General features: G+C 71.8%; 56 protein-coding genes and 1 pseudogene (2 of these 57 only partly in view). 28 read left to right on the top strand and 29 right to left on the bottom strand.

Annotated elements, in window-relative coordinates; genetic code table 11:
* Positions 1–1,513: the 5' portion of an ATP-dependent DNA ligase gene (locus ACQEU8_RS05950; protein ID WP_433097553.1), read on the bottom strand. It extends 23 nt beyond the left edge of the window; 1,513 of the gene's 1,536 nt are visible here — the first part of the coding sequence; it begins with the start codon at positions 1,511–1,513; its stop codon lies beyond the left edge, outside the window.
* 84 nt (positions 1,514–1,597) lie between these two features.
* Between ACQEU8_RS05950 and ACQEU8_RS05945 the strand changes: the two genes are divergently transcribed.
* Positions 1,598–2,686, top strand: a complete 1,089-nt coding sequence (locus tag ACQEU8_RS05945) for an ATP-dependent DNA ligase (RefSeq protein WP_433097551.1) — start codon at positions 1,598–1,600, stop codon at positions 2,684–2,686.
* A gap of 39 nt (positions 2,687–2,725) precedes the next feature.
* Here the strand turns inward: ACQEU8_RS05945 and ACQEU8_RS05940 are convergent, their stop codons facing one another.
* Positions 2,726–3,367 carry a TetR/AcrR family transcriptional regulator gene (locus tag ACQEU8_RS05940; protein WP_433097549.1) on the bottom strand — a complete coding sequence of 214 codons (642 nt, stop codon included), beginning with the start codon at positions 3,365–3,367 and terminating at the stop codon, positions 2,726–2,728.
* Between the two features lie 139 nt (positions 3,368–3,506).
* Between ACQEU8_RS05940 and ACQEU8_RS05935 the strand changes: the two genes are divergently transcribed.
* A complete protein-coding gene (locus tag ACQEU8_RS05935; protein ID WP_433097547.1) occupies positions 3,507–4,955 on the top strand; it encodes a carboxypeptidase regulatory-like domain-containing protein in 1,449 nt (482 codons plus the stop codon).
* Here ACQEU8_RS05935 and ACQEU8_RS05930 read toward each other — a convergent pair.
* A complete protein-coding gene (locus tag ACQEU8_RS05930) occupies positions 4,945–5,274 on the bottom strand; it encodes a branched-chain amino acid transporter permease (protein ID WP_433097545.1) in 330 nt (109 codons plus the stop codon). The two genes, ACQEU8_RS05935 and ACQEU8_RS05930, sit on opposite strands and share 11 nt — an antisense overlap.
* Positions 5,267–5,899, bottom strand: a complete 633-nt coding sequence (locus ACQEU8_RS05925; protein WP_433102173.1) for an AzlC family ABC transporter permease — start codon at positions 5,897–5,899, stop codon at positions 5,267–5,269. Before ACQEU8_RS05925 ends, ACQEU8_RS05930 begins: the two co-directional genes overlap by 8 nt.
* Before the next feature lie 210 nt (positions 5,900–6,109).
* Here ACQEU8_RS05925 and ACQEU8_RS05920 point away from each other — a divergent pair, with 210 nt between their 5' ends.
* Positions 6,110–6,568 (top strand): Lrp/AsnC family transcriptional regulator, encoded by a 459-nt coding sequence (locus tag ACQEU8_RS05920; protein WP_433097543.1) that lies wholly within the window; start codon positions 6,110–6,112, stop codon positions 6,566–6,568.
* A gap of 179 nt (positions 6,569–6,747) precedes the next feature.
* On the opposite strand, the gene trxA is transcribed toward ACQEU8_RS05920, so the two are convergent.
* On the bottom strand, positions 6,748–7,143 hold the full coding sequence (gene trxA / locus ACQEU8_RS05915) for a thioredoxin (RefSeq protein WP_433097541.1): 396 nt from the start codon (positions 7,141–7,143) through the stop codon (positions 6,748–6,750).
* Positions 7,144–7,332: 189 nt separating this feature from the next.
* Here trxA and ACQEU8_RS05910 point away from each other — a divergent pair, with 189 nt between their 5' ends.
* Positions 7,333–8,169 (top strand): endonuclease/exonuclease/phosphatase family protein, encoded by an 837-nt coding sequence (locus tag ACQEU8_RS05910; protein WP_433102171.1) that lies wholly within the window; start codon positions 7,333–7,335, stop codon positions 8,167–8,169.
* Positions 8,170–8,185: 16 nt separating this feature from the next.
* Here ACQEU8_RS05910 and ACQEU8_RS05905 read toward each other — a convergent pair whose 3' ends face one another.
* Positions 8,186–8,725: an AAA family ATPase gene (locus tag ACQEU8_RS05905; RefSeq protein ID WP_433097539.1), complete on the bottom strand. Its 540-nt coding sequence runs from the start codon at positions 8,723–8,725 to the stop codon at positions 8,186–8,188.
* Between the two features lie 166 nt (positions 8,726–8,891).
* Here ACQEU8_RS05905 and ACQEU8_RS05900 point away from each other — a divergent pair, with 166 nt between their 5' ends.
* Both ACQEU8_RS05900 and ACQEU8_RS05895 read left to right on the top strand, forming a co-directional pair.
* Positions 8,892–11,375 carry a polysaccharide lyase 8 family protein gene (locus ACQEU8_RS05900; RefSeq protein WP_433097537.1) on the top strand — a complete coding sequence of 828 codons (2,484 nt, stop codon included), beginning with the start codon at positions 8,892–8,894 and terminating at the stop codon, positions 11,373–11,375.
* Positions 11,376–11,450: 75 nt separating this feature from the next.
* On the top strand, positions 11,451–12,167 hold the full coding sequence (locus tag ACQEU8_RS05895) for a heparin lyase I family protein (RefSeq protein WP_433097535.1): 717 nt from the start codon (positions 11,451–11,453) through the stop codon (positions 12,165–12,167).
* Positions 12,168–12,186: 19 nt separating this feature from the next.
* Here ACQEU8_RS05895 and ACQEU8_RS05890 read toward each other — a convergent pair whose 3' ends face one another.
* Positions 12,187–13,959 carry a glycoside hydrolase family 35 protein gene (locus tag ACQEU8_RS05890; RefSeq protein WP_433097533.1) on the bottom strand — a complete coding sequence of 591 codons (1,773 nt, stop codon included), beginning with the start codon at positions 13,957–13,959 and terminating at the stop codon, positions 12,187–12,189.
* Positions 13,960–14,096: 137 nt separating this feature from the next.
* Between ACQEU8_RS05890 and ACQEU8_RS05885 the strand changes: the two genes are divergently transcribed.
* From ACQEU8_RS05885 to ACQEU8_RS05840, 10 genes and pseudogenes are all read left to right on the top strand, one after another.
* The gene (locus tag ACQEU8_RS05885) at positions 14,097–15,290 is read left to right on the top strand and encodes a substrate-binding domain-containing protein (protein WP_433097531.1); all 1,194 of its coding nucleotides are present in this window, start codon (positions 14,097–14,099) and stop codon (positions 15,288–15,290) included.
* 137 nt (positions 15,291–15,427) lie between these two features.
* Positions 15,428–16,757 (top strand): annotated as a pseudogene (locus ACQEU8_RS05880) (ABC transporter substrate-binding protein).
* 290 nt (positions 16,758–17,047) lie between these two features.
* Positions 17,048–17,896: a carbohydrate ABC transporter permease gene (locus ACQEU8_RS05875; RefSeq protein ID WP_433102169.1), complete on the top strand. Its 849-nt coding sequence runs from the start codon at positions 17,048–17,050 to the stop codon at positions 17,894–17,896.
* A complete protein-coding gene (locus tag ACQEU8_RS05870) occupies positions 17,893–18,765 on the top strand; it encodes a carbohydrate ABC transporter permease (protein WP_433097529.1) in 873 nt (290 codons plus the stop codon). Before ACQEU8_RS05875 ends, ACQEU8_RS05870 begins: the two co-directional genes overlap by 4 nt.
* Before the next feature lie 107 nt (positions 18,766–18,872).
* Positions 18,873–19,862 (top strand): hydroxyacid dehydrogenase, encoded by a 990-nt coding sequence (locus ACQEU8_RS05865; protein WP_433102167.1) that lies wholly within the window; start codon positions 18,873–18,875, stop codon positions 19,860–19,862.
* Between the two features lie 249 nt (positions 19,863–20,111).
* Positions 20,112–21,668, top strand: a complete 1,557-nt coding sequence (egtA, locus tag ACQEU8_RS05860; RefSeq protein ID WP_433097527.1) for an ergothioneine biosynthesis glutamate--cysteine ligase EgtA — start codon at positions 20,112–20,114, stop codon at positions 21,666–21,668.
* Positions 21,662–22,996 (top strand): ergothioneine biosynthesis protein EgtB, encoded by a 1,335-nt coding sequence (gene egtB / locus ACQEU8_RS05855; protein ID WP_433097525.1) that lies wholly within the window; start codon positions 21,662–21,664, stop codon positions 22,994–22,996. Before egtA ends, egtB begins: the two co-directional genes overlap by 7 nt.
* Positions 22,997–23,060: 64 nt before the next feature.
* Positions 23,061–23,816, top strand: coding sequence for an ergothioneine biosynthesis protein EgtC (gene egtC / locus ACQEU8_RS05850; protein WP_433097524.1), 756 nt, complete (start codon positions 23,061–23,063; stop codon positions 23,814–23,816).
* On the top strand, positions 23,813–24,796 hold the full coding sequence (gene egtD / locus ACQEU8_RS05845; protein ID WP_433097522.1) for an L-histidine N(alpha)-methyltransferase: 984 nt from the start codon (positions 23,813–23,815) through the stop codon (positions 24,794–24,796). The genes egtC and egtD overlap by 4 nt, the downstream gene beginning before the upstream one ends.
* Before the next feature lie 25 nt (positions 24,797–24,821).
* Positions 24,822–25,109: a hypothetical protein gene (locus ACQEU8_RS05840; protein ID WP_433097520.1), complete on the top strand. Its 288-nt coding sequence runs from the start codon at positions 24,822–24,824 to the stop codon at positions 25,107–25,109.
* Positions 25,110–25,389: 280 nt separating this feature from the next.
* On the opposite strand, the gene ACQEU8_RS05835 is transcribed toward ACQEU8_RS05840, so the two are convergent.
* From ACQEU8_RS05835 to ACQEU8_RS05825, 3 genes are all read right to left on the bottom strand, one after another.
* Positions 25,390–25,782, bottom strand: a complete 393-nt coding sequence (locus ACQEU8_RS05835) for a DUF2267 domain-containing protein (protein WP_433097518.1) — start codon at positions 25,780–25,782, stop codon at positions 25,390–25,392.
* Between the two features lie 65 nt (positions 25,783–25,847).
* Entirely contained in the window at positions 25,848–27,038 is a 1,191-nt protein-coding gene (locus ACQEU8_RS05830; protein ID WP_433097516.1) for a 4-hydroxybenzoate 3-monooxygenase, read from the bottom strand.
* Entirely contained in the window at positions 27,035–27,886 is an 852-nt protein-coding gene (locus tag ACQEU8_RS05825; protein WP_433097514.1) for an alpha/beta fold hydrolase, read from the bottom strand. Before ACQEU8_RS05825 ends, ACQEU8_RS05830 begins: the two co-directional genes overlap by 4 nt.
* Before the next feature lie 157 nt (positions 27,887–28,043).
* On the opposite strand from ACQEU8_RS05825, the gene ACQEU8_RS05820 reads away from it, so the two are divergent.
* Complete coding sequence (locus ACQEU8_RS05820) at positions 28,044–28,418, top strand: IclR family transcriptional regulator domain-containing protein (RefSeq protein ID WP_433097512.1); 375 nt, start codon at positions 28,044–28,046, stop codon at positions 28,416–28,418.
* Positions 28,419–28,484: 66 nt separating this feature from the next.
* Here the strand turns inward: ACQEU8_RS05820 and rpsR are convergent, their stop codons facing one another.
* Genes rpsR through rpmG form a run of 4 tightly spaced genes read right to left on the bottom strand, consistent with a single transcriptional unit; the run spans position 28,485 to position 30,378 of the window.
* Positions 28,485–28,721, bottom strand: a complete 237-nt coding sequence (rpsR, locus tag ACQEU8_RS05815; RefSeq protein WP_433097510.1) for a 30S ribosomal protein S18 — start codon at positions 28,719–28,721, stop codon at positions 28,485–28,487.
* 25 nt (positions 28,722–28,746) lie between these two features.
* Positions 28,747–29,853, bottom strand: a complete 1,107-nt coding sequence (locus ACQEU8_RS05810) for a CobW family GTP-binding protein (protein WP_433102165.1) — start codon at positions 29,851–29,853, stop codon at positions 28,747–28,749.
* A gap of 44 nt (positions 29,854–29,897) precedes the next feature.
* The gene (locus ACQEU8_RS05805; RefSeq protein ID WP_433097508.1) at positions 29,898–30,182 is read right to left on the bottom strand and encodes a type B 50S ribosomal protein L31; all 285 of its coding nucleotides are present in this window, start codon (positions 30,180–30,182) and stop codon (positions 29,898–29,900) included.
* A 31-nt stretch (positions 30,183–30,213) separates the two neighbouring features.
* On the bottom strand, positions 30,214–30,378 hold the full coding sequence (rpmG, locus tag ACQEU8_RS05800) for a 50S ribosomal protein L33 (protein WP_099885384.1): 165 nt from the start codon (positions 30,376–30,378) through the stop codon (positions 30,214–30,216).
* Between the two features lie 65 nt (positions 30,379–30,443).
* Here rpmG and rpmB point away from each other — a divergent pair, with 65 nt between their 5' ends.
* Positions 30,444–30,680 (top strand): 50S ribosomal protein L28, encoded by a 237-nt coding sequence (rpmB, locus tag ACQEU8_RS05795; RefSeq protein WP_433097505.1) that lies wholly within the window; start codon positions 30,444–30,446, stop codon positions 30,678–30,680.
* Positions 30,680–30,985, top strand: a complete 306-nt coding sequence (gene rpsN, locus ACQEU8_RS05790) for a 30S ribosomal protein S14 (protein WP_433097503.1) — start codon at positions 30,680–30,682, stop codon at positions 30,983–30,985. The genes rpmB and rpsN overlap by 1 nt, the downstream gene beginning before the upstream one ends.
* Positions 30,986–31,187: 202 nt before the next feature.
* Here the strand turns inward: rpsN and ACQEU8_RS05785 are convergent, their stop codons facing one another.
* A complete protein-coding gene (locus ACQEU8_RS05785; RefSeq protein ID WP_433097501.1) occupies positions 31,188–31,385 on the bottom strand; it encodes a hypothetical protein in 198 nt (65 codons plus the stop codon).
* A 340-nt stretch (positions 31,386–31,725) separates the two neighbouring features.
* On the opposite strand from ACQEU8_RS05785, the gene ACQEU8_RS05780 reads away from it, so the two are divergent.
* Complete coding sequence (locus ACQEU8_RS05780) at positions 31,726–31,962, top strand: chaplin (RefSeq protein ID WP_433097499.1); 237 nt, start codon at positions 31,726–31,728, stop codon at positions 31,960–31,962.
* Between the two features lie 171 nt (positions 31,963–32,133).
* Here the strand turns inward: ACQEU8_RS05780 and ACQEU8_RS05775 are convergent, their stop codons facing one another.
* From ACQEU8_RS05775 to ACQEU8_RS05720, 12 genes are all read right to left on the bottom strand, one after another.
* The gene (locus tag ACQEU8_RS05775; protein ID WP_433097497.1) at positions 32,134–33,816 is read right to left on the bottom strand and encodes an enoyl-CoA hydratase-related protein; all 1,683 of its coding nucleotides are present in this window, start codon (positions 33,814–33,816) and stop codon (positions 32,134–32,136) included.
* A 71-nt stretch (positions 33,817–33,887) separates the two neighbouring features.
* Positions 33,888–34,877 (bottom strand): hydrogenase expression/formation protein HypE, encoded by a 990-nt coding sequence (gene hypE, locus ACQEU8_RS05770; protein WP_433102163.1) that lies wholly within the window; start codon positions 34,875–34,877, stop codon positions 33,888–33,890.
* A 121-nt stretch (positions 34,878–34,998) separates the two neighbouring features.
* Complete coding sequence (gene hypD, locus ACQEU8_RS05765) at positions 34,999–36,126, bottom strand: hydrogenase formation protein HypD (RefSeq protein WP_433097495.1); 1,128 nt, start codon at positions 36,124–36,126, stop codon at positions 34,999–35,001.
* Entirely contained in the window at positions 36,123–36,536 is a 414-nt protein-coding gene (locus tag ACQEU8_RS05760; protein ID WP_433097493.1) for a HypC/HybG/HupF family hydrogenase formation chaperone, read from the bottom strand. Before ACQEU8_RS05760 ends, hypD begins: the two co-directional genes overlap by 4 nt.
* A 9-nt stretch (positions 36,537–36,545) precedes the next feature.
* The gene (gene hypF, locus ACQEU8_RS05755) at positions 36,546–38,936 is read right to left on the bottom strand and encodes a carbamoyltransferase HypF (protein ID WP_433097491.1); all 2,391 of its coding nucleotides are present in this window, start codon (positions 38,934–38,936) and stop codon (positions 36,546–36,548) included.
* Positions 38,923–39,717 carry a hydrogenase nickel incorporation protein HypB gene (hypB, locus tag ACQEU8_RS05750; RefSeq protein ID WP_433097489.1) on the bottom strand — a complete coding sequence of 265 codons (795 nt, stop codon included), beginning with the start codon at positions 39,715–39,717 and terminating at the stop codon, positions 38,923–38,925. Before hypB ends, hypF begins: the two co-directional genes overlap by 14 nt.
* A gap of 4 nt (positions 39,718–39,721) precedes the next feature.
* The gene (locus tag ACQEU8_RS05745; RefSeq protein ID WP_433097487.1) at positions 39,722–40,102 is read right to left on the bottom strand and encodes a hydrogenase maturation nickel metallochaperone HypA; all 381 of its coding nucleotides are present in this window, start codon (positions 40,100–40,102) and stop codon (positions 39,722–39,724) included.
* A gap of 46 nt (positions 40,103–40,148) precedes the next feature.
* Positions 40,149–40,751, bottom strand: coding sequence for a hydrogenase maturation protease (locus tag ACQEU8_RS05740; protein ID WP_433097485.1), 603 nt, complete (start codon positions 40,749–40,751; stop codon positions 40,149–40,151).
* A 91-nt stretch (positions 40,752–40,842) separates the two neighbouring features.
* Entirely contained in the window at positions 40,843–41,412 is a 570-nt protein-coding gene (locus tag ACQEU8_RS05735) for a hypothetical protein (RefSeq protein ID WP_433097483.1), read from the bottom strand.
* 119 nt (positions 41,413–41,531) lie between these two features.
* Positions 41,532–42,533 carry a LacI family DNA-binding transcriptional regulator gene (locus ACQEU8_RS05730; RefSeq protein WP_433097481.1) on the bottom strand — a complete coding sequence of 334 codons (1,002 nt, stop codon included), beginning with the start codon at positions 42,531–42,533 and terminating at the stop codon, positions 41,532–41,534.
* Positions 42,534–42,645: 112 nt separating this feature from the next.
* Complete coding sequence (locus tag ACQEU8_RS05725; RefSeq protein ID WP_433097479.1) at positions 42,646–43,530, bottom strand: LuxR C-terminal-related transcriptional regulator; 885 nt, start codon at positions 43,528–43,530, stop codon at positions 42,646–42,648.
* A gap of 73 nt (positions 43,531–43,603) precedes the next feature.
* A complete protein-coding gene (locus ACQEU8_RS05720; protein WP_433097477.1) occupies positions 43,604–45,403 on the bottom strand; it encodes an AMP-binding protein in 1,800 nt (599 codons plus the stop codon).
* Between the two features lie 199 nt (positions 45,404–45,602).
* Between ACQEU8_RS05720 and ACQEU8_RS05715 the strand changes: the two genes are divergently transcribed.
* The 5 genes from ACQEU8_RS05715 to ACQEU8_RS05695 all read left to right on the top strand — a co-directional run bounded on the left by ACQEU8_RS05715 (position 45,603) and on the right by ACQEU8_RS05695 (position 50,630).
* Positions 45,603–46,475, top strand: a complete 873-nt coding sequence (locus ACQEU8_RS05715; RefSeq protein WP_433097475.1) for an NAD(P)H-binding protein — start codon at positions 45,603–45,605, stop codon at positions 46,473–46,475.
* 225 nt (positions 46,476–46,700) lie between these two features.
* Complete coding sequence (locus tag ACQEU8_RS05710) at positions 46,701–47,795, top strand: PP2C family protein-serine/threonine phosphatase (protein ID WP_433097473.1); 1,095 nt, start codon at positions 46,701–46,703, stop codon at positions 47,793–47,795.
* A 195-nt stretch (positions 47,796–47,990) separates the two neighbouring features.
* Positions 47,991–48,506, top strand: coding sequence for a lytic polysaccharide monooxygenase auxiliary activity family 9 protein (locus ACQEU8_RS05705; protein WP_433097471.1), 516 nt, complete (start codon positions 47,991–47,993; stop codon positions 48,504–48,506).
* Positions 48,507–48,959: 453 nt separating this feature from the next.
* On the top strand, positions 48,960–49,298 hold the full coding sequence (locus ACQEU8_RS05700) for a hypothetical protein (protein WP_433097469.1): 339 nt from the start codon (positions 48,960–48,962) through the stop codon (positions 49,296–49,298).
* A 156-nt stretch (positions 49,299–49,454) separates the two neighbouring features.
* Positions 49,455–50,630, top strand: coding sequence for a response regulator transcription factor (locus ACQEU8_RS05695; RefSeq protein ID WP_433097467.1), 1,176 nt, complete (start codon positions 49,455–49,457; stop codon positions 50,628–50,630).
* Positions 50,631–50,662: 32 nt separating this feature from the next.
* Here ACQEU8_RS05695 and ACQEU8_RS05690 read toward each other — a convergent pair whose 3' ends face one another.
* Positions 50,663–51,322, bottom strand: coding sequence for a TetR/AcrR family transcriptional regulator (locus tag ACQEU8_RS05690; RefSeq protein ID WP_433097465.1), 660 nt, complete (start codon positions 51,320–51,322; stop codon positions 50,663–50,665).
* A gap of 171 nt (positions 51,323–51,493) precedes the next feature.
* Between ACQEU8_RS05690 and ACQEU8_RS05685 the strand changes: the two genes are divergently transcribed.
* Complete coding sequence (locus tag ACQEU8_RS05685; protein WP_433097463.1) at positions 51,494–52,612, top strand: serine hydrolase domain-containing protein; 1,119 nt, start codon at positions 51,494–51,496, stop codon at positions 52,610–52,612.
* A gap of 148 nt (positions 52,613–52,760) precedes the next feature.
* Complete coding sequence (locus ACQEU8_RS05680) at positions 52,761–53,267, top strand: NAD(P)-binding domain-containing protein (protein ID WP_433097461.1); 507 nt, start codon at positions 52,761–52,763, stop codon at positions 53,265–53,267.
* Here ACQEU8_RS05680 and ACQEU8_RS05675 read toward each other — a convergent pair.
* A complete protein-coding gene (locus tag ACQEU8_RS05675; RefSeq protein WP_433097459.1) occupies positions 53,227–54,132 on the bottom strand; it encodes a LysR family transcriptional regulator in 906 nt (301 codons plus the stop codon). The genes ACQEU8_RS05680 and ACQEU8_RS05675 overlap by 41 nt on opposite strands.
* 70 nt (positions 54,133–54,202) lie before the next feature.
* Between ACQEU8_RS05675 and ACQEU8_RS05670 the strand changes: the two genes are divergently transcribed.
* Positions 54,203–54,752, top strand: partial view of an NAD-dependent epimerase/dehydratase family protein gene (locus ACQEU8_RS05670; protein ID WP_433097457.1) — the 5' portion only. The gene runs 389 nt beyond the window's last position; only the first 550 of its 939 coding nucleotides appear in the window; its start codon is at positions 54,203–54,205; the stop codon falls past the right edge of the window.

Below are 54,752 nucleotides of genomic sequence, written 5' to 3'. Positions count from 1 at the left end.
CCTCCACCGTGTCGGCCTCCTCCGGGCGTTTGTCGTCCCGGTACCGCACCACGCGGGCGAACCGCAGGGTGACGCCCTCCGGGTAGCGGGTGGAGCGCTGCACACCGTCGAAGGCGATCTCCACCACCAGCTCGGGCGCCACCAGCACGCCCCAGGGTTTCTCCTCGACGGCCAGCTGACCCAGCCGCTCGGTCTGCCAGGCCAGCAGTGCGTCGGTCAGCCCCTTGAAGGTCTTGCCGAGCATCGCGAAGGTGCCGTCCGCGCGCCGCGCCCCCAGATGCAGGTTCGACAGCTTGCCCGCGCGCCGCCCGTGCCCCCACTCCGCGCCGAGCACCACCAGGTCCAGGGTGTGCACCGGCTTGACCTTGAGCCACGAGGCCCCGCGCCGGCCTGCGGAGTAGCCCGAGTCGAGCGCCTTGACCACCACACCTTCGTGCCCGCGTGCCAGCACCTCGTCCGCGAACTCCCGTACGGTGGCGCGCGCTTCCGCGTCACCTGGATCGGTCACCGGCACCCGGCGCACCCGCAGCTCCTCCGGCAGCACCCGGGCGAGTGCCGCGTGCCGCTCGACCGACGGCCGGTCGAGCAAGTCCTCGCCGTCCAGGAAGAGCACGTCGAAGAAGACCGGATGCAGCGGCAGCTCGCTGCTGGCCCCCGCGACGTCCAGCCGGGAGGCCACACGGCCCGAGACCTCCTGGAACGGGCGTGGCCAGCCGTCCTCTTTCAGGGCTATCACCTCGCCGTCGAGCACCACCTGTGTGGCGTCGGCCCGGCGGGCGACCCGCGCCGCTTCCGGCAGCCGGTCGGTGATCTCGTCCAACGTCCGGGTGTAGACGTGCACCTCATCGCCGTCCTTGTGCACCTGCACCCGGATACCGTCCAGTTTCTCCTCCACCGCGCACGGCCCCAGCTTGTCGAGCGCTTCGTCCACGTCCTTGGCGGTGTGCGCCAGCATCGGCAGCACCGGCCTGCCCACCTCCAGCCGGAACCGCGCCAGCGCGTCCGGCCCCTCGGCCAGCAGCGCCTGCGCCACGGTGCCGAGCGAGCCGCCGAGCATCACCGCGCGCCGTACCTCGCCCGCGTCGGCCGCCACAGCCGCGGCGAGCCCCTCCACGGCGAAGGCGTCCAGCGCCCCCTGTCGCAGCTCACCCCCGATCAGCCGTACGAGAAAGAGCTGTTCCTCCGCGGTGGCCGCCGCCATCAACGCGTCCAGCTGCCTCTTGCGCTCCGCCAGCGCACCCTTGCCGCTCACCTCCGCGATCCGGGAGAACGCGGCGTCCACCTCCGCGATGGTCAGTGCGGGCTCGGCGGCGGGCGGCGGCAGCTCGCGCAGGCTGCGCCAGCCCACCCCCGTACGGCGCTGCGGGAGGCGTCCGGCGAGATAGGTGACGACCACGGGCACCACGGACGGCTCGGCCCGCCGGAACAGCTCCGCGAGCAGCGCCACCTTCTCGTTGCGGCCCGCGGCCTGCGCGATCTGAGCGGACGTCCGTGCGATGTCTGCCAGCAGCATGGCCTCATGGTCGCCCATCGACGACGGGTGCGCTCCCGACCGCGCGCCATGCGGGCCGCGGCGGTCCGGCGCAGAATCGGCAGTGTGGATCTCCCGGTGCTCCCGCCAGTGAAACCGATGCTCGCCAAGCCCGTCGCCGCGGTCCCCGAGGCGCCGCAGGGCGCACCGCGGGGCATGCAGTACGAGGCCAAGTGGGACGGTTTCCGCTGTCTGGTCTTCCGCGAGGGTGCCGAGGTGGAGCTGATCAGCCGGACCGGCAAGTCCCTGGTCCGCTACTTCCCCGAGCTGGTCGACGGGCTCAGGGAGCGGATGCCGCAGCGCTGCGTACTGGACGGCGAGATCGTCCTGCCGCTGGGCGGCCGACTGGACTTCGAGGCGCTCCAGCAGCGCATCCACCCGGCCGCCTCCCGGGTGCGTCTGCTGGCCGAACAAACACCCGTCTCCTTCGTCGCCTTCGACCTGCTGGCACTGGACGACACCGACATGATGGCGGCGCCGCTGGCCGAGCGGCGCAGGACGCTGGAGAAGGCCCTCAAGGGGACCCGCCCTCCGCTGTACCTGGCGCCGGTGACCTACGACAGCGCGGTCGCGCGGGACTGGTTCGCGCAGTACGAGGGCGCCGGGCTGGACGGCGTGGTGGCCAAGCGGACCGACCTGCCGTACCGGCCGGGGGAGCGGGTGATGCTCAAGGTCAAGCACGAGCGCACGGCGGACTGCGTACTGGCCGGACTGCGCCCGCACAAGAGCGGCCCCGAATCGCTCGGCTCACTGCTGCTCGGCCTCTACGACGCGTCCGGGGCGCTCCAGTACGTGGGCGCCTCGTCCTCGTTCCCGGCCACCCGCAGGCGCGAGCTGATGCGTGAGCTGGCCCCGCTGGGCATGGACCGTCCCGAGGAGCACCCGTGGGCCCGCTGGGAGGACGAGGCCGCGCACCTGGAGGGCCGGATGCCGGGCGCACCCAGCAGATGGAGCGGGGGCAAGGACGCCTCCTGGGTGCCGCTGCGGCCCGAGCGGGTGTGCGAGGTGGCCTACGACCACATGGAGGGGGAGCGCTTCCGGCACACGGTGCTTTTCCGCCGCTGGCGCCCGGACCGCGAACCCGCCTCGTGCACGTACGAACAGCTGGAACAGCCGGTGCGCTACGACCTGGAAGAGGCGCTGGGCGGCCGTTGACGCGCGTTCTTGGGCGCTTAAGCCCGCACCTTCCGCGACTCAGCAGGCCGAGTGAGCCGGATCGTCCCCCTCCGGCTGCGGCAGCCCGGCGGCAAGCGAGGCGAAGCACGAGTCGAGCGTCGCCAGCAGCTCCTCCGCAGGTGACTCCGGGTCCCAGGCGCGGATCGAGGACCGCAGCACCGTCAGTCCGATCCCGCCCAGCAGCCGGGGATAGAGGGCGTCCGGTGGCAGCCCGGTGCGCTCGGCGACCGCGTCGGCCAGTGCCTCGGCGATACTGCTGTTGCTGTGCAGCAGTTTGGGGACCAGTTCCGGATGGGCCCCCAACAGCCGACGCCGGTCCCGCCAGCCGGGGTCGGCGACCAGCGCGGGGACGGCGGTACGCAGCGCCTGGTGCAGCGCCTCCGGCGGAGCCTCACCCGCGGGGCGCCCGGTGAGCAGTTCGCCGAGCCGGCCGGCCAGCCGGCGGTCCCAGTCGAAGACCGCGTCGTCCTTTGTCTCGAAGTAGTTGAAGAAGGTGCGCTGGGAGACCCCTGCCGCCTCGCAGATGTCCTGCACGGTGACGGCCGAGGGGCCGCGCTCCAGGTACATCCGTACGGCGGCGGCCCGCAGCGCCGACCGCGTCTCCAGCTTCTTGCGCTCCCGAAGCCCCTGGGCGGCGGCCTCGGTAGTCCGGTCGGCCATCTGTGCTCCCGTGCTGTTCCGCCCTCTGACCTGCCCTTTCTCGGCGTTCTCTATAGTAGTGCATTTTTGCAGTGCTGCATCTTTCTGTTAGAGTCGCTAATCATTGGCTAGGCCACGTAATTGGAGGCGGACCCTGCCCATGGCGGAACACAAGGCGGCGGAACACAAGGCGGATCCGGCGAGCGGAGAAGGCGGCACCTCCACGCTCGGCGCGACCGTACGCACCCTGGCGGAGACGCTCTGGTTCCCGGCGTTCTTCTTCGCCGGCTTCCTCGTCTGCTACCTGCTGCCGTTCCACAACCCGGTGCCGCACCACGTGGACGTGGCCGTGGCGGGCCCGTCGGCCGGCCAACTCGAGCAGGGCCTCGAACACAAGAGCCCCGGCGCCTTCGACATCCACCACGTCGCCGACGCGCAGGCGGCGCACGACGCCGTCACCGGCCGCGACGTCACCGCCGCCTATGTGCCCGACGCCGAGCACCCCCAGCTCTACGTCGCCAAGGCCGACGGCTACTCGCTGGAATCCGTCCTCCAGAAGACCTTCACCGGCGTCGCCCAGCAGAGCGGCGGCCGGCTACAGGTCCACGAAGCGGCCCCCACAGCGCCCGGCGACGGCATGGGCACCGGGCTGTTCTACCTCGTACTCGCCTGCACCATCCCGTCGTACGTCAGCGTGATGATGCTGTTGCGGGCCACCACTCTCGGACGGCGCAAGAAGGTCATCACCCTGGTGTCCATCGGCGTGGTGGAGAGCGTCGTCGCCTTCTTCGTGGCGCGTGCCATGGACGTGGTCCCGAACGAGCCGCTGGCCATTCCGCTGGTCTTCCTGATGACCCAGGCGGTCGCGCTGACCTCGTACGGGCTCGTCCCCTTCTGCAAGCAGTTCTTCCCCGGCGTGGCCATGGGCCTCTTCGTGCTGCTGAGCATGCCCTCCAGCGGTGGTGCGATACCCGTCCAGATGGTGCCCGGCTTCTTCCGGGCGCTGCACCCGATCATGCCGATGGGCAATCTGATCGAGGCGCTGCGCGGGCTGTTCTACTTCGGCGGAAAGGACGTCTGGCGGCACGCCCTGGTCATCTGCGCCTGGGTGCTCGCCGGTGTCGCCCTCATCGCGCTCGGCGCCTGGAAGGAGCGCCGCGCGGCACGCAGGGCAGCCGAGGACGCGGGGGACGGCGACGAGGCGCAGCCGGCGCCCACGCCGGCCGAGCCGCCGGTCGAGGACCCCTCCTTCGAACTGCCGCAGCCCAGCGCGGTGGTCCCGCACAGCCACCGCATGGGCAGGCAGGACCCCAACCTGACCGGGCAGGTCACCGACGAGCGCGGCCGGCCGCTCCCCGGAGTCGCCATCACGGTCACCGGCACCCACGGCAGGGAACTGGTACGCGCGATCACCGACCAGCGCGGCGAGTACGCGGCAGCCGGCCTGTCCGACCAGTTCGTCAACGTGATCGCCAGTAGCCCCGACCGGCTCGCCGCCGTCGCCCGCGTCCAGATACGCGAAGGCCGCCCGGCCCGGCACGACTTCCGCCTGACCCCCCGACCGGCTCCGCACGAGCGGGCGGCTTCTTCCCGCGTGGTCAGCGGCTGAACAGCGTGCTGGAGAGCACCACATAGACGGTGGTGCCCGCGAAGATGCTCAACAGGGCGCTGCGGCGCCACAGATGGAGACCGACGGTGGTGGCCAGCGCTGCCGCCGGGGCGAGCGCGCTCGGGTCGGCCGGCCGCACATCGCGCAGACAGTAGACGAGCAGGATCACCATCACGCCGGCGGGCATGCGCGTACTGAGGTACCGGACCGTCCCGCTCTCCCGCAGCGGGGCCAGCGCGGCGAAGGGCAGGGCGCGCAACATCCAAGTGAGAGCGACGGAGACGGCGACGGCGGCGAGCAGATAGCGGGTCTCAGGCATGGCGCGGCTTCCTCCGGGCGGCGAAGTGGCGGGCCAGCAGCCCGGCGCTGAACAGGGCGAAGGCGACCGGCAGCAACTGGCCGGGCAGGAGCAGCCGGGCGGCCAGCGCACTGACCAGCGCGAGCGCTGGCGTGGACAGATCGCCGCGCCGGGCGCCGACGGCATCGAGGGCGAGGACGGTGAACAGGGCGGTCAGGGCGAAGTCCAGGCCGGTGACGCTGTCGGGGATCAGCGAGCCGAGCAGGGCACCGGCGGTGGCGCTACCGGCCCAGTACACGTGGAGGAACGCCTGGAGGCACAGGATGCGCCTGCCGGACCAGGAGCGGGCCTGCTCGCTGGTGGTCAGCGCGTACGCCTCGTCGGTCAGGCCGAAGGTGCCGTACGCCTTGCCGAGCAGCCGCTGCACGCGGTGCAGCGGGAAGGACAGCGCGTAGAAGACATGCCGGATGTTGACCAGGAAGGCGGTCAGGGCAACCGTCGTCAGCGGGACGAGCGCGGTGGTCAGCCCTACGAGCAGGAACTCGAACGATCCGGCGTAGATCAGCGCACTGAAGGCGCTCGCCCACCACCAGTCGAGGCCGGAGTGGGTGACGAACACCCCGAAGGCCACGCCGAGCGGCACCATCCCCAGCCCGACCGAGGCCGAGTCCCGCAACGCCCCCAGGGCATCCGACCGCGCCGCGGATCCCGGCGCCGGACCCCCGGCGTCGGCGGGAGCTGGGGCGGGGTCGGGCGCGGGAGGCCGCGTGACAGCGGACGGAGGTATTTCCATGCCCGCAATTTTAGGAGAATTCCAGCCTCATCCGATTGCCAATCATGGCTGTAGGCTGGCTGTATGAGCAATGTAGCGGCTCTCGATGCGGTCGACCGAGAAATTTTGTTTCAGCTCCGTCGGGACGGACGGCTCGCCAACGTCGAACTGGCCAAGCGGGTCGGGCTGACGCCGCCGCCCTGTCTGCGCCGGGTCAAACGGCTGGAGGAGGCCGGCGTCATCGTCGGCTACCGGGCCGTCATCGATCCGGAAGCCGAGGGCCGCGGACTGGAGGTGCTGGTCGACGTGGAGGTGGGCGCCACCGACCAGAAGACCATCGAGAAGTTCGAGAGCACCGTGGCCGCGTATGAGGAAGTGGTCGAATTCCGCCGCATGTTCGGCCGCCCTGACTACTTCCTCCGCGTCGCGGTCGCCGACCACGCCGCCTACGACGCCTTCGTCATCGGCAAGCTCACAGGGTTGCCCGGCGTCCTGCGCGTTGAGTCGCACCTGACCATGAAGAAGATCAAAGCCGATCTGTGACGGGCGGATCGCCGACCGTACGACGGTGTCAGGGGGGCCGGCGGATGGCATGCCGTCGTCACGCTCGCGGCGAGGCTGTCCGGCATGAGCCACCACCCGCCCCGGCGGTGCCGTGCGCACCCGCAATGGGTACTGCCGGTACCGCCGAGGGGCGGTGGGGCCACCAGCGCGTGGGCGCGTCAGGCGCTGGGGGTGTCCGGGCCGCCGTCGGGCTGGGCCGCCTGTGCTTCCGCAGCGCGTCGTACCTCGGCCATGTCCAGCTGACGGGCCTGGCCGATCAGGTCCTCCAGCGCGGCCTCGGGCAGCGCGCCGGGCTGCGAGAACACCAGGGTGCGGTCCCGGATGATCGCGAGGGTCGGGATGGACTGCACCTCGAAGGCGGCGGCGAGCTCCTGCTGGGCCTCCGTGTCGACCTTGGCGAAGGTCAGATCCGAGTGCCGCTCGGCAGCGGCCTCGTACACCGGCGCGAAGCTGCGGCAGGGGCCGCACCAGGAGGCCCAGAAGTCGATCAGGACGAAGTCGTTTTCCGAGACCGTCTCCTCGAAGTTTTCCTTGGTCAGCTCGATCGTGCTCATGCTGTCTCCTGCAATGGGGGCATCAGGACGGGCCGCGCCCTGGGGCCGGTGAACATCATTTCCGGGATCCACATTCCCGGGGACCGTTCCCGGCACAGCCATGGCAACACACCCGCGGCACTGTCGGCACGGCCGGGTACGCACCCGGCAGGGACACCTTTCCGCTGCCACGCTGAAGGAGTGAGCGACATGGTCCGCCGTACGCGGGTGATGACCATGAACGTACTGGCGCCCCAGTACGCCGACGGCACCGCCCGGCGGGCGGTCCTGGCGCGGGAGCTGCGGCGCCTGCGCCCCGATGTGCTCGCGCTTCAGGAGGTGACCCGCCAGGACGTGGCAGCCCTCACCGAGGACGGCTGGTACACCGCCCCGCACCCGCGGTGGTCCGCCGACGGTGTGGGGGCTGTCCTGGCGGCCCGCGCGCCGTTCGGGCCGGTGGTGACGGATCCGCTCCAGGTCACCGCCCGCACGGTGCGTACCGACTGGTGCGGAGCAGTCGCCGCCCAGCTGCCGCTGCCCGAGCCGCTCGGCACACTGCTGCTCGTCCATCACAAGCCGAGCTGGCCCTACGACTACGAACGCGAACGGGAGCTCCAGGCACTCGCCGCCGTCCGGCTCGCCGATCAGGCCGCCGGACGTCCCGTACGCCACACCGTTCTGCTCGGCGACCTCGACGCCACACCGGACGCCGCGAGCCTCCGGTTCCTTCGGGGGTTGCAGTCGCTGGACGGCAGCAGCGTGTGCTTCCAGGACGCCTGGTCCGCCGTGCACCCCGGCGAGCCCGGACCCACCTTCAGCCCCGGCAACCGCCTCGTACGGGACGGCGACATGCCGACTGCGGTGGACCGCCGTATCGACCACATCCTGGTGCGCTGTAGCGCGCACGGGGCCAGCCTCCGGGTCTCCTCCTGTGAGCGGGTCCTGGTGGAGCCGGTGAACGGGGTGCAGGCGAGCGATCACTATGGTCTGGTCGCCGATCTGACACTGCCGGACCATCCGCCGGGCAGGTGGGCGGTGCAGCAGTGAACCGAATCGCGCGCCCTCACTGTCCGGCGTCCGGTTCACCGTTCCGGAGATGTGGCGACTCAGGGGCGTCTGCCTGCACCTCTCGTAGGTCGAAGCCGCCGCGGCCGTCGAACCGCACCTCGACCACCGTGTCGAACCCGTCCGCAGGGGTCGGCCTGAGCAGTCGCTCATGAGTGGCGTGTACGCCGACGTCCGGTACGCGGGCACGGCCTTCGCGGGCGGCGTTGCGGCGCAGCGACGCCGCGAGGTCCGGCGGAAACCAGTACGCCGTCACCCGCGCGCCATGGGAGCGGCCGAGGAGCACCAGAGGGGTCCACTCGCGCGGTGAGGGGTTGGTGTTGTCGACGGCGACGGCCTGCCCGGCGGACAGCGCTTCGTCGATCAGCCGCAGCTGACGCTGCTGCTTGCGCCGGGCGGAACGGGGGAACCGATCCTTGCTCACCAGGGTGTGACCGGCGAGGTGCTGCCGGTAGAAGGTGGATTTCCCGGCAGCCTGGAGCCCGACCAGTACAGCCAACTCCGGACCGGTCTGCTCGGGCGGTGTCTGCCTCGCCATCTCGCCTCTCGGAGTGGCCCCGGGGCCACGCGGCCAAACGGGGTACCGACCGCGCACCCGTAGGCGGAAGCGCTCACCGGCAAGCAACTCCGCCAATGAAGCGATCAATTCGATCGTTTTTGATGCAACTCTTGAGCGTTCTTTCGGGGGAGCGTACACAACGCTCATGTTCAAGTCTTCCTCCCCGCGATTCGATCGCCGGGCACTGCTGCGCGCGGGCGGTGGCGCCTCCCTCGCATTCACTCTGACCGGTACCGCCGCGGCCGGTACCGCTCTGTCCCCCGCACCGGCCGCCGCGCAGCTCGGCGAGCAAGGTGCCGGTGCCGAGGACGAGTTCGCGCGGCTGCGCGCACGCTGGCGTGAACTCGTCCTGGGCAGCGGATTCCGCCCGACTGCCGAACCCTTCAAGAGCCGCCTGGCCGACCTCGGCAGACAGGCGGCGGAATGGCGCGCCGAAATGAGACCGGCCGCCGGGTCGCTGTGGCCCGACGCGGTATGGGCCGACCCCGAACCGGACACCGACTCCGAGTCGTACGGCTTCTCCGACAAGATCCAGGTCTCCGCCACCCGACTGCTGACCATGGCCACCGCGTACGTGCAGCCCGGCACCGGTCTGACAGGAGACACCGGACTGCGCGCGGACGTGCTCACCGGCATGGACCATCTCGTCGAGCGGGTCTACAACGAGCGGCAGCAGCGCTACGGCAACTGGTACAACTGGCAGATCGGCGCACCGCAGGCGCTGCTGGACAGCTGCGTACTGCTCTTCGACCAGCTGGGCGCCGACCGGGTCGCGCGCCTCGTCGCCGCTGTCGACCACTTCGTGCCCGACTCGGCGGTGGCACGCTACGAGGGCACCAGCACCGGCGCCAACCGCGTCGACCTGTGCCGGGTTCTGGCGCTGCGCGGGCTGGTCGGCAGGTCCTCGGCCAAGGTGGCGCTGGCCCGGGACGCGCTCTCGCCGGTCTTCCCGTATGTGACCGGCGGCGACGGTCTCTACCGGGACGGCTCCTTCGTGCAGCACCGCAACGTCGCCTACACCGGCTCCTACGGTGCGGTGTTCCTGGGCGGTCTGGGCCTGCTGTTCACGTTGCTGGCCGACTCGACCTGGCAGATCACCGACCCGGGCCGGCAGATCGTCCTCGACTCCGTCGAACACGCCTGGGCGCCCTTTCTGCACAACGGGCTCGTCATGGACTGCGTGTCCGGGCGTGCCATCAGCCGCGGCCTGCCCAAGAACGCGAAGCCCGGCGCGGCACCGCAGGACGACCATGTACGCGGCCACAGCATCATCGCCTCGATCGCCCTCATGGCACAGGGAGCGAGCGCGGCGGAGCGGTCGCGCTGGCGCGGCATGGTCAAGGGCTGGCTGCACCGCGACCGCTACCGGCCCGCGCTGACCGACAGCGCGCTGGACGTGCCACGGCTCGCCCGGCTGCGGGAGATCGAGGACGACGACGCGGTACGCCCGCTGCCCGAACCCCATGGGCACCGGCTGTTCGCCGCCATGGACCGGGCTGTGCACCGACGCGCCGGCTGGACGGCCGCCCTCGGCATGGCCTCCCGCCGCATCGCCCACTACGAGTACGGCAACGGCGAGAACGCCCGCGGCTGGCACACCGGTTCGGGAATGCTCTCCTGGTGGGCCGACGGCCACGACGGCCAGTACTCCGACGCTTTCTGGCCGACCGTCGACCCCTACCGGCTGCCGGGCACGACAGTCTCCATGAAACGGCTCACGGACGGCCACGGAGGCAACTGGGGCCAGCCGGTGCCGGACGCCGACTGGGTGGGCGGCGCAACCGACGGCAGCTACGCGGCAGTCGGCCAGGACCTGCGCGGGCCGTTCAGCACGCTCAAGACGCGCAAGTCCTGGTTCTTCGCCGACGAGGAGATCGTCTGCCTGGGAGCCGGTATCAGCTGCGCCGACGGGACGGCCGTCGAGACAGTCGTCGACAACCGAAACCTGGGCGCGGACGGCGACCCCCTTCTCGTCGTCGACGGGCACCCACAGGACGACCGTTCCGCCGCCCGTACGCGTACAGCCCGCTGGGCCCACCTCGCCGGGCACGGCGGCTACTACTTCCCGGCAGGCGCACAGCTGCACACCCGACGCGAGACACGTACGGGCCGCTGGAGCGACATCAACGCGGGCGGCTCGGACAAGGAGTTCAGCCGCCGCTACCAGACGCTGTCCATGCACCACGGGACCGACCCGGAGGGCGAGGAGTACGCGTACGTCCTGCTGCCCGCGGCGAGCCGGGCCCGGACCGCCGCATACGCCGCCTCCGCACGCGGCAGGCTGACGATCCTGGCCAACGACGCGGACCGGCAGGGCATCCGGCTGCCCCGGATCGGTGTCACCGCCGTGAACTTCTGGACGGCGGGGGAGGCCGGCACCCTCACCGCTGACGGCCCCTGCTCGGTCCTCGTACGCGAGAAGCGGGACGGCACGGCGGTGCTCTGCGTGGCCGACCCCTCCCGCTCCCGCGAGGAACTCCGGATCCGCTGGGAGCATCCCGTCGCCTCGGTTCTCTCCAAACCATCCACGGTGACCGCCGTCGAGACCGGATCCTCGCTCGGCCTCCGCTTCGCCGGGCTCCAGCGCACAGGCGGCACCACCCAGACGGTCAAAGTGCGGCTCCGCTAGGCCGGACCGGCACGGCCGCGCTCCCCACACAACAGAGGCGCGCGCTTCCCCCACAACAGAGAAAGGACTCCCCCCATGCGCATACGCCGCACAGTCCGACTGCTCCGCCGTACGGCCCCGGTGCCCCTCGCGGTCGCGCTCTGTCTGCTGGCCGCGCCTGCGGCACAGGCCGAGGTCCTGTGGGACGGTGACGCCTCGGGCGGCACGGGAGTCTTCGACTCCCTGCTGTGCGAAGCTCCGGGAAGCGTCACCGCACAGGACAACCACGACGGCCGGGGCGAGGTCTTCAAGTTCAACAAGCCGCTGGGCGTCAAGCGGTGCGAGGCGCACGGTGCCGCCGGGCTGACCTTCCGCAACAACAGCACGTACTACCTGGGCTGGGACACCAGGACCAACACCGACGACGCGGCCACGATCTTCCAATGGAAGTCCTGCGGCACCGGTGACCAGCACCAGCAGAACTACCCCGTGATCATCAAGGTCGAGGGCGGCCGGCTGAAGCTGTTCCATATCGAGGCCGGCGAGAAGTGGACCCTCAAGTGGAGCACGCCGGTGCGGAAGGACACCTGGAAGCGGATCGTGCTGGGCATCCACACCTCCTCCTCCGCAGGCAGCGGCTGGGTGGAGATGTACTACAACGGCACCAAGGTGGCCCGCTTCTCCGGCCGCACCTGGGACGACCTGGGCAACGACACACGGTGGGGCAGCTACGGCGCCGAGGTCGAGAACAAGCGCGCCATCAACTGGATCGACGGCCTCAGGATCGGTACCAGCCACGCCGACGCGGCGTGACCGCCGGGACGCACAACTGTCACCCGCTCTCGTCCCCCAGGTCGGAGCTGCCGCGCAGCTCCACGTGGGTCCCCGGGGTGTGAAGTTCCAGGACGACGAGTTCGTTGCGTCCTGTCGCCCACAGTGGCGCCGGGGCGTACAGGGTGCGCTGCGGGCCCATGTCCCAATAGCGGCCCAGGCAGCGGCCGTTGAGCCAGACGACACCCTTCGTCCAGCCGGGGAGGGCGACGAAACAGTCGGCCGACGGCTCGTTGAGGCGTACGGGGACGCGGTGGAAGGCCGGTCCCCGGGCGGCGGCCGGTGCGGCGACGAAGGTGAGGGGGCTCAGGTCCGTCAGGGGAAGGGGGCGGATCTCCCAGTCGAACAGATACTGGTTGTCGAGCCGTACACCGCCGCTGATGCCCTTCGGATCGGCCAGCGGCGGGCCGTAGTTGATCCGGCCCTGGTTCTCGACCAGCACGTCCAGCGTGGCCCCGCCCGCGGGCACCTGGACGGGCAGCCCCGCCTGCGGGGCGTTGCGGTGGAGCACACCGATCTCCTGGCCGTCCAGGAAGAGCTGGGCGCGGTCGCCGAGGCCGTCGATGTGCACGGTCGCTTCGGGGCGCGGGCCGCTCACTCCGGTCCGGTAGTGGATCAGTCCGAGCGACTGGCCGAGTCGTTCCATCGGTTCGGTCGCGACCCTGCGGACCGGAGTGGACAGTACGTCGAGATGGTCGGCGAGCGGCGCGACACCGTCCGGGGCGGCCGTACGGGGAGCCAGGCGCCGGGAGGCCGGGGGAGGGGGCGGCGGCGTGCGGCCGGTGTGCCGGGCGATGACGTCCCGGAAGAGGTGGAATTTCGCGGTCAGTTCGCCGGCTTCGCCGATCGGTGCGTCGTAGTCGTAGCTGGTGACGGTGGGCTGGTAGGCGGTGCCGTCGTGGTTCGCCCCGTTGTACCAGCCGAAGTTGGTGCCGCCGTGGCCCATGTAGATGTTGACCGAAGCTCCGGCGGCCAGCATGCGGTGCAGCACATCCGCTGCTTCCGCCGCGTCGCGCGTGTGGTGCGGCTCGCCCCAGTGGTCGAACCAGCCGTGCCAGAACTCCGTGCACATCAGCGGGCCGTGCGGCTGGTAGCGGCGCAGCGTGGCCAGCGAGTCCTCCGGACGGGAGCCGAAGGTCGCGGTGGCGAGCAGCGGGGGCAGGGCGCCGCCTTGGAGCATGGCGTCGGTGGGGCCGTCGGCGGTGAACAGCAGACAGTCCAGTCCGCGGCGCAGCAGTCCGGCCCGCAGATGTTCGAGGTAGCCGCGGTCGTTCCCGTAACTGCCGTACTCGTTCTCGACCTGCACGGCCACCAGGGGCCCGCCGCGGGAGCACTGGAGGGGCAGCAGTTGCGGTATCAGCGCGTCGAACCAGCGGTCCACGGCGGCCAGATAGGGCTCGTCACGACAGCGCAGCCGGATGCCGGGGGCGGCCAGCAGCCAGCCGGGCAGCCCTCCGAATTCCCACTCCGCGCAGATGTAGGGCCCCGGCCGGACGATCACGTCCAGGCCGAGGTTGCCCGCCATCCGTACGAAGGCCGCCACGTCCTGGCCCCCGGAGAAGTCGTAGCTGCCCGGCTCCGGCTCGTGGACGTTCCATGCGACGTACGTCTCGATCGTGTTGACTCCCAGCGCCCGCAGCCGCTCCAGTCGGTCGGCCCACTGCTGGGGCAGGACCCGGAAGTAGTGCACGGCTGCCGAGATGATCTGGTGCGGGCGGCCGTCGCGCACGAATCCGGTGGCGTCTACGGTGAGCGAGCGCGCGTGGTCCGGCACGGCCGACCCCTTTCCGATCGTTTGATCGATAGCGATCAATTCGAGCGAGAGCGTACCCTACCTGCTGTGCGGCGATCACCTGCTGTGCAGCCAACGGAACCGATCAGCCCAGATCGAGAAGCCCAGGAGGACCGGCTTTGCGAGTGCACGTGGATCAGCGCCACCAGCGGGTGCTGGAGATCGTCCGGCGGCGCGGCAGCCTGCGGGTCGCCGAGCTCGCCGAGGAGCTCGGGGTGTCCGCGGTGACCGTGCGCCGCGACGTGGAGGCGCTGGCGGGGCAGGGCCTGCTGCGGCGGCTGCACGGGGCCGTGGTCTGGCCGGAGGAGGGGGCCGCTGCCGCCACCGCGCCGCCCGCCGCCACTGCCGCCGGGACCGCCGTCGCCGCCGGGGCTGCCGCTGCCGCCGGTGCGGAATCGCCCCCCGCCGTCGTCGGCATGGTGGTCCCCAGCACCGAGCACTACTTCGCCGAGCTGGTGCGCGGCGCACAGGAGGAACTGGCCGCCCGGGGCGGCCGCGTGGTGGTGGGCATCTCCAACTACCGGCGTACCGAGGACGAGGCGCAGGTCGCCCGGATGCTCGACAGCGGCGTCGACGGCCTGTTGCTGGTCCCCGTCTGGGAGCACGGGGTGCCGGAGCCCGAGCAGGAACGTGCGCTGCTCGGGCTGCCGCTGCCGACCGTGGTGGTGGACCGGCGCGTCCTGCCGGGCAGTCCGCTGGCCGCCGCGCTGGACGTGGTGCGCTCCGACCACGTGGCGGGTGCGGCACGTGCCGTGCACCACCTCGCCGCGCTCGGCCACGAGGAGATCGCGCTGCTGGTCCGGGAGACGCCCAACACGCCGCAGGTGATGGCCGGTTGGGACGCCGGGTTCCGGGCGCTCGCCCGGGCGGAGCCCCCGCAACCGATCCTCATGGACCCGCCCGCCGACCCGGCCGGCATCGACACGGCCGTCGGTGAACTGTGCGAGGCGATCGAGCGGCGGGGCGTGCGAGCCGCACTCGTGCACAACGATCAGGACGCGCTGGGCGTGCTGCAACGACTGACCGACCGCGGGCTGCGGGTGCCCGAGGACCTGGCCCTGGTCGCTTACGAGGACGACATGGCAGCCCTCGCCAACGTGCCGCTCACCGCGGTGGCACCGCCGCGCCGGGCGGTGGGCGCAGCGGCGGTACGACGGCTGCTCGACCGGCTGCCGGGCGGCAGCGCCGACAGCAGCGGCAGCAGCGGTGCGGAACCGGCAGCCGGGCCCTGCCAACACCTCGCGCTCGTACCGGAGTTGCACGTACGCGCTTCCTGCGGAGGCCGCACGGCGGGAGCGGAGAAGAAGGCGTAGCCGTACCCGAACAAGACGATCAAACAAGCTGATTGTTTCGATTGAATTGTGCGTTCGGTCTTGACGGTGATCGAGGTGTGCGCGAAGGATGGCGGCCGTTCACCTCAACCGCAGAGGTCCCCGTAGGAGTCAGCGCGATGAAGGTCCCCTCTCGCACGCCCCGTTCGCCCCGCACCTTCCGGCTCACCCGAACCGCTGCCCTGTCGGCCGCCGCCCTCGCCACCGCGCTGCTCGCCACAGCCTGCGGGCAGGGCGGCACGGACGCGTCCGGCGACGGCAAGCAGGTCACCCTCACCTATTGGTCCTGGACCAGCGGGGCGAAGGAAACGGTCAAGGCGTTCAACAAGACGCATGACGACATCAAGGTGAAGTTCTCCAAGGTCCCCGCGGGCCCCGACGGCGTCACCAAGCTGTCCAACGCCGTCAAGGGCGGCAATGCGCCCGACGTGGCCACCATGGACTACGCCGTCGTCGCGGACTTCGCCAGCCAGGGCAACCTGGAAGACCTCTCCGACGCGTCCGGCGCGCTGGTCGAGGAACGCTTCCCCAAGGCACTGGGCAGCCTGGTCACTCTCGGCGGCAAGACCTGGGCAGTGCCGTTCGATGTGACGCCCCTTCAGCTCTTCTACCGTAAGGACCTCTTCGCCAAGCGCGACATCGAGGTGCCCAGGACCTGGAAGGAGTACCGGGCAGCCGCCGAGAAGCTGCGCAAGGCCGACCCGTCCGTCCGGATCACCAACTTCGGTGGCGGCGACCCGTCCCTCCTCGCGGGCCTCGCCTGGCAGGCGGGTGCGCGCTGGTACGGCACCCGTGGCCAGGCGTGGACTGTGCGGATGACCGACCCGAAGTCCCAGCAAGGTCGCCGCGTACTGGGACGACCTGATCCGGGACAAGCTGGTCTCGAAGACGCCGCTGTGGAGCGAGGGCGAGACCAAGGAGCGGGCGAGCGGCAAGCTGGCCACCGTGCTCGGCGCCGCCTGGACCGCGGGCGCCTTGCAGACCAGCTACCCGGACCTGAAGGGCAAGTGGGGTATCGCCCCGCTGCCCACCTGGGACGGTGAACCCGCCACCGGAATGTACGGCGGCACCTCCTACGTCGTACCCAAGGGCAGCGAGAAGACCGAGGCCGCCGCGGAGTTCATCAAGTGGGTGACCACCGACCAGGCCGCGATGAAGGCCCGGCTCAGCGCCGAGTCCGCGCCCAGCAGCGCGCTGCCCGCCGTCCCCGCGATGCGGAAAGCGGCGGCTGCCGCGTACGACGGCGGCTACTTCAAGGGGCAGGACGTCTACGGTCTCGCCGGAAAGGCAGCCGGCACCATCGTGCCCGGCTGGACCTGGGGTCCGGTCCACCAGCAGGCGACCACCGCGATGCTGGAGGCAGCGGCCGACAAGACCGCGTCGCTCACAAAGGGGCAGCGCAGCGCCACCAAGGCCATCCGCGACCGCGGGCTCGAGCTCGCCAAGTGACCGGGAGACCCCACGTGGCAGCGACCATGCCCAGACCCCCGGCCCGCGGGACGGGGTCAGCAACCGGCTCGGGACCAGCCACCGGCGCAGGACCAGGCACCGGCCCGGCAGCCGACACCGGGCCAGCAGCTGACACCGAGACCGGCACCAGCGCCGGCCCGGCAGTTGGCACCGGCACCCACTCCGGCCGCTCCGGCGCCCGGATTCCGAGCGGCACGCGCACCCCGCAGCGTGGCCGGAGCGGCGTGCGCGCCCCGCAGCGGGGGCGGCGCGGCACGCTCGTAATCCTGCTGGCGCCGTTCTTCGTGCTCTTCGCTGCCGTCACCGTGTTGCCCGTCGGATACGCGGCATGGATGAGCCTGTACCGCGAGGAGTCCTCCGGGCTCGGATTCGGCGGTACGACCCGCGTGTTCGCCGGGCTCGGCAACTACACCAGGGCGCTCGGCGATCCGGCGTTTCAGACTTCGCTGACGCATATGCTCGCGTACTGCCTGCTCTACATCCCCGTCATGATCGGCGGCGCGCTGCTCCTCGCGCTGCTGCTGGACTCGGCGATGGCACGTGCCCGGCGGTTCTTCCAGATCGCGCTGTTCCTGCCGCATGCCGTACCGGCGCTGATCGCCGCGCTTGTCTGGCTCTACCTCTACACCCCCGGGCTCAGCCCGGTCACCGGCGCGCTCTCGGCCCTCGGCGGGCACTGGGACTTCCTCGCCGCCGACCACGCCCTCTACTCCGTGGTCAACATCTCCGCCTGGCAGTGGATGGGCTACAACGTGATCATTTTCTACGCGGGGCTCCAGGCCGTGCCGCGGGAGACCCTGGAGGCCGCGACCGTGGACGGGGCAGGCGCCGTCCGTACCGCCTGGTCGGTCAAGGTCCCGATGATCCGCCCGACCGTCATCGTCACCCTGCTGTTCACCTGTGTCGGCGCGGTCCAGCTCTTCGACGCGCCCAAGGTCGTCCAGTCCCGCTCCGGCGGCATGGGGTCCGACTGGTCGCCGACGATGTACATCCTCAGCACCGCCTTCGACGCACACGACTACGGCCTGGCCGCTGCCGCCTCGCTCCTGCTGGCGTTGCTGGCCGGTGGCCTGTCCTTTGTCGTCACCACGCTCGGCAACCGCTGGAGGGCGGCATGACCAGCCTCCGTACGGACCGGGCTCGCGCCACTCGTACGCCGGTCACCTCGCGGCTGGTCGTCAACGCGCTGCTCGCGGTGTCCGCCCTCTACGCCCTGATGCCGCTCAGCTGGCTGCTCGTCGCGGCGACCAAGGACCGCGGCGATCTGTTCTCCACCGGCGCCTTCGCACTCGCCGACTTCCAGCTGTTCGCCAACCTCGGGGAGCTCTTCAGCTACGGCGACGGTATCTATCTGCGCTGGCTGGGCAACACGGTGCTCTACACCGTGGTCGCCTCCGTGCTCTCCAGTCTGGTGAGCGTCGCCGCGGGGTACGCGTTCGACAAGTACGCCTTCCGTGGCAAACGGTTCGGCTTCGGGGTCGTCCTCGTCGGCGTTCTCGTGCCCTCGACGGTGCTCCAACTGCCGCTGTATCTGCTGGCGTCGGCGGCGGGCCTGGTGAACACCTACTGGGCCGTTCTGCTGCCCAGCCTGGTCAACCCCTTCGGTGTCTACCTCGCCCGCGTCTTCTCCGAGGGATATGTGCCCGACGAGACCCTGGAGGCGGCCCGCGTCGACGGCGCCGGTGAGCTGCGCACCTTCGCCAGGGTCGCGCTGCCGATGCTCGCCCCGGGCTTTGTGACGATCTTCCTGTTCACCCTCACGGCCACCTGGAACAACTTCTACGGCGCGCTGATGATGCTCAACGACGAGAAGCTGTTCCCCGTCAGCCTGGGGTTGTTCACCTGGAACAGCAGCGTGCAGCAGCAGCCCCAGCTCTACCCGCTGGTGATCGTCGGCTCCCTCGTCGCCGTACTGCCCCTGGTGGCCGCCTTCCTCTTCCTCCAGCGCTTCTGGCGCTCCGGACTGACCGCGGGAGCTGTGAAGTGACCGAGCCCGACCCGCCCGTGACCGAGCCGCCGGTGACCGAGGACCCACCCGTGACCGATCCCGATCCGCTCGGCGGCGGGCGTCGTCGGCCGTACGCCGTACTGGCCATGAGCGCCGACACCCGGGAAGCCGTATGGGACACCGCCGCCGCACTGGAGCGCCTGGCGTCTCTCGCGCGTATCGACACCACCCTGCTCGTCACCGACTTCGCCACCCGCGACCCGGCCGTCAGCGGCACCCTGTCACGTGTCGAGGTGCTGCTCACCGGGTGGGGCTGCCCGCCGTTGACCGGGCGGGCGCTGGCCCGGATGCCGCGGCTGCGGGCGGTGATCCACGCCGCCGGCAGCGTCAAACACCACCTCACCGCGCAGGCGTGGGAGCGCGGGCTGGCCGTCTCCACCGCGGCTGCCGCGAACGCCCTCCCGGTCGCCGAGTTCACCCTCGCGGCCATCCTCTTCTCCGGCAAACGTGTCCTGGCGGGCGCGCACGCCTACCGCATCCGGCGCGCGCAGGTGGATCTGCTCGCCCGCTTCCCGGACGCGGGCAACTACCGCAGGACCGTCGGTGTGGTGGGCGCCTCGCTCGTCGGCCGCCGGGTGCTGGAACTGCTGCGCGGCTTCGACCTCGACGTCCTGCTCCACGACCCCTACGTCGGTGCCCGGGAGGCGCGGGTGCTGGGCGCCGAAGCCGTCGCCTTGGACGAACTGGCTCGGCGCAGCGACATCGTCACCCTGCACGCCCCGGAACTGCCCAGCACCCACCGGATGTTCGACGCCGCGCGGCTGTCCCTCCTGCGGGACGGCGCCACCCTCGTCAACACAGCGCGTGGCTCACTCGTCGACACCGAGGCGCTCACCAAGGAGCTGGTCGCGGGCCGGCTGCACGCGGTCCTCGACCACACCGACCCGCTGGTCCTGCCCGCCGACTCCCCGCTGTACGACCTGCCCAACGTGCTGCTCACCCCGCATCTCGCCGGCTCACTCGGCCGCGAACTGGGCCGCCTGGCCACCTCGGCCCTGGACGAGCTGGACCGCTACACCCGCGGCGAGCCCTTCCTCCACCGCGTCGACCCCCGCACCCTCGCCTACTCGGCGTGACCGATCAGCGGCTCGGCGGCGGGCGCCGGGTGGCCCTGCGTGTCGTGGGCGTCCAGGGAATGCTCGCCCGGCCCGTGATGAGCGATTGTGCCGCAGGCGATTGTGCTCCGGCCGGTTTTGTGCGGTGGGGCAGCCGGGGAGGTGTTTCCGGAGGCGGTAATGGGGAGCGGCTTGGGTGGAGCCGGGCAGTTCGCCTTCCGTTCGAGAGCGCGCCCGGGAAACCGACAGCTCGGCGAGGGGTGGCGGACGATGACCGGCAGGAGACAGGACCACGCGGTCGAACCGTTGAGTGAGGCGGCCGCACTCGCCTACGTACACGGGATCTGTTTCAAGACGGGCCCACCGCGCCGCGTCGGCGTCGAACTCGAATGGCTGGTCCGCCCGCTGCAGTCCGCCACCGGCGGCCCGCGCGGGCGCCCCGCACCACAGCCTCCCCCGCCCGCCGCAGCCGGAGGCCCACAGCCGGGCCCCCGTCCGGCGCCGCCCCACCAGACGCCGCCTCACCAGGCGCCGCCCCACGAACTCCCGCACCAGGCCGGGCCCGGCGCGCGGGTCGGGGCGAGCGCCCTCCGCGCCGCCGCCACCGCGCTGAGCGGCGTACCCCTCACCTCCGCCATCACCCTCGAGCCGGGCGGGCAACTGGAGTTCAGCTCCCAGCCCGCTGCCTCGCTCGCCGCCTGTGTCCAGGCGGTCTCCGCGGATCTCGCCGCCGCCCGCGCACATCTTCGCCGGCACGGCATCGCTCTCGTCGGCCACGGCCTCGACTCCCGCCCGCCGCTGCGGCTGCTGGAGGACCGGCGCTATCGCGCCATGGAGACGTACTTCGACCGCACCGGCCCGGCCGGCCGGGCGATGATGTGCTCCTCAGCGTCCGTACAGATCTGCCTCGACGCGGGCACCACCGAGCCGGGACCGCTCGGTGTGGGGCGCCGCTGGCTGCTCGCGCATCTGCTGGGCGCCGTCCTCACGGCGGCGTTCGCCAACTCACCGGCCACCGAGGGGCCCTGGTCAGGTTGGCGTTCGGCCCGGCAGGGGGTGTGGGCCGCGCTCGACGGCTACCGCAACCTCGCGCCGCCCGAGAGCGGCCGCGACCCACGGGAGGCGTGGGCGCGGTACGCGCTGGACGCGCCGCTGCTCTGCGTACGCACCGCTCAGGGGCCGTGGACGGTGCCCGGCGACGGGATGACGTTCCGCCAGTGGATCCGGCGGAGCACCCGCGCCGGACCCGGCCGACAGCGGCTCCGGCCGCCCCGGCTGGACGATCTCGTGTACCACCTGACGACCCTCTTCCCGCCCGTACGCCCCCGGGGACACCTGGAGCTGCGGATGATCGACGCGCAGCCGGGACCGGACGGCTGGATCGTGCCCCTGGCGGTGACCACGGCACTGTTCGACGACGCACAGGCGAGCGAGAGCGCCTACCGCGTCGTCAAGCCGCTGGCCGATCTCGCCGCCGGCGGGCCTGCTCCCCGTAACGCCCTCTGGGAACGCGCAGCCAGGGACGGGCTCACCGACCCCGAACTGCACGCCGCGGCCCGCGACTGTTTCGACCTCGCCCGGCGGGCACTGCCCCGGCTGGGTGCTGGACGGCAGGTGCGCGCCGCCGTCGAGGAGTTCACCGGCCGCTATGTGGTGCCGGGCCGCTGCCCCGCGGACGACCGGCTCGACGGCCCCGCCGATGACCGGCTCGACGGGAGCGGTACCGCCTCCGGACCGGCCCCACCTGCGCAGACCGACCCCGAAGCGACTGCCTCAGCCCCCGGACAGCCCGAGACCACCCCCGGACAGCAGGGAGAACCATGGTGACCGCCGCTGAGGGGCGCGCCGCGCTGCGCGCCCACGCGTTCGATGCCCTCAGCCGTGCCCGTACCCGCACACTGGCGCTCTCCGACTGTGTCGAGGACGCCGAACTGACAGCACAGCACTCCCCGTTGATGTCTCCGCTGGTGTGGGACATGGCGCACATCGGCAACCAGGAGGAGCAGTGGCTGCTGCGGGCCGTGGGCGGCCAGGCACCGCTGCGGCCCGAGATCGACTCGCTCTACGACGCCTTCGAACATCCCCGCGCCGAGCGCCCCTCGCTGCCGCTGCTGCCGCCCGACGAGGCCCGCGCCTACCTGGCCCAGGTCCGCGGGCACGCCTTCCGGGTCCTGGAGCACGCGGAACTGTCCGGGCGCCCGCTGGTGGCGGACGGGTTCGCGTTCGGCATGATCGCCCAGCATGAGCAGCAGCACGCCGAAACCATGCTCATCACCCACCAGCTGCGCCGCGGCCCGGCGGCACTGAGCGCACCGCCGCCGCCCGCGGCGCCCGCCGGGCCGGAGCAACTGCCCGGCGAAGCACTCGTCCCCGCGGGCCCGTTCACCATGGGGACCGACGACGACCCGTGGGCGCTGGACAACGAGCGTCCGGCGCACCTCCGCGAGCTGCCCGCCTTCTGCATCGACACCCTGCCGGTCAGCAATGGCGCCTACCTGCGCTTCATCGAGGACGGCGGCTACGCGGACCCGCGCTGGTGGACCCCAGCGGGCTGGGACCATGTGCGGCGCAACGGGCTGCGGGCGCCGCTGTTCTGGAGGCGGGAGCAGGACCGCTGGTGGCGCCGCCGCTTCGGGGTACGCGAACCCGTGCCGGAAGCCGAACCGGTGCTGCACGTGAGCTGGTACGAGGCCGACGCCTACGCCCGGTGGGCCGGACGGCGGCTGCCCACCGAGGCCGAATGGGAGAAGGCGGCCCGCTTCGACCCGGCTACCGGCCGCAGCCGCCGCTTCCCCTGGGGCGAGGCGGACCCCGCGCCCGACCGCGCCAATCTGGGCCAGCGGCACCTGGGCCCCGCACCCGTTGGCGGTTACCCCGCGGGCGCCTCCCCACTGGGCGTACGGCAGCTGATGGGTGAGGTGTGGGAATGGACCTCCAGCGACTTCGCGCCCTACCCCGGCTTCACCGCCTTCCCCTACCGGGAGTACTCGGAAGTCTTCTTCGGCCCCACCTACAAAGTGCTGCGGGGCGGCTGCTTCGGCACGGACCCGGTGGTCGCCCGTGCGACGTTCCGCAACTGGGACTACCCGGTGCGCCGGCAGATCTTCGCGGGCTTCCGCACCGCCCGCACCCCGCTGCCGGAGGAACTCGCGTGAGCGCCCCGAGTGTCGCGGACCGGGCGCGGGGCGGCAGCCGGAACCGAGCCACGGGCGGCCGCTGATGTGCCGGCACCTGGCCCATCTGGGCCCCGCCCGCCCGCTGGGGGACCTGCTGCTGGCCCCGCCGTACTCACTGCACCGCCAGTCGTGGGCGCCGCGCCGGCAGGAGCACGGCACCGTCAACGCCGACGGGTTCGGCGTCGGCTGGTACGCGGACGGCGACCCGGTGCCGGCCCGCTACCGCCGCGCCGGGCCGATCTGGGCGGACGCCTTCTTCCCCGATCTGTGCCGGGTCGTGCGCTCCTCCGCGCTGCTGGCCGCCGTACGGGACGCGACGACCGGCTGCGCTGCGGGCGAGTCGGCCGCCGCTCCCTACACCGAGGGACCGTGGCTCTTCAGCCACAACGGCGCGCTGACCGGCTGGCCCGGCTCGGTCGCCCGGATCGCGGCCGCGCTGCCCCCGCAGGAGCTGCTGGGCCTGGAGGCGCGCTGCGACTCCGCGTTGGCCTGGGCGCTGGTACTGCACCTGCTGCGGGCGGGCAACGGGCCCGGCCCCGCGCTGGCCGAGGCCGCCGCGCAACTGGCCGTCTCCGCACCCGGATCCCGGCTCAACTTCCTGCTGACCGATGGCCGCACACTGGCCGCAACCGCCTACGGCGACACGCTCTGGTATCTGCTGGAGCCCGGCAGATCCCTCACCGTCGCCTCCGAACCGCACGACACGGACCCCGGCTGGCGGCCGGTCCCCGACGCACATCTGCTCACCGGCGACCCGGGCGGCATCGAACTGACCGCCCTGAAGGAGTCTCACGCGTGACCCCGAACTCCCGGTTCACCCTCACCCGCACCCTGCCCGCGAACGCCACCGCTGCCGCACTGGCCACCGACGTCACCCAGGGACTGACCCGCTTCCCCAAGACGCTGCCGCCCAAGTGGTTCTACGACGCACGCGGCAGCGAACTGTTCGAACAGATCACCGCGCTCCCCGACTACTATCCGACCCGCGCCGAAGCGTGGATACTCCAGGACTCGGCACCCGGGATAGCCCAACTCACCGGCGCGCGCACCCTGGTCGAACTGGGCTCCGGATCCTCGTACAAGACCCGGCTGCTGCTGGACGCACTCGGTACCCCGCTGACCTATGTGCCCGTCGACGTCAGCGAGTCCGCGCTGGCCGACGCCGGGCACGCCCTGCTCGCCGACCACCCCGGGGTCACCGTGCACGCCCTTGTCGCCGACTTCCAGCACCGGCTGCCGCTGCCGCAATGCCCGGAACCGAAGATCATCGCCTTCCTCGGCGGCACCGTGGGCAATCTGCTGCCCGCCGAGCGTGCCCGGTTCCTGGCCTCCGTGCGCGCCCGCCTCGGACCCGAGGACGCCCTTCTGCTGGGTACGGACCTGGTCAAGGATCCCGCCACCCTGGTCGCCGCCTACGACGATCCGGAGGGCGTCACCGCCGCCTTCAACAAGAACGTGCTGCACGTGCTGAACCGCGAACTGGGCGCCGACTTCGATCCGGACGACTTCTCCCACGTCGCCGTCTGGGACAGCGAGAACGAGTGGATCGAGATGCGGCTGCGGGCCCGCAGGGCGCTCGGCGTCAAGCTGCCCGCCGTCGATCTGAGCGTCGACTTCCAGCCCGGGGAAGAGCTGCGCACCGAGGTCTCGGCGAAGTTCCGGCGACAGGGCGTCCGCGCCGAGCTCGCCGCCGCCGGGCTACGGCTGCACCGTTGGTGGACCGACCCCGGCCACCGCTTCGCGCTCAGCCTCGCCGTACCCGCTCCGGTCGCGCCGTGAGGGCCGCGGTGCACATGCTGGGAGGGTGCGGTACGAGCAGACCACCACCGTTGACGCGGGGACCGCGGATGCGGTGTTCGCGTATGTCGCCGGGCAGCTGTTGCAGCGGGATTTGCCGGTCGAGGTGGACGACGGCAGCCGCACCGCTGTGTGGGGGTCGGCCGGCGGTGACTGCGCGGGCCAGCTGTACGTCACCGACGCGCGGCCCCGCGGGGTGCGCGTGACGGTCGCCGTCGAGACTCACCCCGCCGCAGCTGCGCGGGTCCGCGCCGAACTCGATCAGGCCCTCGCCGCGCTCGCCGCCCGCCGGTAGTCGGCCGGGTGCCGCCCGGTGGTGGGTGCTGCGCTTGCCCACCCTGCGCCCTGGGGGCACCTCCCGGCCGGAGGCTGGGGGAGCAGACTGCCCAAGCGCAGTTGTTGGTTGCGTCTGCCCAAGCGCAGCCCTGGGGCGGGCTTCCCGAGCTCCCCCAGCGCAGCCAAGGGGGTTCGGGGGCGTAGCCCCCGAATCCATTCCCGCCGGAACGGCGCGCAGCCACGACGGCGAGGGTCCGGCGGCATCCGCGACGGCCGCAGCCCTCACGTTCGGCGAGCGGTCAACGGCTGAGCTCGACCTTTCCGAACAGCGCGGCGTATCCGCTGGGCAGCTGGCTGAGCAGTTGGTTGAGTTCGCCGCCGGAGACGGCGTCGGCGAGGGTGGACAGGACGGCGCTGGCGTCCCACTCGGCGGTACGGGGCCGGGCGTTGGTGAGCTCGGCGACGTGGGCGCAGAACTGCTCGACGCCGTACGTCTCCGGCGGCTCCTCCCCGGCCTCGGCCACGATCGGCCCCAGCGGACCAGGTAGCTGGGCCGCCAGCTCCTGTGTCTTGACAGGGGTGATCCGGGAGGCGAGCACACTCAGTACCGCCCGGGTGACCTCTTCGGCCTCCGCCCGGTTCTGGTACTCACCGCGCTCGCGCACCTGGGCCAGGAACTCGTCGTACCTCATGGTCAGCTCCTTCGTTCCGCTGGACCAGTGCTCTCTCCGCCACGCGGTACCCCGTCCCGCGGCATCTATGGCCCGGTCGGCAGGCCGGTGTAGTTCTCGGCGAGCTCCGCCGCCGCATGGCGGGAGGTGGCGATCCGGTCGAGCTGCGAGAGCTGGAGGCGGGTGTCGAAGGAGGACTGGCCTGGGGCGGTGTGCAGGGTCGTGGTCATGAAGTACGAGAAGTGCTCGGCCCGCCACACCCGCCGCAGACAGGTGTCCGAGTAGCCGTCGAGCAGCTCGGTCGACCCCGTCTCGTGCAGCTGGGCGAAGGCGCGCGCCAGCACCGTCACGTCGGAGGCGGCGAGATTGAGCCCCTTGGCGCCGGTCGGCGGGACGATGTGCGCCGCGTCCCCGGCGAGCAGGACCCGGCCGTACCGCAGGGGTTCGGTCACCGAGCTGCGCATCGGAAGGACCGACTTCTGGGTGATGGGCCCGCGGTTGAGCCGCCAGTCCCCGTCGGCGCCGAGGCGGGCTTCCAGCTCGTCCCAGATCCGCTCGTCGGGCCAGGTGGCCGGGTCGGTTCCGTTCGGCACCTGGAGGTACAGCCGGCTGACGGCGGGCGAGCGCATGCTGGCCAGCGCGAAGCCCCGCTCGGAGTGGGCGTAGATCAACTCGTCGTAGCAGGGCGGCGCCTGCGCGAGGATGCCCAGCCACGAGTACGGATAGCCGCGCTCGTGCACGCTGCGTGCGTGCTCCGGGACGGCGTGCCGCACCACGCCGTGGTACCCGTCGCAGCCGACGACATAGTCGCAGGTGAGCGTCCTCTCCCGCCCCTCATGGGTGTAGTGGACGGTGCAGCGGTCGGTGTCCGCGCCGGTCACGGACCGCACCGGCGCCTCGAACAGCAGCGGACCGCCCTCCTTCAGCTGGAGGGCTATGAGGTCCTTGACGACTTCCGTCTGTGCGTGGACCCATACCCGTCGGCCGCCCGTGAGGGCGGGGAAGTCGATGCGGTGGCGGCGGCCGGCGAACCGGAGCTCGATGCCGTCGTGCGGCAGCCCCTCGCGGTCGAGCCGCGACGCCGCGCCCGCCCGGCGCAGCGTGTCCACGGTGCTCTGCTCCAGGATCCCGGCCCGCTGCCGCTGCTCGACGTACGTACGGTCCCGGCTCTCCAGGACGACGCAGTCGATGCCGCTCAGGTGGAGCAGCCGGGCGAGTAGCAGCCCCGCGGGGCCCGCGCCCACGACGGCCACCTGTGTGTGGCGGGGAGGCGTCATACGCGGATCTCTCCTTCGTCGGTGCCGCCGTGGATGCCGCCGTGGATGCCGCCGTGGGTGCCGCCGTCGGCGCGGCCCCAGTGGGCCAGCAGTGCGGCGGTGACCGCGTCGCTGCGCTCCACGCCCGCCAGATGTGCGGCCCCCGACAGCTCGACGAGGGAGGCGCCGGGAATGCCTTCGGCCAGTTCATGGGCGTGCGGCGGCGGTGTTGCCGGGTCCTGGAGACCGGCGACGACCAGCGTGGGCGCGGTGACCCGGTGCAGTTCGGCCCGCAGATCGAGGGTGCTCAGCGCGTCGCAGCAGGCGGCGTAACCGGCGGAGTCGACCGCCGCGAGGTCGGCGAGCAGCCGGCTGCCCGTTCCGCTGGCTGCGGTGGTGGCCGGGTCGGCGAACCAGCGTCCTGGCGTCTGGTCGAGCAGCGCCCGGGTGCCTTCGCCGCGCACCAGCGCGGCCCGCTCCCGCCAGCCTTCCGGCTCCCCGAACCGGGCCGAGGAGCACACCAGCGCCAGCGAGTCGACGCGCTCGGGACGGTGCACGGCGAGGTAGGTGCCGATGGCGCCGCCGAGGGAGATACCCGCGTAGCGGAAGCTCGGCCAGCCGTGGTGGTCCGCGAGCGCGAGCACCTGCCCGGCCAGCTCCTCCACGGTGGTGCGGCCCGGCGCGGGGTCGGCGAGGACACTGGTGGGGGAGCCGCCATGCCCCGGCAGGTCGTACCGCAACACCCGGTGATGTCGTACCGACGCGGCCAGTTGGGGCTCCCAGACGGCGAACGAGGTGCCGAGGGAGGGCCCGAGAATCAGCGGCCTCCCGTCGGCCGGGCCGTCGAGCCGGTGGTGGAGCAGGGTCATGGTGCCTCCTCGGGGCGCTGCACGGCCGATGGTGCGTTGGATTCGGTGGGCGCGCCCGCTGCGCCGAGCTCGGTGGATTCGGTGGGTGCGCCGGGCGCGCCGGGCTCGGTGGGCGCGCCGGGTCCGGCGGGTGCGGCGGATTCGCCGGGTGCACCGGATGCGCCCGGTGCGCCCGGCTCGCCGCATTCGATCCCGAGCCCCGGCCGACCGGCTGGCGCACTCCGCGCCCGCCCCGCTGACCGCCCGCACTCTCACGGACCTCCCGGCGCTGGCCGCCGCGCTGGACGCCGTACGCCGCGACGGATACGCCCTTGTCGACCAGGAGTTGGAGGACGGCCTGCGGTCCGTCGCCGTACCACTGCACGGCCGCGACGGACAGGTCGTCGCCGCCCTCAACGTCGCCGCCCACGCAGCCCAGCGCAGCCTCGACGACCTCCGTACCAACGTTCTGCCCGAACTACTGACAGCGGCCCGCCGTATCGAAACCGACCTGGCCGCCGCCACGGAACACCTCCCGACGGCAGCCCCCTGACCCGGCAGCCGGTGACGGGCGGCAAGCCGGGCAGCAGGGCGGTCGGCGGGCGGTCGCCAGTGGCGCTCAGCGGCTCGCGTAGGGGAGGAGCGCCATCTCGCGGGCGTTCTTGATGGCGATCGCGAGCTGTCGCTGCTGCTGGACGGTGACGCGGGTGACGCGGCGGCTGCGGATCTTGCCGCGGTCGGAGATGAACTTCCGCAGCAGCTCGGTGTCCTTGTAGTCGATGTAGGTGATACCGGCCGCGTCCAGCGGGTTGGGACGGGGACGCTGCTGCTTGCGGTCGGAGTTGCGGCGGGGCATGAGAGTTCCTTCGGTGTCGTGCGGGTCAGGAGACGGGATCGAGGAGGGCGTCGAAGGCGGCGGGGAAGTGCTTCCAGCCCTCGCGCCCAGCGGCGTACTCCGCGTCGGTGAGCAGGCAGTTCTCCAGCAGCCTGGTGAGCCCCTCGCGGTCCAGTCGCGGCGAGATGAAGACCAGGTGCTGGCAGCGGTCGCCGTGCCGGGGATGCCAGTCAAGCGCCGCGGCGGCCCTGCGCATCGGCGGCACCAGCTCCCACGCGGCGTCCGGCAGCGAGGCGAGCCACGGCCCCGCGGCCTCCACGCTCAGGGCGCCCCCGGCCGCGTCCCAGCCCAGCAGGGTGTCGGGCCGGTCGGCGAGCCAGAACCTGCCGCGGCTGCGCGCCGCCGCGCAGGTCAGGTCCTCCAGCGCCTGGTAGAGCCGGCCCGGGTGGAAGGGCCGGTGAGCGCGCCAGACGAGGGTGGCGACGCCCGCCTCGTCCGCCTCCTGGGGCAGCAGCGCGCAGGACGGGTGCTGGGCGGCCGCGGCCGCCTCGATGTCGAAGCCCGCGAACGCGAGCCGGGCCAGCTCCGGCGAATCGAGCGACACCTGCCGTGCCGTGGGGTGGAGTTGGCCGAGCAGCGCCCGGTCCTCGTCGTCGGCCTCGTGCTCGTCGACGAGTGCCAGTACGGGCGCGTACTCCAGCTGCCGGGCCAGGGTGTCCGCGACCGTGCGCTGGTCGGTGGTTGCGGCGGCGAGCCCGGCGTCAGCGAGATCGTCCCCGTTGCCGAGGCAGGGCAGCACCAGCGCCGGATCGACCGCGGTGATCACATTGGTCAGCCCGACGGTGTCCCCACCGTGCGCCGCCACGACCTCGGCCATCGCCTTGGGCTCGACCGAGTCCCACAGCTCGACCACCGCGAGCCGCGCCGTCCCGGCCAGCCGGAACAGCTCCGGCATCAGGTCCTCGCGCAGCGCGCAGCAGGCGCAGTCGTTGACGAGCGGCGCCTCACCGCACGAGACGGTGCCCGAGGTGTCGCGCACGGTCCGCGCCACGGTGCCGTCCGCCGCTGACGCCAGGTCGTGGTGGAGAGCCACGCTGCCGGGTACGGCGGCCAGCAGCCGGTCCACAACACGGCGGCGCGCGTCGGCGTGCATTCCCGCGACCAGCACGACGGGCAGCTGCGGTCGCTCGTCGCCGGTCACCGGGCCGCTCCGTCGCGTCCGTCGCCTCCGCCCTGGCCGGAGCGGCCGTAACGGCGCTCGAACCGCTCCACACGGCCGGCGCTGTCCACGACGCGGGCGGTGCCCGTGTAGAAGGGGTGGCTCCGCGAGGAGATCTCCACATCGATGACGGGGTAGGTGTTGCCGTCCTCCCACTCGATGGTCTGCTCACCGGTGCGCGTGGAGCGGGTCAGAAAGGCGAAGTCGGCGCTCTTGTCGCGGAAGACGACGGGGCCGTACGCGGGGTGGATTCCGGGCTTCATGGGTGCCTCTTCCTCGGATCGGTCGGCTGCGTCAGCGCTCTTCGCGGAAGTCGACGTGACGGCGGGCGCGCGGGTCGTACTTGCGCAGGGTCAGCCGGTCGGGGTCGTTCCGCCGGTTCTTGCGGGTCACGTAGGTGTAGCCGGTGCCCGCGGTGGAGCGGAGCTTGACGAGGGGGCGTAGTTCGTTGCGAGCCATGGCGGCCACTATATTGTTAATGGAAATCATTTCCAACTGAGTCCAGCGAGAGGTAGGTAACACCCGTGTCAGCTCACTGCCAGCTCACCGGAGCGCAACCGCGCTTCGGGAAAACCGTCTCCCACTCCCACCGGCGCACATCCCGCCGCTTCGACCCCAACGTGCAGCGCAAGCGCTACTGGCTGCCGAGTGAAGGCCGTTACGTACGGCTGACGTTGAGCACCAAGGGCATCAAGACCGTGGACGTGATCGGCGTCGAGCGGGCCGTGGCCCGGATCCGCGCCCGGGGAGGGCGGGTCTGATGGCGAAGAAGAGCAAGATCGCGAAGAACGAGCAGCGCCGGGCGACGGTGGAGCGCTACGCGGCCCGCCGGGCCGAGCTCAAGGAAATCCTGCGCAGCCCCGCGGCGACGGACGCCGAACGGCGCGCCGCACTCGCGGAGTTGCGGCGGCAGCCCCGTGATGCCAGCGCCACCCGGGTGCGCAACCGGGACAGTGTGGACGGCCGCCCCCGCGGCCATCTGCGCGCTTTCGGGCTCTCCCGCGTCCGCTTCCGCGAACAGGCGCACGCCGGATATCTGCCGGGAGTCACCAAGTCCTCCTGGTGACCACCTCGCCGGGCGAAGGCTGATGACACCTCGCTGAGCTGCGCCGTCACCCGAGCGGAGAGCGAGGCTCTCGTGGGACGGACGAGAGCGGTGAGGAACGAAGAAGAGGGACGAAAAAACGGCGTGGAGAGGCTCATCCTTGGAGGTTCGGAGTGAGCCTCTCCACGCCCGTCATGGTGCTGACGACCGGTCGGGCCGGAGGTCAGCCGTTCTGCATCGGGCCGAAGACGAAGAACGCGTTGTCAAACAGGTTGGTGTCGTCATCCGAGATGTTCACGCTGACGTTCTTCTTGGGGCCGTGTCCGTGGCCACCGGCCACTGCCGAGGCCGTACCGGCGGCGGCCAGGCCGAGCGTGACCAGGCCGACCGCGAGGGAGCGCGTGAGGGTGCGCGTACGCATGGAAACCTCCGTGAGGGGTCCGAAAGAGCAGGGACCTGTTCATCCTCGCCACTCGTCCGGGCATTACAGAGCAATATATGAAAGACACGGCATAACGCACCTGAATGGCTCAGCCATCCCGGCTGCGGCTCACTCCACGGCGACGCCCCCGGAGCCGCCCTCTCGTCGACGGCTACCGCCGGGAGGGCGCGCGCACCGGCGGGGCGGTGGGGCGCTGTTGGCGAGGAGCTTCCTCCGATCGGGTGGGCAGCCGCTCCGTTTGGCGTGGCGACGGAATGCCGGGTTCGGGGGCGGGTGCACCCTTGTGCGCGTCTGGCACATAGAGCAAGGGAGGATCACCATGCGCATCCGTACCGCGGTTGCCGCCTCTGGTCTGGCCGCCACCGCTGTCCTGGGCGGGGCCACGACAGCGTCCGCCGACTCCGGGGCCCAGGGCGGCGCGGCGAAGTCGCCGGGAGTGCTGTCCGGCAACGTCGTGCAGATTCCGCTGCACATTCCGGTCCAGCTGTGCGGCAACACCGTCGACATCATCGCGCTCCTCAACCCCGCATTCGGCAACACCTGCGTCGCCCGCTGACGCAGCACTCGCCGTTCCGCGCGGGTTTCCCCGCTGTCACACACCGAACGCCCCGCCACAGGCGGGGCGTTCGCGTATGCCGGTGCCGGTGCCTCCCGCGCGCGAAGACCGCCGTCGAGGAAACCGCGGTCGCCGACCGCGGCTCCCAATCACGGTGCGCCCGCGCGGTGCCTACACCCGCAGGGCCGGGGCTTCGGTCGGTGGGGGTTCCTTGCGGAGGAACGCCGCGCGGAGCGCGTGGTGCGGGGCGGCCGGGTCGAACAGTACGCGGTGCATCGCGGCCAGCTCCCGGTCGCGGTAGGCGGCGAGCGGCTCGGTGGCCTCGTCGCGCGCGCGGTTCGTCTTCTTCACCGCGAGCCGATGATGGGTGGCCGGATCCTCGGCGAGCGCCGCCGCCAGCTCCGCGACCCGCGGCGCGAACCCCGTCGGCGTGGTCGGCAGCACCCGGTCCACCAGCCCGATCCGGCGCGCGGTGGCGGCACTCATCGGTTCGGCGTCCCGCATCAGCGCCTCGGTGATCTCCGGCCCGACGCGGCGCGGCAGCGTGTACGTCCAGAACTCCGAACCCGGCAGACCCATGAGCCGGTAGTGCGGGTTGAGGACAGCGCCCGCCCTGCACCACACCTCGTCCGCGGCGGCGGCAAGCATCGCTCCGCCGGCTGCCGCGTTGCCGCCCAGCGCTGCCACCACCAGCCGGTCGGTGGTGGTCAGCACCGCCTCGACCACGTCGTCGAGGGCCTGGATGTTGGCCCAGCCCTCGGCGGCGGAATCGGCGGCGGCCTCGATGACACCCAGGTGGATGCCGTTGGAGAAGAAGTCCCGCGCCCCGCCCAGCACCACCACGCGGGTCGGCCGGGTGCACGCGTACCGGTAGGCGGCCAGCAGCCGCCGGCACTGCACCGTACTCATCGCTCCGCCGGGGAAGGAGAAGCGGACGAACCCGACGCCGTTCCGCTCCTGGTAGCGGATCTCGGTGTGGGTCAGCCGTTCCGGCGCGAGTTCGAGCGGCGCGGGCCGCTCCGGTACGTCCGGGAGCCGGCTGCCCAGCGCCAGTGCCGCGGGCAGCTTGTACGTCCGGCGGCCGTCGGCCGAGCGGCGCGGCCGCAGCTGCGGGATCCATACGGCCCCGTCGACCGTCGCCCGGCAGATCGCCCTCGCGCGGGTGGCGAGGATCTCGCCCGGGGTGCCGTGCAACTGGTCCTCCGCGTACCCGCCGTGCAGGAACCACTCCTCGCCCAGCAACTCGTCCAGCACGCCCGGCTGCGAGTCGGCGGCCCGCAGGGTGCGCAGCACGTCCAGCGTCCGGAAGGTCTGCCAGTCGATACGGCGCTCGGCCTGCCGCACCCGCGGGGCGGTCGACGGCTCGACGTCGTCCTGCGGACGGGGCCGGTATCCGCCGGCGGCGAACCGGGCCACGGCGTTTCTGAGCGCTTCGAGCGCCGCGTCGGCCACCTCGCCCCGGTACAGATCGCTCTTGCTGGTCCCCTCCGGCAGGGTGCACTCCGCCGAGGCCCAGACGGCGCCCGCGTCCAGTTCCTCCTCGGCCTGCAACACCGTCACCCCCCAGTGGGTGCGGCCCTCGTGCACGACCCGGTCGAGCGAGGAGGGGCCGCGGTCGCCCGGCGGCCCGGGGTGCACGATCAGACAGGTCAGCCGCGACCACACATCCCGTGGCACGGTGGTCCGCAGCATCGGCGCGACCACCAGCTCCGGGGCGTGCCTCTCCACCGCCCGGCGCACCTCGTCCCCGTCGCGTACCACCTCGGTGGCGACGGTGTGGCGGGCGTCCCGCAGTTCGGCCTGGACACGTTGGGTCAGACTGTTGAAGGCGCTTGCGATGAGCAGGATCCGCACCACGACCTCCTGGTGATGGCTCGTTCGTGTGCTTCGGGATGACTCGGCGACTACGGGGCAGCAGAGACGGCTCAACAAATACGGGGCAGCTGTTCGCCCAGTGGCAGGTCCACCACCCGGGTGCCGCCCAGTCCGGTGCGGGCGACGACCATCCCCGGGTGCTCCGCGACGCATTCGCCGATCACCGCGGACTCGGCGCCCTGCGGATGGGCCCGCATCGCGGCGAGCACGGCGTCCGCGGCAGCGCGCGGTACGAACGCCAGCAGCTTGCCCTCGTTCGCCACCTGCAGCGGGTCGAGCCCCAGCATCGAGCAGGCAGCGGCGACCTGTTCGGGCACCGGCACCGCCCGCTCGTGGAGGACGACGCCGACCGAGGCGGCCGCCGCGATCTCGTTGAGGGCCGCGGCGACACCGCCGCGGGTGGGGTCGCGGAGTGCGTGCAGCTCGCGGGTGACGGCCAGTATGTCCGCCACCAGGCCGCCCAGCGCCGCGCAGTCGCTCTCGATGCCGGCCTCGAACTCCAGCCCCTCGCGGAGGCTCAGCACCGCGACCCCGTGCAGGCCGATCGGGCCGCTGACGATGACCACATCGCCGGGAGCAGCGCGCTGCGGACGGATGTCGACATCGCGCGGGATCACTCCGATCCCGGCCGTGTTCAGATAGACGCCGTCGCCCCGCCCCGCCTCCACGACCTTGGTGTCCCCGGTGGCGACCTCGACACCGGCCGTACGGGCCGCCGCGCCCAGCGCCTCGGCGATCCGCGTCACCAGCTCGACCTCCACGCCCTCCTCCAGGATGAAGCCGCAGGAGAGATAGGCGGGGCGTGCTCCGCTCATCGCCAGGTCGTTGACGGTTCCGTTGACGGCCAGGTCGCCGATGCTGCCGCCGGGGAAGAACAGCGGCCGCACCACGAAGGAGTCGGTGGAGAACGCCAGCCTGGCGCCGTCCACCTCCAGCGCCGCGGAGTCCGCGAGCGTCGACAGCGCGCGCCCCCCGAAGGCGGGCGCGAAGACGTGCTCCACCAGCTCGGCCGAGAGCGCGCCGCCCCCGCCGTGGCCCATCACGATCCGCCGCCCGCCGCGCAGCGGTGCCGGGCACGTCCAGCCGGAGAAGTCGGGCGCGGCGCTGACAGCGCCGTCGGCCTCGGCGCCCCCGCCCACCGCGGGTTCGACGGCGTCGGTGCTAGTCACGGGTGCTCGCCTCCAGTGGTGCGGTGGTCGGTCCGCCGAGCCGGCGGTAGAGGTAGTAGGCGGCACAGGCACCCTCGCTGGAGACCATCGTGGCGCCGAGCGGGGTGCGCGGGGTGCAGAGGGTGCCGAACGCCTCGCACTCGTGCGGCTTCAGCAGCCCTTGCAGCACCTCGCCGCTGCGGCAGGCCGCGGGCTCCCGGGTGGTGATGGCGCCGACGCTGAAGCGGTACTCCGCGTCGTACTCCCGGTAGCGCGGCGCCAGCCGCCAGCCGCTGTCCGGAATGACGCCGATGCCACGCCAGCCGCGGTCGGTCGTGGTGAACACCTCGTCCAGCATCGCCCTGGCGGCCGGGTTGCCCTGCGCCACCACCGCGCGCGGGTAGGCGTTCTCCACCCTGTGCCGGCCCGCCTCCAGCTGCCGTACAGCGCGCCGTACGCCCTCCAGGATGTCCAGCGGCTCGAACCCGGTGACGACGATGGGCACCTTGAAGCGTTCGGCCAGCGCCGGATACTCCTCGGTTCCCATCACGCTGCACACATGTCCGGCCGCCAGGAACGCCCGCACCCGGCAGTCCGGAGCGTTCATGATCGCCTCGATGGCGGGCGGCACCCGCACATGGGAGACCAGCAGGCTGAAGTTGCGCAGCCCCAGCTTCGCCGCCTGGTGCACGGCCATGGCATTGGGCGGGGCCGTGGTCTCGAAGCCGATACCGAAGAAGACGACCTCGCGGTCCGGGTTCTCCCGCGCGAGGGTCAGCGCGTCCAGCGGCGAGTAGACGACCCGCACGTCACCGCCCTCCGAGCGGACCTGGAACAGATCCCTGCCGGTCCCCGGCACCCGCAGCATGTCGCCGAACGAGCAGAAGATCACCTCCGGCCTGGACGCGATCTCCAGCGCCTTGTCGATCAGTTCGAGCGGAGTCACACACACCGGGCACCCGGGTCCGTGGATCAGCTCGATCTCCTCGGGCAGCAGCTGGTCGATACCGTGCCGGATGATGGAGTGCGTCTGGCCGCCGCACACCTCCATCAGCGCCCAGGGCCGGGTGACGGTGGCATGGATGTCCTCCAGCAGCCGCTCGGCCAGCCAGGGGTCCTGGAATTCGTCGATGTACTTCACAGCTGGACCTCCCGCAGCGCGTCTTCGCTGGCCCGCTGTGCGCCGCAGGCCCCCGCGTCGTCGGCCTGCTGTACGCCGTCAGCCCCCGGTACGTCGTCGGACCGCTGTGCGGCACCGGCCCCCGGCAGGTCGTCGGCCCGCTGTGCGTCCCGCGCCGCCTGCCACGGGTCGCCGAACTCCTCCTCCAACAGTCCGAGGTTCTCGAACAGTTCGAGGGTCTGCCGTGCCGACTCCTCGTCCAGCCGCTGCAGCGCGAAGCCGACGTGGACGATCGTGTACTCGCCGACCCGCAGATCGGGCACGTACTCCAGACACACCTCCTTGACCACGCCGCCGAAGTCGACGGACGCCATCCGGGTGCCGTCACGCTCCTCGGTCCGCAGGACCTTTCCTGGTACCGCCAGACACATGGCCTCTCCTCATCGACGGTGGTCAGTGCGCGGCGGAACCGGCCGGCTCGCCGTCTCGCGGGCCGCGACCACGAGCTGTCCCAGGGCCAGCCCGCCGTCCCCGGGCGGGACGAGCCGGTGCCGCAGCACCGTGAAGCCGTCCGCGCGCAACCCGCGCAGACAGGCCTCGGACAGCACCGCGTTGGCGAACACACCGCCGCTCAGCGCCACCGTCTCCACCCCGTACCGCTCCCGTGCCGCCGCACAGGTACGGCCGACCAGCGCCGCGACGGCCGCGTGGAAGCGCGCCGCGATCACTTCCCGCGCGACGCCCGCGCGCAGATCGGTGATCACGGCCGCCAGCAGCGGACCGGGATCGGCCACCAGCGCACCGCCGTCCCCGCCCGCGGACAGCGGGAAGTCGTAGCCCACCGGCTCCCGTTCCCCGCACGCGGCCGCGGCCGCCTCCAGTTCGATCGCCGCCTGCGCCTCGTAGCCCGCGCGATGGCAGACCCCCGCCAGCGAGGCCACCGCGTCGAAGAGCCGCCCCATGCTGGAGGCCGGCACACAGCCGATGCCGCGCTCCAACTGACGTCCCAGCACGCGCCGCTCCGCATCCGGGCAGGCCGCCACGCACGGCAGGTCCGGGTCCCACGGGAGCCCCGCAGCCCACAGCCGGGCCAGCGCGGTCCGGTAGGGGCGCCGGACGGCGGCGTCCCCGCCGGACAGCGGCGCGTACCGCAGGTGCGCGAACCGGGTGAAGCCGTCGTAGTCCGCGAGCAGGAACTCGCCGCCCCACACCGCGCCGTCGTCGCCGTACCCGGTCCCGTCGAAGGCGACGCCGAGCACCTTCCGGGAGCCGTCCAGCCCGTGCTCGGCCAGGACGGAGGCGATGTGGGCGTGATGGTGCTGGACGCGGCGCAGCGGGCGGCCGTCCGCGTGCCGTTCCGCCCACCGCCCCGACCGGTACCCGGGGTGGCGGTCGGCGACCAGCAGCCCCGGAGTGACACCGGTGATGCTCTCCAGCTGCTTCTCGGCGTGTTCGAATGCCCGCAGTGTCGCGAGGTCGTCCATGTCGCCGATGTGTGCCGACAGCCAGGCCTGCCGCCCCTCGCCGAGGCAGAAGGTGTTCTTCAGATCCCCGCCGACCGCCAGTGCGGGCCGTACCGGCACCGGCAGGGTCAGCGGCAGCGGCGCGTAGCCGCGCGAGCGGCGCACCGGCAGTTCCTCGCCCGCGCAGACCCGTACCACCGAGTCGTCGCACGGCACCTGGATGGGACGGTCATGGGTGAGGAAGGCGTCCGCGAGATGCGCCAGCCGCTCCAGTGCCTCCTCCTCCCCGGTGACGATGGGCTCGCCGCCGAGGTTGCCGCTGGTCAGCACCAGCAGCCGGGGCCCCGGTGGGTCGCCGGGCAGACCGCCCAAGAGCAGTTGGTGCAGCGGGGTGTAGGGGAGCATGACGCCCAGGTCGGGGCTGCCGGGGGCGACAGCGGCGGCAAGCGCGAGTCCACCGTCGGCGGCCCGCGCACGCCGGCGCAGCAGCACGATCGGGCGGCGGCTCCCCGTCAGCAGCGCACGCTCGGCCGGGCCGACGACGGCGAGGTGTTCGATGTCGGCCACCTCGCGGGCCAGCACCGCGAACGGCTTGTCACCCCGCGCCTTGCGGCGGCGCAGCGCCCGCACCGCCTCCTCGTTGCCCGCGTCGCACGCCAGGTGGTAGCCGCCCAGCCCCTTCACGGCGACCACGGCGCCGTCCGCCAGCAACCGCCGGGCCTCCGCGACTGGTTCGCCGGCCGGTTCCCGTCGGCCCGGATCCGGCGCAGCGGGCACCAGCAGCCGGACGCGGGGCCCGCAGTCGTGACAGGAGACCGGCTGGGCATGAAAGCGCCGGTCGGCCGGGTCGGCGTACTCGCGGGCGCACCGCTCGCACATCTCGAACCGCGCCATCGTGGTGTTGGCGCGGTCGTAGGGCAGGCCGGTGACGATGGTGAAGCGCGGCCCGCAGTCGGTGCAGGTGATGAACGGGTGCCGATAGCGGCGGTCCGACGGGTCGGCCATCTCCCGCAGACACGCCTCACAGGTGGCGGTGTCCGGCGCGACCAAAGTGCGACGCGCACCGTCCGTGCGGGAGGCGACGATACGAAAGCCGGAGCCGCCCACCGGAGTCAGGGGCTGGTGCGTGACGGACTCGACCATGGCCAGCGGCGGCGCCTCGGCGCCGATCCGTTCCCGGAAGGCGGCGACCGCCTCCCAGGCGCCCTCGACCTCGGCCACCACCCCCTCGCCGGTGTTGGTGACATGGCCGGAGAGCCCCAACCGCCCGGCGAGCGCGTACACATGGGGCCGGAACCCCACGCCCTGCACCACGCCCCGGACCAGAACGCGGCTGCGCTCGGCCCCGGACACGTCAGCGGTGGACATGAGCGTGCGGCCGGTTCTGCGGGTCCGCTCCGGTGCGCGGCCGCTCGGCGGTGTCCGCGTGCGGCTCGGCGTGCGGGTGCGAGGGCGGCCCTGCCTGACGGGCCATCACCGGCCGGTGCGCGGCGGCCCCCTCCCGCACCGCCAGCGCCCGCTCCAGCAGCACGCCGAGGTTCAGCCCGTTCCGTACCGAGGTGGCGACGACCTCCACACCGGGGTTGACCTGCCGTACGTTGGCGAGGAACGCCTCGCGGTCGAAACCGGCCGGCTCCGCCAGATCCTGTTTGGTGACGACGACCAGCTGCGCCAGCCCGAAGGCCGTGGGGTACTTCAGCGGCTTGTCCTCGCCCTCGGTGACCGAGGCCAGCACCACACGCAGCGACTCGCCGAGGTCGTAGGAGGCGGGGCACACCAGGTTGCCCACGTTCTCGACGAACAGCAGCCGCGTCCCCTCGGGAAGCCAGCCGGACAACTGCCCGGCGAGCATGTCCGCCTCCAGGTGGCACAGCCCGTCGGTGAGCACCTGCCGGACCGGTGCCCCGGAGCGCGCCAGCCGCCGCGCGTCGTTCTCGGTGGCCAGGTCGGCGGTCAGCGCGGCCACCGGCACACCGCGCTCCCGCGCCAGCCGCAACTCCGCCTCCAGCAGCGCCGTCTTGCCGCTGCCCGGGCTGGAGAGCAGATTGACGACGGCCGTCCCACGCGCCGTCAGCTCGGCACGCAGCCGATCGGCGCGGCTGTCGTTCCGCGCCAGCACGGCCTGTTGCAGATCGGTGAGGCGGCACATGGCTTCACAGCTCCTCGAGGGCTAGGGCGCGCCGCGGGCCGGTGGCCCACCGCACGGTGGCGATCCGCAGCTCGCGGCCGGACAGCAGCTCGGTACGGGAGTCGCCGCACCGCTCGCAGCACAGCCGCGGCGGCATGCCCGTGGCCCATTCACCCGCGCAGGACGTACACCGTGCGCGCCCCGGCACGTGCTCGGTCACCAGCTCGGCGCCGGCCAGTACGGTGCCTTCGCAGGCGAGACCGAACGAGAAGCGCAGCGCTTCGGGGACGACACCGGCGAGCTCGCCCACGCGCAGGGTCACCGCCTCGACGCCCTCGGCGCCCTGTGCCCGTGCCGCCTCCTCGACCTGGCAGACCACTGCCATCGCGATGGACATCTCGTGCATCGGTCACTTCCCCTGCGCGGTGCGGACCAGGCTGCGGCCCGCACCATTACAGGGGCGCCGACGGCTGCCCCTCCGCCGCCACGCCGCTTTCCGGCGCGCCCTTCCGCCGTTCGGCCGTTCCGCCGTGCGGGGTGCCTGGCGTGCCGTCCTCCAGCAGCCGCAGCACCAGCTCCACCGCCTCGTCCACAGCGGCGGCCACCGGTGCGCTCAGCCCGATGCCCTCCGCCAGTTCGGCCGGCTCGCAGCCGACGACGAACACCCGCCGGGGCGCGCTGCCGCCGGTGCCCTCGCGCAGCGTCTCCAGCAGCGCGAGCACTGCGTCCGGGGACATCCGGTGCCCGTCCACCACCGGCACCCCGCACGGCGCCGTACGGTCCTGCTCGGCCACCTCGATCAGCCGTACCGTGCCGGGCGCGCCGCCCCGCTGCACGGCGTCCACCAGGATCAACGTGTCGCAGCCGTCCAGAACTTGGTAGGCCAGGTGCACGCCCCGCACTCCGATGTCGAGGGTCTGGACGTGTGCGGGCAGCGGGTACCGCGCCAGCCGCTGTACGACCTCGACGCCGAACCCGTCGTCGCCCAGGAAGATGTTGCCGATCCCCGCGACGAGGACGTCGCCGGGCGGTTCGGGGGAGCGGGGGTCGGTCATACGAACTCCGGGACGGGGCGGTTCGGTACGGCCTCCGGCGCCGTGCCGAACCGGCGCCGTACCGAACCGCGAGGAGGAACGGGCGGAAACCTCAGGCGCGCTGCGGCACCCGGGCCCCGCCCGCTTCGGCGCTCTGCTCACCGGTGGCGCCGGCAGCACCAGCGGCACCGGTGGGCAGGGCGCGCCAGCGGTCGGCCTCGTGCTGCTCGACCAGACCGTGCTCGGCCAAGCCCTGGAGGTGCTTGAGCACGGTGCGCTCCTGATATCCCACGCTGGCGGACAGTTCCTCGACTGTCGTGCCCGACGCGCCCGCCACCCGTACCCGCTCCCACGTACGGCCCGCACTCTGCCCGAGTCCGCCGTCACGCGCGGGCGTACGGAAGAGCTCACTCACCGCCCCGGGAGTGGGTGCGGATTCCGCGGCGGTTGCCGCCGTGTGGGTGGGTGTCGGTTCCGGAGTGGGCGGGGTGGGCGCCGACGCCGGTTCCGGAACCGGGGCCGGGCGGGGTGCGGGTGTGTCGGGGCGGCCGGCCGGTGCGCCGGTCGCTGTGTTCTGGCCGGTCGCTGTCGCCCGGGTGGCCGTCGTCCGTACGGCCGAGCCGACCGGGCGAGGGGTGCGGTTGACCTTGCGGTGCTTGCGTCCCTTCTGTCGCTTGCTCATCGCGCGCCCGCCTCTCCGTGGTGCGGCGGTGCTGCCAGGGACGGGAGGGGGTGTCGTTGTGCAGTGATCATGTGGGGGTTAACGAACGACCCCGCCCCGAGTCGATCCGCCGATCGGGGCTAGCCGGGACCCGCTGTGCTGTTCCGGGGCTCCAGGGCGGTGTGCAGCACCACCGTCTGGAGGGGTTTGGCCGAACCGGCGATGCGTTCCTGGAGCAGTGTCGCGGCGGCCTCGCCCAAGTCGTAGGCCGGCAGATGGACGGTGCTCAGCGACGGGCGGACCAGCGAGGCCCAGGGCACGTCGCCGAAGGAGAGGACGCCGAAGCCCGGTGGCTCGATGCCCGCCTCGTACAGCGCCCGCAGCGCGCCCACGGTCATCAGGTTGTTGGCCACGAAGACCGCGTCCGGCGGAGTCCGCAGACCGAGCAGCTCCTTCATCGCCGTATAGCCGCCCTCGACGCGGAAGTCGGCGTGCCGGGTGTACGCGCGGATCCAGTCGTCGGGTATGTCCGCGTCGCGCAGCGCCGCGCGGTAGCCCGTCAGCCGGTCCTCCGAGGTCGAGGCGCCGGCCGGGCCCGTCACACAGGCGATCCTGCGGTAGCCCCGCTCCACCAGATGGGCCGTGGCCTCCTCGGCACCGTGCTGGTTGTCGACCATCACCGCGTCCACCTGCGCAGCGCGCGGGCGGCGGTCGACGGCGACCACGGGCATACCGCGCGCCGCCAGCGCCGAGAGGTCGGTGCGCTTGCGGGACGCGGCGGCCACCACGACACCGGCCATCTGCTCGGCAAGGGCGATATCGAGGTAGCGGCGCTCCTTCTCCACGTCCTCGTCGGTGTTGCAGAGCACGACGGAGAGATTGGTGCGCTGCGCCGCGTCCTCCACCCCGCGGGCCAGAGCGGTGAAGAACGGGTTCGCGATGTCGGGGATCAACAGGCCGATGACGCTGGCCCGTTGGACCCGCAGGGAGCGGGCGACCCGGTTGGGCGAGAAGCCCAGCGCGTCGGCCGCCTCGCGTACGCGCTGCGCGCGCTCCGCTGTGACCCGGCCCCCGTTGAAGACGCGGGATACCGTCGCGGGGGAGACCCCGGCGGCGCGTGCCACATCGCTGATGGTTGCCACCGGTCTCCCTCACTTTCGACGCCGGTGTGCACTCTACTCCGCCTGAAATCGATTTCTTAACCCGGTGGCGGAGACGCCGACGGGTGGGCGGGCGGCGTCGGGGCGGGCTGCGTCAGGGCAGCAGCCCGTGGCGGCGTGCCGCGGCCACCGCCTGGTGGCGGCTGTGGACGCCGAGCTTGCGGGTGGCGCTGCGCAGATACGCCTTGACCGTCTCCGGCTCCAGGCCCAGACAGCGGGCGGCCTCCGCGTTGGTGCAGCCGAGCGCGACGTACGAGAGGACATCGAGCTCACGCGGCGAGAGGCGCGGGCGGTCCCCGCCCGGGCCGGCGTCCTGCTGTGCGCCCGCGCCGGTACCGGGCCCGAGCCCGGCCCGCAGGAACCTGTCGCAGGCATGCCGCAGCCTGTCCCGCAGCGCCGCGTCCTCGATCTGCTGGGCGATGCCCCGCAGTTCGGCGTGCAGGTCCCGCAGCGCGTCGAGTCCGGGAGCCGGGGCCTCGGCGGCGGTCTCCAGCAGCCGCACGCGCCGGTCCACCTCGTCCCGTACGGCGATCTCGCCGGCCAGCCGCCGCGCGGCGTCCAGCAGCGCGGCGGTCGTACGGTCACCGAGCGGCGCCGCGTCGCGGGTGGCGGCGTAGAGCACCCCGCGCACGCCGCCCTGCACGGTGACCGGGGCAGCCACGATCGCGCGGATGCCCTCGCGGCGGACGGGGCTGTCGTAGTCGTGGGTGATCGTCGTCGCCGGTACATAGTCGTTCACCGCGTACGGGCGGTGGTGCGCGAGGACGTAACCGCCCAGGCCACGGCCCGGCACCACGCGCAGGCCGCGCATCGAGTCGGTCAGCGTGCCGGTGAACTCCGTCAGCCGCAGCGCCCCGTCGGCCACCTCGCCACCGAAGACCGTGCGCACGCCTGTGCGTTGCCGCGCCAGGCGGAGGGCGTGGCGGAACGCGTCGGTGTCGTCAGGGCGCAGCGGCGGCCGCGGGAACGGCACCGGCACGCCGACAGCTCGGGCGTGGGAACGGGAACGGTCGGGTGAAGGCAACCTCGACACCTCCGCTGCGGAACGGTGGTCAGTTCGGTGGGGTGACCGGGCGGGGGCCCGGTACGGGTTCGGATCCCCCGGGCCCGGAGCCGGTCCCGGACTTGGAGCCGGTCCCGGACTCGGATTCGGGCCCGGTTTCGGATCCGGCTCCGCTCCCGGGGCGTGGCGCCAGGCCCAGCAGCGCGATCGACTTCTCGCGCATCTCGACCTTGCGGATCTTGCCGGTGACGGTCATCGGGAAGGCGTCGGTCACATGCACATGGCGCGGGATCTTGTAGTGGGCGAGCTTGCCGGTGCAGAACTCGCGGACGCGCTCGGCCGTGAGCGGTGTCGCCCCCTCCCGCATCCGTATCCACGCCATCAGTTCCTCACCGTAGCGCTCGTCGGGCACCCCGACGACCTGGGCGTCGAGGACATCGGGGTGGGTGTACAGGAACTCCTCGATCTCCCGGGGATAGATGTTCTCGCCGCCGCGGATGACCATGTCCTTGATCCGGCCCGTGACGGTGACGTATCCGTCGGCGTCCATCACCGCGAGGTCCCCGGTGTGCATCCAGCGTGCCGCGTCGACGGCCTCGGCGGTGGCCTCGGGCTGTTCCCAGTAGCCGAGCATCACCGAGTAGCCGCGGGTGCACAGTTCGCCGGGCTCACCACGAGGCAGGCAGCGGCCGGTCTCCGGATCGACGACCTTGACCTCCAGGTGCGGGCCGACCCGGCCCACGGTCGCCACCCGCCGCTCGACCGAGTCGTCGGCGCGGGTCTGGGTGGAGACGGGGGACGTCTCCGTCATGCCGTAGCAGATCGACACCTCGGCCATCCCCATCCGCTCGATGACCTGCTTCATCACCTCGACCGGGCACGGCGATCCGGCCATGATGCCGGTGCGCAGACTGCTCAGGTCGAACGAGGCGAAGTCCGGATCGGCGAGTTCGGCGATGAACATCGTCGGCACCCCGTACAGCGAGGTGCAGCGCTCCTCCTGCACCGCGCGCAGGGCCGCCTTCGGTTCGAAGGCGGGGGGCGGGATCACCATGCACGCGCCGTGGCTGGTGGCCGCCAGGTTGCCCATCACCATCCCGAAGCAGTGGTAGAAGGGCACCGGCAGGCAGATGCGGTCGGCCTCCGTGTAACGGCACAGCTCGCCGACGAAGAAGCCGTTGTTGAGGATGTTGTGGTGCGAGAGGGTGGCGCCCTTCGGGAAGCCGGTGGTGCCCGAGGTGTACTGGATGTTGACCGGGTCGTCGGCGGAGAGGCCGGCGGCGATACCGTCCAGCACGTCGCGGGCCCGCGCGCCCTCCCGCGCGCGGCCTGCGTCGAACAGCCCGGTCCACCGGTCCTCGCCGATCAGCACCACGTCCGTCAGCTCCGGGCATTCGCCGCGCACCTGCGCGATCATCCCGGCGTAGTCGGAGCTCTTGTGGCGGCGGGCGGCCACCAGCGTGCGGATGCCGGACTGGCCGAGCACGTACGCCAGTTCATGCGCGCGGTAGGCCGGATTGACGTTGACCAGGATCGCGCCCAGCTTCGCCGTCGCGTACTGCACCAGCGTCCACTCCGGACAATTGGGCGCCCAGATGCCCACCCGGTCGCCCTTGCGGATGCCCAGTCCGTGCAGACCGAGCGCCAGTGCTTCGACGTCGGCGGCGAACTCCCGGTAACTCCACCGCCGTCCGCCGGTCACGTCCACCAGCGCGTCGCGTTCCGGGTGCGCGGCGACGGTGCGGTCCAGGTTCTCCCCGATCGTGTCGCCGAGCAGCGGGGTCGTCGACGGTCCTGAGGCGTAGCTGCGCTCGGCGCGGTGCGCACGGTGCGGTGCGGATGCGGGCACGGTGGGCCTCCACGGGGTACGTCGGGTGTCGTGCGTCACACATACCCGCCGTGCGAACCGGTCCGCTACCCCTGGCCGGGGGTAGCGGACCGCCGGACGGGGCGCCGTGCCGGAAATGAGTTCGTGGTCCGCTGCCGGATCGTCTTGGCTGCCCGTACGGGGAAGATCGGGAACGATGCGGAACACGAGACGGAGGACCATGAAGATCGCGGTGACCACACCTACCGGGCACGTCGGCTCACGTGTCGTCCAGTTGCTGCTCCAGGCCGGGGTGCGCCCCACCCTGCTGGTGCGCGACCCGGACCGGCTGGCAGCTCACGTACGCGAGCGCGCGGAGGTCGTGCGCTGCGACCAGGGCGACGGGGACGCGGTCGTACGGGCCACGGAGGGCGCCGGGGCGCTGTTCTGGGTGGACCCGCCGACCGATGACGAGGACCCGGTGGCCGGGTACGCCAGGATGGGCGCCAACGCGGCGCGGGCCGTCCGGGAGAACGGCATCGGCCGCACCGTCTTCCTCAGCAGCGTCGGCGCCGAGAAGCGCTCGGGTGCGGGGGAGATCGACGGGCTCGGCCGTACCGAGGAGCTGCTGGACGCGACCGGAGCGTCGGTGCTCCATCTGCGCTGCGGCTTCTTCTACAGCAATCTGCTGGCCGAGGTGGCGGCGTTGCGCGAGGAGGGCGTGCTGCGTACGACGCTGCCGCTGGACGAACCGATGGCCTGGGTCGACCCGCGCGACATCGGCGACGTCGCCGCCGCCCGGCTGCTGTCGGACGCCTGGAGCGGACGGCAGGTCCAAGCCGTGCACGGGCCGGAGGATCTGACGTACGCGCAGGCAGCCGCGATCCTCAGCACCGCGCTCGGCCGCCCGGTACGGGCCGAGCGGATCTCCGACGACGAGTTGCGCGCCGCGCTGCGGGCGGCCGGGCTGGGCGACAAGCAGGTGGAGGGCTTCGTGGGGATGTCGGCGTGGACGCGGGACGGCTTCCGGCCGGAGAACGCCCGTACGGCGCTGACCACCACGCCCACCACGCTGGGCTCCTGGGCCTGGGAGCACCTGCGCCCCGTGCTGTGAGCCCGCCGCCGAGCCCCGCTCCGAGCCCCGGGTCGGCTCGCGGACCGAACGGGTGAATCTCGGCGCCCGCGCCCCGGCAGTCCCTGGGGCGCGGGCGCCTTCGTCGTCCTCTGCTGTCTCCCCGTTTCGCGAAGGCCGCGCGGAAATGTACTCAAATGGGAGAATCGCCACGACAGAGCGCCGGCTCTGGATACGCGTCGGACGGACAGGGACAGGGAGGGCTGGGTGGGCGGCCCCGCGGACGGAATGGGCAGAGTGCCGTACTTGGCACCGCCGCTGCTGCTGCTCGGAGGCGTGGCCGCGGCCGTGTTCGCCCCCAAGCCGTACTACGGGCTGCCCCTGCTGGCCTGCACCTCGATGGTGGCGGGCATGAGCTACTCCTTCCGGTCCAGTGCCCTGTTCGCGCTGGCGGCGAGCGTGGCGGCGGCGGCCTCGGCCGGATACGCGGGCCGTGAGGGGTCGGTGCTGCTCACCGATGTGGCCGCGGTGCTGGCCGTCAGCATCGTCGGGCTGTGGATCAAATGGCTCGTCGACCGGCAGGGCCGTAACCTCGCCGTCGCGCTGAACGTCGCCGAGGCGGCACAGCGCGCGGTGCTGCCGGCGCCGCCCACCGATGTGGGGCCGCTGGCCGTCGCCGACCGCTATGTGGCCGCGCAGCTCGGGGCCGCGATCGGCGGTGACCTGTACGCGCTCCAGGAGACGCCGTTCGGCATCCGGGCGATGATCGGCGATGTGCGGGGCAAGGGGCTGCCCGCCGTCTCCGCCGTCTCGGTCGCGGTCGGCGCCTTCCGGGAGGCCGCCGAACATGCCCCGACCCTGCACGACCTGGCCGACCGGCTCGACCGGGCCCTCGACCGCGAGGGTGAGCGGCGCAGGGACACCGAGGACGACATCGAGGGGTTCGTCACCGCGCTGCTCGTCCAGATCCCGCCCAGCGGCGACACGGTCACAATCCTCAACCGGGGACACCCTCCGCCCTATCTGCTGCACCAGGGCAACGTCACCTGCCTGGAGCCGACCCACCCGGAACTGCCGCTCTCCACCGGGCTGGACTCCTCGCACGGCGAACCGGTCGAGGAGACCTTCCCGTTCGCGCCCGACGACTCGCTGGTGCTGGTCACCGACGGGGTCACCGAGGCCCGCAACAGGCAGGGCGAGTTCTTCGACGTCCAGTGGGGGCTCGGCGGGACAGCGCTGCGCCGCGCGGACGAACTGGCCGACGCGCTGGTGAAGGCGGTCACCGAGTGGACCGGGGGTCAGCGGCAGGACGACATGGCGGTGCTCGTGCTCACGCGGGCCGGGCGAGAGGCCCGCCGCTGACTCGGTGGCGTGCCGATGGTGCGGGGCTCGTTGCGCGTCGGCGGTGTCAACCATCCGCGGTGTCCGATGTCTTGACCGTGGACGGACAATGATTAAAGTCTAGACCAATCGGATGACCCCCCACCAGGACCGGTTCCCCGCATGGTGCCCCGACGCCTGCCGCGCTGAGCCGGTCCTGCCGCCGAAGGAGTTGACATGCACAAGAGAAGGAAGCTGGCCGCACTCATCGGTGCCGGACTCTCCCCGCTGCTCGTCCTCGGCCTCTCCGTCACCCCCGCCAGCGCCCACGGCTACGTCAGCGACCCGGCCAGCCGACAGGCCCAGTGCGCCGCCGGAGTCGTCGAATGCGGCTCCATCAAGTACGAGCCGCAGAGCGTCGAGGGCCCCAAGGGACTCCAGGACTGCGCCGGCGGCCACGACGAGTGGGCCGAACTGCGCGACGACAACCACGGCTGGAAGGTGACCGACGTCGGTAAGTCCGCGACCTTCAACTGGACGCTGACCGCCGCACACCGCACGACCACCTGGCAGTACTTCATCGACGGCCAGAAGATCGCCGAGTTCGACCAGGGCGGTGAGCAGCCGCCCTCGCAGCTGTCGCACAACGTCGACTTCGGCAACCACTCGGGCCGGCAGACCGTGCTGGCTGTGTGGAACGTCGCCGACACGGCCAACGCGTTCTATGCGTGTGTGGACGTGAACATTGGTTGAGGTGCGCGTTTGAGGGTTGCACGGGTGAGGCGCATGTTCGCGGTGCGCATTTGGTGCCCCTCGCTGCTGCTTCCGCGGTGGCGAGGGGCGCCTTTTTGTCGGGTGACGCGGGAAGCTCGGCGCCCGTCCTGTCGAAGTGCATCTGTCAGATGGCGAGCCGCTGACCTGGTGGGGTGCCACATTGAGAACGCCGACCATCGGTGTTCTCAATCAACATGGCTTTCGGGGAACCTTGCTGACGGGCAGGGCAGCCGACTGACAGCGGCCAACAAGAAGAGGCTTTGATCCACTTCTTGTGGTGCCGTCGCGGAGCGTCACGGAGCTCAGCCGGCCAACCCCGTTGCCATGAAGCTACGTTGATTGCGGTGCCTTGTCGGGGCTCACCGGCGGGCAGCACTCTGATTCCATCCACCGCAGGTGAGGTGAGACACATCGATCGGCTTCTGACGCGGCATGACCACCGCGCGCGTGTCGCGACAGCTCGCGATGGTCGCGGTCGCTGTCGAAAGGAGGCCGCCGATGTGCCGAACTCTCGAGCCGAACGGCCCGGACGAGGACAAGGAGGAGAATGGGGCAGGGGCGGAACGGAAGCCCGCCCCCGGGTCTGAACCGTCGGCCAGGTGGTGGTACCTGCGGGGGAGTGCCTCGTGGGGGATGGGACTACGCGTCGTGTTCGGTGTCCTGGACACGGTCGCCGTCCTGACACACGACGAGGCCCTCGCCTTGGTGGCGAGGGCTCTCGGCGCGGTGGGGGATCTGATCGTCGACGCCGGACAGCACAGGCGATCATGACACCCGGGCCCGACCGTCGGTAGGCGGTCGGGCTGCACACTTCCAGGAAACTGCATAGGTCCGGAAGGACCAAGAGGCGCTAACCCTTTCGCACCTGACGCACGGCACGAAAATGGTTCCGTGCCCGGGAGCGGAGGGCGAGGAGGATGGCCACACGTGGACGCTGCCGCGGATCGCTGCCAGGAGTGCGGCACGCCGCTGCCGGCAGCCACCAAGGTCGGGCGGCCCCGCCGCTACTGTTCCGCCACCTGCCGTTCTGCCGCCCGCCGGGCACGGCGCCGGGCCGAGAAGGTCGGCGACACCGCTCCGTCCGCGGGCCTCTGCGCGACGGACATCGCCGGCCACTCCTGCGGCCGGGCGGCGCTCTTCGCCGTCATGCTGAACCGCCGCGAGACCCGGCTGTGCGGCCCTTGCTACGAGGCGGCGATGGACTTCCTGATCAGCCAGGGAGTGACCGCCCGTGATGTCAGGACGGTCCGGCTGGCCGGGCCGGAAGCCCAGCCGCCGACCCCGCCCACCGTGCCCGCCCCCGCGGTGGGAGGTCCCGGTCGGCGCCCCCGCGTGCTTGTGATCGAGGACGACGAGTCTCTCGTCGCCGTGTTGGAGATGATGCTGCCCCGGCGCGGCGGCTATCTGGTCAGCCACGCGACCGATGGAGCGACCGGTCTCCGCGAGGCATACGCGCAGCGCCCGGATCTGGTACTGCTCGACATCATGCTGCCGGGCATCGACGGCATCGAGGTGTTGCGTCGCCTGCGCAGCGTCAGTGACGTGCCAGTGATCTTCCTGACCGCCAGGAATGAAGATCAGGACCTGGTGATCGGGCTGGCCGCAGGCGCCGACGACTACATCGTCAAGCCGTTCCGCCCCGATGAGCTTCTGGCTCGGATGGCGCGGGTGCTGCGCCGGCATGGCGGCACGGAGGATCAGGAACCCGTCTACGAGGACGGGCTGCTGCGGCTGAACTCCCTCAGTCTTGAGGCCCACGTCCTCGGTAAGCCGCTGGAGCTGACCGCTACCGAGTTCCGCCTGCTGAACCTGCTGGTGCGCAACGCGGGCACGGTACAGCCGTTCGGGAATCTGCTGGCCACAGCCTGGAATGAGCCGGGCGGGCAGGCAACCACCCGGGTCAAGTTCACCATCTCGCGGCTGCGGCGCAAGCTCGACGCCACCCCGCTGGGCGGCGACGCAATCGTCTCGGCGCGCGGCATCGGCTACTTCTACCGCCCCCCGTCCACCCCCCAGTCCCCGGCAGAGGCTCCCCGCTCCGGTCACGGCCACGCCGACCGCATCCTCGACATCCTCAACCATCGCGAGAGAACACCTGAGTGACAAGTGGCGGCGAGTAAGGCTCTGGCGGTCGGTCAGCTCGGGGGGATTGCGGTCTCGATGTGGGCGAGTTGGGCGGCGAGGATTTCTTCGAACGCGGGGCGGCGGTCTGCTCCGAGGGGGCGGATGTCGCGGGCGAAGTGGGCGAGGGCGGGGAAGTGTTCGGGGTCGGCGCCGAGTACCGCGACGCGGAACAGCTCCATGGCCTGTTCGTACTCCTTGGGGGTGATGGTGCTGACCCCGGCCTCGGAGGCGATCAGTGCGGCGAGGAGGACCGCGATCCGGTGGTAGCGCACCGGGATCTCCTCGTCGGGTAGTCCCGACGCGCGCAGAGCCTGCAGCAGCTCTTCCATGACCAGCCGGGAACCGGCGCCGCTGGATGCGTAGCGTCCCCAGATCGCGGCGAGTTGGGGCTGCTGACCGAATGCCTCTCGCACGCGCAGAGCCAGGGCCGTGATGCGCTGCTTCCAGTCGCCCTCGGGGCGGTAGCCGTCCATGGCGGGCAGGAGGATCCGGTCGGCGACCGCGCGCAGCAGTTCGGTCTTGCTGCGGAAGTGCCGGTAGAGGCTGGAGGAATCGGTCCCGAGCGCCGCGGCGAGCTTGCGCACGCTGAACGACTCGGCGTCGCTCGTGCGCAGCAACTCCGCCGCCGCATCCAGGATTTCCTCGGTCGACCAGCGCCTTCGGCCTGTCATCTCTGCTCCTCTCGCCGGACCTCAGACTACTTGTGCACTTGGTGTTGCACGCACCGCGTGCATAATGAGGGCATGGGTGTGCCGGGCGGGCCGGCATGCCACTCGTGCCCTGTTGTCCGGGTCGGCGACCGATGCGGAACTCGCCCTGGGGAACACGAAAGGACGCATGACGTGAAGAGCCCACTGGATTGCGCGGCACTGAACGCCGCCATTGAGAACATCCACCGCGCCGGGATGCCGGGCCTGTTCGCCGAAGTGCGCGACGGCGACCAGGTCTGGCGCGGCGCCGCCGGGGTTGCCGATGTCGCCACCGGTCGCCCCGTCACCGTTGACATGCGGCACCGCGTCGGCAGCATCACCAAGACCTTCACGGCCGCCGCGGTTCTGCAGCAGGTCGAGAGCGGTCAGATCGGTCTCGACATACCGATCGGTCGGTACCTTCCAAAGCTGGTTCCCGGAGAGCGCGGTGACGCGATCACAGTCCGGATGCTGATCAACCACACCAGCGGCCTCGCCGAGTATCTCCCGTACGCCTACCCCTCCCTCAAGGCGTTCCCCGCCCTCGCGGACACCGGGCCCCAGAGCCTGGACGACCACCGGTTCACGCGGTTCGACCTCGCCGAACTGATCGAGATGGGGGTCACCGCACCTGCCGTCGGCGCCCCGGGCGGCACTCCGGGGCTGTACTCCAACACCAACTACCTGCTGCTCGTCCAACTCCTGGAACAGGTGACCGGCATTACGGCCGAGCAATACATCACCCGGAACGTCATCGAGCGCGCCGGCCTCCGGGACACCGAGCTCCCGGCTGGACCGTACGTCAACGGGCCGCACTCGCAGCTCTACGAGGCGTGGTTCGGCATGATCGACCCGCCGCGCGACTACAGCGTCTACGACATGTCATGGGTGGGCCCGTCGGCCTCGCTGATATCGACCGTCGCGGACCTCAACCGCTTCTTCGGCATGCTGCTGGCCGGCGAGATCGTCAGCCCGTCGTCGCTGGCGCAGATGCAGCGCACTGTCCCGGTCATCTCCCAAGAGGGAAAGACGATCGACTACGGCCTCGGCCTGCACCCGATGGAGACCTCCGGTCAGGGCACCTTCTGGGGCCACGGCGGCACGGTCTGGGGCGGTGGAGCGCTGGCCATGATCCGTGCCGACGGCAAGCGGCAGATGTCCGTCGCGGTGAACCTGCAGAGATGGAACAAACTCGACTCCTCGGGCAAACCGCAGCCCCACCCCATCGACGACGCACTTGCGGCTCTCCACCGCGTGGCGATGTACGGCTGACGGGACCGGAGATGAGCCATGGCGGCCGCGACCGGTGTGGCGCCGGTCGCCGTTCGACGCTGCAGGTCGGGAACGGACGGGGTCATTCCGGCTCCCCCGGGGCGCCCGCGCGGCGGCGGAACTGTCCGAGCGTTACGAGGGCGTACAGGTGTGCGCCGACAACCAGGAGGTGGTGGACCGCTCCGAGATGGTGATCATCGCCGTACGACGCGAAGACCGACACGATGCCCTGGCCGGCGTGCGGGTGGACGACGACAAGATCGTGGTCAACGTCATGGCCGGCGTCGGCAACGACGACCTGCGACAGACACTCACCACCGGCGCCCCGCTTGGCCCGGGCCATCCCCCTGCCGGCCATCCGCGAACGCCGTACCTCGTCACCCTCACCTCATGGGCCGCCGGCCACGGCGTCGCCTCCGAGGACGCGGACCGCTACGTCCGCAGCCTCTTCCAGGGTGTCGGTCGCGCGCTGAGCGATGAGACTCGTTCCCTGCACCAACTCGCAGCCGACCACGAGACCCCGAACGGAAACAACGAACGCATCCGCACCACCTGGTTCACCCCGACCAACTCCGAGGCCCTGACCAGGGCACTTGACGCGCTCCTCACTGACCTCACAGGGGACTCCGCGCCTGCTCGCGGAGGGCCTCGATGAACGTCGTGACGTGCGAGCGGTCACCACGCCGGCCGATCGTGACAACTCCGATGTGCCGGGTCGGAGTCGGCGGCTCGATCGGGACGGCGCGCAGCCCCGGCACTGTCGGGACAAGCGCGATGGAGGGGATCAGGGAGATCCCCATTCCCGCGGCGACGAGCGAGCGGGCGAAGAAGTAGTCGGTGGTGGTGCCGCGCACTTCCGGTTCAAAGCCTGCGCGCTCGGCGTAGCGGCGCAGATATGCCTCGGTCTTGAGGCAGCCGAGCACCCAGGGCTCGGCTGCCAGCTCGCTGAGGTCGAGCGACTCGCGGTCGGCGAGTCGGTGTTCCTCGGGCATGACGACGTGCAGGGGATCTTCCAGGAGCGCGGTCCACCGCAGGGTGGAGTTCGAGCCCGGCCCGACGGGCAGGGGGCCGTCGAAGTGGTAGGCGAGTGCGAGGTCGACGGCGCCTTGCCGGACAAGGGGCAAGGTGACCTCGGGCTCGCCCTCCCTGACGTGGAGCAGGGTGCGGGGATGAGTTGCCATGAGTCGGGGCAGAGCGCCGGGCAGCAGGTGCCTGCCGCCGCTGGTGAAGGTGGCGACAGTGAGCTGTACGCGGCCCGAGCTGAGCCGCTCGACCTGCTGCTTCGCCTGTTCGAGCTCGGCTGCGACGGACTCGGCGGCCCCGACCATGATCTGGCCGGCCTGAGTGAGGGTCACCCCGCGCGTGCTGCGTGCCACGACGTGGGCACCGAGGCTGCGTTCCAACACTGCTACGCGCTGGGAGACGGCGGAGGGGGTGAGGTGGAGAGCCGTGGCTGCCTTGCTGAAGCTGCCGTGGTCCGCCACCGCTCGCAGTACGCGGAGCCGCTGCACATCAATCAACAGTATTCCTTAACGCGCTTCCAGTAAGCCGCCACTTCTGCTGATGACAGTAGGTGGCCAGGGTGGGGGCATGCAAAGGATCTGCGTCATCGGCGGAAGCCGGTACTTCGGAAGGCTCTTGGTCGAGCGCCTGCAGGCGGCCGGCCATCAGGTCACTGTGATCAACCGCGGCTCCGCCCGGCCACCCGCCGGTGTCGAGCACCTCGTTGCCGACCGCGATGACGAGGCCGTTCTCGTCGCCGCGCTCGGCTCGCGCGCCTTCGACGCGGTCGTCGATCAGGTCTGCTACACCCCCGTGCAGGCCGCGATCGCCGCCCGCGCCTTCGCCGGACGCACCCGGCGCTACATCATGACCTCCACGATCGAGGTCTACGACCCGGCGACCGCCGCGCTGCCGGCTCTGCCGGCGGGCATCCCGGTGCCCGAGGAGAACGTGGACCCGCGCACCTGGCTGGTGGCCATGGATCTGCCCTGGCACGACGAGGCATACCTGGAGGCGCACTACGCCGAGGGCAAGCGTCTGGCGGAGGCCGTTCTCACCCGGGACAGCAATTTCGCGTTCGCCTCGGTACGCAGCGCGCACGTACTCGGCGGCAGGCAGGAATTCACCGGCCGACTCA

It is taken from the genome of Streptomyces sp. CA-250714 (assembly GCF_050936705.1).
In the GTDB taxonomy this organism is placed as follows: domain Bacteria; phylum Actinomycetota; class Actinomycetes; order Streptomycetales; family Streptomycetaceae; genus Streptomyces.
This window is presented reverse-complemented; position numbering and strand designations above follow the sequence as displayed.

What these genes read in the sequence shown, in the direction of transcription:
- ACQEU8_RS05940 (WP_433097549.1), bottom strand. Translation starts at nt 3,367, where the DNA reads ATGGCCGACCGGACTACCGAGGCCGCCGCCCAGGGGCTTCGGGAGCGC.
- ACQEU8_RS05935 (WP_433097547.1), top strand. Translation starts at nt 3,507, where the DNA reads ATGGCGGAACACAAGGCGGCGGAACACAAGGCGGATCCGGCGAGCGGA.
- ACQEU8_RS05930 (WP_433097545.1), bottom strand. Translation starts at nt 5,274, where the DNA reads ATGCCTGAGACCCGCTATCTGCTCGCCGCCGTCGCCGTCTCCGTCGCT.
- ACQEU8_RS05925 (WP_433102173.1), bottom strand. Translation starts at nt 5,899, where the DNA reads ATGGTGCCGCTCGGCGTGGCCTTCGGGGTGTTCGTCACCCACTCCGGC.
- ACQEU8_RS05920 (WP_433097543.1), top strand. Translation starts at nt 6,110, where the DNA reads ATGAGCAATGTAGCGGCTCTCGATGCGGTCGACCGAGAAATTTTGTTT.
- trxA (WP_433097541.1), bottom strand. Translation starts at nt 7,143, where the DNA reads ATGAGCACGATCGAGCTGACCAAGGAAAACTTCGAGGAGACGGTCTCG.
- ACQEU8_RS05910 (WP_433102171.1), top strand. Translation starts at nt 7,333, where the DNA reads ATGGTCCGCCGTACGCGGGTGATGACCATGAACGTACTGGCGCCCCAG.
- ACQEU8_RS05905 (WP_433097539.1), bottom strand. Translation starts at nt 8,725, where the DNA reads ATGGCGAGGCAGACACCGCCCGAGCAGACCGGTCCGGAGTTGGCTGTA.
- ACQEU8_RS05900 (WP_433097537.1), top strand. Translation starts at nt 8,892, where the DNA reads ATGTTCAAGTCTTCCTCCCCGCGATTCGATCGCCGGGCACTGCTGCGC.
- ACQEU8_RS05895 (WP_433097535.1), top strand. Translation starts at nt 11,451, where the DNA reads ATGCGCATACGCCGCACAGTCCGACTGCTCCGCCGTACGGCCCCGGTG.
- ACQEU8_RS05870 (WP_433097529.1), top strand. Translation starts at nt 17,893, where the DNA reads ATGACCAGCCTCCGTACGGACCGGGCTCGCGCCACTCGTACGCCGGTC.
- ACQEU8_RS05865 (WP_433102167.1), top strand. Translation starts at nt 18,873, where the DNA reads ATGAGCGCCGACACCCGGGAAGCCGTATGGGACACCGCCGCCGCACTG.
- egtA (WP_433097527.1), top strand. Translation starts at nt 20,112, where the DNA reads ATGACCGGCAGGAGACAGGACCACGCGGTCGAACCGTTGAGTGAGGCG.
- egtB (WP_433097525.1), top strand. Translation starts at nt 21,662, where the DNA reads ATGGTGACCGCCGCTGAGGGGCGCGCCGCGCTGCGCGCCCACGCGTTC.
- egtC (WP_433097524.1), top strand. Translation starts at nt 23,061, where the DNA reads ATGTGCCGGCACCTGGCCCATCTGGGCCCCGCCCGCCCGCTGGGGGAC.
- ACQEU8_RS05835 (WP_433097518.1), bottom strand. Translation starts at nt 25,782, where the DNA reads ATGAGGTACGACGAGTTCCTGGCCCAGGTGCGCGAGCGCGGTGAGTAC.
- ACQEU8_RS05830 (WP_433097516.1), bottom strand. Translation starts at nt 27,038, where the DNA reads ATGACGCCTCCCCGCCACACACAGGTGGCCGTCGTGGGCGCGGGCCCC.
- ACQEU8_RS05825 (WP_433097514.1), bottom strand. Translation starts at nt 27,886, where the DNA reads ATGACCCTGCTCCACCACCGGCTCGACGGCCCGGCCGACGGGAGGCCG.
- ACQEU8_RS05820 (WP_433097512.1), top strand. Translation starts at nt 28,044, where the DNA reads ATGCGCCCGGTGCGCCCGGCTCGCCGCATTCGATCCCGAGCCCCGGCC.
- rpsR (WP_433097510.1), bottom strand. Translation starts at nt 28,721, where the DNA reads ATGCCCCGCCGCAACTCCGACCGCAAGCAGCAGCGTCCCCGTCCCAAC.
- ACQEU8_RS05810 (WP_433102165.1), bottom strand. Translation starts at nt 29,853, where the DNA reads ATGCACGCCGACGCGCGCCGCCGTGTTGTGGACCGGCTGCTGGCCGCC.
- ACQEU8_RS05805 (WP_433097508.1), bottom strand. Translation starts at nt 30,182, where the DNA reads ATGAAGCCCGGAATCCACCCCGCGTACGGCCCCGTCGTCTTCCGCGAC.
- rpmG (WP_099885384.1), bottom strand. Translation starts at nt 30,378, where the DNA reads ATGGCTCGCAACGAACTACGCCCCCTCGTCAAGCTCCGCTCCACCGCG.
- rpsN (WP_433097503.1), top strand. Translation starts at nt 30,680, where the DNA reads ATGGCGAAGAAGAGCAAGATCGCGAAGAACGAGCAGCGCCGGGCGACG.
- ACQEU8_RS05785 (WP_433097501.1), bottom strand. Translation starts at nt 31,385, where the DNA reads ATGCGTACGCGCACCCTCACGCGCTCCCTCGCGGTCGGCCTGGTCACG.
- ACQEU8_RS05780 (WP_433097499.1), top strand. Translation starts at nt 31,726, where the DNA reads ATGCGCATCCGTACCGCGGTTGCCGCCTCTGGTCTGGCCGCCACCGCT.
- hypE (WP_433102163.1), bottom strand. Translation starts at nt 34,877, where the DNA reads ATGGGCCACGGCGGGGGCGGCGCGCTCTCGGCCGAGCTGGTGGAGCAC.
- ACQEU8_RS05760 (WP_433097493.1), bottom strand. Translation starts at nt 36,536, where the DNA reads ATGTGTCTGGCGGTACCAGGAAAGGTCCTGCGGACCGAGGAGCGTGAC.
- hypF (WP_433097491.1), bottom strand. Translation starts at nt 38,936, where the DNA reads ATGTCCACCGCTGACGTGTCCGGGGCCGAGCGCAGCCGCGTTCTGGTC.
- hypB (WP_433097489.1), bottom strand. Translation starts at nt 39,717, where the DNA reads ATGTGCCGCCTCACCGATCTGCAACAGGCCGTGCTGGCGCGGAACGAC.
- ACQEU8_RS05745 (WP_433097487.1), bottom strand. Translation starts at nt 40,102, where the DNA reads ATGCACGAGATGTCCATCGCGATGGCAGTGGTCTGCCAGGTCGAGGAG.
- ACQEU8_RS05740 (WP_433097485.1), bottom strand. Translation starts at nt 40,751, where the DNA reads ATGACCGACCCCCGCTCCCCCGAACCGCCCGGCGACGTCCTCGTCGCG.
- ACQEU8_RS05735 (WP_433097483.1), bottom strand. Translation starts at nt 41,412, where the DNA reads ATGAGCAAGCGACAGAAGGGACGCAAGCACCGCAAGGTCAACCGCACC.
- ACQEU8_RS05715 (WP_433097475.1), top strand. Translation starts at nt 45,603, where the DNA reads ATGAAGATCGCGGTGACCACACCTACCGGGCACGTCGGCTCACGTGTC.
- ACQEU8_RS05705 (WP_433097471.1), top strand. Translation starts at nt 47,991, where the DNA reads ATGCACAAGAGAAGGAAGCTGGCCGCACTCATCGGTGCCGGACTCTCC.
- ACQEU8_RS05700 (WP_433097469.1), top strand. Translation starts at nt 48,960, where the DNA reads ATGACCACCGCGCGCGTGTCGCGACAGCTCGCGATGGTCGCGGTCGCT.
- ACQEU8_RS05690 (WP_433097465.1), bottom strand. Translation starts at nt 51,322, where the DNA reads ATGACAGGCCGAAGGCGCTGGTCGACCGAGGAAATCCTGGATGCGGCG.